General features: G+C 69.0%; 50 protein-coding genes (1 of these 50 only partly in view). 28 read left to right on the forward strand and 22 right to left on the reverse strand.

From position 1 onward, the window contains the following. The 4 genes from ASF80_RS05770 to ASF80_RS05785 all read right to left on the reverse strand — a co-directional run. The coding region (locus ASF80_RS05770; RefSeq protein ID WP_056311822.1) for an O-methyltransferase at nt 1–596 on the reverse strand (596 nt) is incomplete at its 3' end. A gap of 31 nt (nt 597–627) precedes the next feature. Beyond that, entirely contained in the window at nt 628–1578 is a 951-nt protein-coding gene (locus tag ASF80_RS05775) for a CPBP family intramembrane glutamic endopeptidase (RefSeq protein ID WP_056311824.1), read from the reverse strand. Nucleotides 1579–1624: 46 nt separating this feature from the next. Beyond that, nucleotides 1625–2644: a DUF1648 domain-containing protein gene (locus tag ASF80_RS05780; RefSeq protein WP_056308777.1), complete on the reverse strand. Its 1020-nt coding sequence runs from the start codon at nt 2642–2644 to the stop codon at nt 1625–1627. Beyond that, nucleotides 2641–2991 (reverse strand): GntR family transcriptional regulator, encoded by a 351-nt coding sequence (locus ASF80_RS05785; RefSeq protein WP_056308779.1) that lies wholly within the window; start codon nt 2989–2991, stop codon nt 2641–2643. Before ASF80_RS05785 ends, ASF80_RS05780 begins: the two co-directional genes overlap by 4 nt. Before the next feature lie 98 nt (nt 2992–3089). On the opposite strand from ASF80_RS05785, the gene ASF80_RS05790 reads away from it, so the two are divergent. Further along, on the forward strand, nt 3090–3560 hold the full coding sequence (locus ASF80_RS05790) for a PaaI family thioesterase (RefSeq protein ID WP_056308781.1): 471 nt from the start codon (nt 3090–3092) through the stop codon (nt 3558–3560). A 33-nt stretch (nt 3561–3593) separates the two neighbouring features. On the opposite strand, the gene ASF80_RS05795 is transcribed toward ASF80_RS05790, so the two are convergent. Beyond that, the gene (locus ASF80_RS05795) at nt 3594–4586 is read right to left on the reverse strand and encodes a LacI family DNA-binding transcriptional regulator (protein ID WP_056308784.1); all 993 of its coding nucleotides are present in this window, start codon (nt 4584–4586) and stop codon (nt 3594–3596) included. Nucleotides 4587–4660: 74 nt separating this feature from the next. Between ASF80_RS05795 and ASF80_RS05800 the strand changes: the two genes are divergently transcribed. Genes ASF80_RS05800 through ASF80_RS05820 form a run of 5 tightly spaced genes read left to right on the forward strand, consistent with a single transcriptional unit; the run spans nt 4661 to nt 10913 of the window. Then, entirely contained in the window at nt 4661–5668 is a 1008-nt protein-coding gene (locus ASF80_RS05800; protein WP_235559896.1) for an alpha/beta hydrolase, read from the forward strand. Next, the gene (locus ASF80_RS05805) at nt 5665–6702 is read left to right on the forward strand and encodes an alpha/beta hydrolase (RefSeq protein WP_056308786.1); all 1038 of its coding nucleotides are present in this window, start codon (nt 5665–5667) and stop codon (nt 6700–6702) included. Before ASF80_RS05800 ends, ASF80_RS05805 begins: the two co-directional genes overlap by 4 nt. Beyond that, a complete protein-coding gene (locus tag ASF80_RS05810; RefSeq protein ID WP_056308790.1) occupies nt 6702–8003 on the forward strand; it encodes an MFS transporter in 1302 nt (433 codons plus the stop codon). Before ASF80_RS05805 ends, ASF80_RS05810 begins: the two co-directional genes overlap by 1 nt. Continuing rightward, nucleotides 8000–9682 (forward strand): CocE/NonD family hydrolase, encoded by a 1683-nt coding sequence (locus tag ASF80_RS05815; protein ID WP_056308792.1) that lies wholly within the window; start codon nt 8000–8002, stop codon nt 9680–9682. Before ASF80_RS05810 ends, ASF80_RS05815 begins: the two co-directional genes overlap by 4 nt. Before the next feature lie 4 nt (nt 9683–9686). Then, nucleotides 9687–10913, forward strand: a complete 1227-nt coding sequence (locus ASF80_RS05820) for an APC family permease (protein WP_056308794.1) — start codon at nt 9687–9689, stop codon at nt 10911–10913. On the opposite strand, the gene ASF80_RS05825 is transcribed toward ASF80_RS05820, so the two are convergent. Both ASF80_RS05825 and ASF80_RS05830 read right to left on the reverse strand, forming a co-directional pair. After that, nucleotides 10914–11714 (reverse strand): AraC family transcriptional regulator, encoded by an 801-nt coding sequence (locus ASF80_RS05825; protein ID WP_056308796.1) that lies wholly within the window; start codon nt 11712–11714, stop codon nt 10914–10916. It abuts the gene before it with no gap. 2 nt (nt 11715–11716) lie between these two features. Then, nucleotides 11717–11950, reverse strand: coding sequence for a hypothetical protein (locus tag ASF80_RS05830; RefSeq protein WP_056308798.1), 234 nt, complete (start codon nt 11948–11950; stop codon nt 11717–11719). A gap of 157 nt (nt 11951–12107) precedes the next feature. Here ASF80_RS05830 and ASF80_RS05835 point away from each other — a divergent pair, with 157 nt between their 5' ends. Then, entirely contained in the window at nt 12108–12629 is a 522-nt protein-coding gene (locus ASF80_RS05835) for a VOC family protein (RefSeq protein ID WP_056311828.1), read from the forward strand. Here the strand turns inward: ASF80_RS05835 and ASF80_RS05840 are convergent. The 4 genes from ASF80_RS05840 to nhaA all read right to left on the reverse strand — a co-directional run bounded on the left by ASF80_RS05840 (nt 12601) and on the right by nhaA (nt 16618). After that, nucleotides 12601–13215: an SGNH/GDSL hydrolase family protein gene (locus tag ASF80_RS05840; protein ID WP_321163976.1), complete on the reverse strand. Its 615-nt coding sequence runs from the start codon at nt 13213–13215 to the stop codon at nt 12601–12603. The genes ASF80_RS05835 and ASF80_RS05840 overlap by 29 nt on opposite strands. Before the next feature lie 241 nt (nt 13216–13456). Beyond that, a complete protein-coding gene (locus tag ASF80_RS05845; RefSeq protein WP_056308800.1) occupies nt 13457–14707 on the reverse strand; it encodes a histidine--tRNA ligase in 1251 nt (416 codons plus the stop codon). Nucleotides 14708–14772: 65 nt separating this feature from the next. Next, the gene (locus tag ASF80_RS05850; RefSeq protein ID WP_056311831.1) at nt 14773–15384 is read right to left on the reverse strand and encodes a MazG family protein; all 612 of its coding nucleotides are present in this window, start codon (nt 15382–15384) and stop codon (nt 14773–14775) included. A gap of 67 nt (nt 15385–15451) precedes the next feature. Next, nucleotides 15452–16618: a Na+/H+ antiporter NhaA gene (gene nhaA, locus ASF80_RS05855; RefSeq protein WP_056311834.1), complete on the reverse strand. Its 1167-nt coding sequence runs from the start codon at nt 16616–16618 to the stop codon at nt 15452–15454. Nucleotides 16619–16706: 88 nt separating this feature from the next. On the opposite strand from nhaA, the gene ASF80_RS05860 reads away from it, so the two are divergent. Both ASF80_RS05860 and gdhA read left to right on the forward strand, forming a co-directional pair. Continuing rightward, nucleotides 16707–19394 (forward strand): phosphoenolpyruvate carboxylase, encoded by a 2688-nt coding sequence (locus ASF80_RS05860; RefSeq protein WP_056311836.1) that lies wholly within the window; start codon nt 16707–16709, stop codon nt 19392–19394. 151 nt (nt 19395–19545) lie between these two features. Beyond that, on the forward strand, nt 19546–20916 hold the full coding sequence (gene gdhA, locus ASF80_RS05865; protein ID WP_056308803.1) for an NADP-specific glutamate dehydrogenase: 1371 nt from the start codon (nt 19546–19548) through the stop codon (nt 20914–20916). 90 nt (nt 20917–21006) lie between these two features. Here the strand turns inward: gdhA and ASF80_RS05870 are convergent, their stop codons facing one another. The 3 genes from ASF80_RS05870 to ASF80_RS05880 form a co-directional block, all read right to left on the reverse strand. Beyond that, entirely contained in the window at nt 21007–22440 is a 1434-nt protein-coding gene (locus ASF80_RS05870; RefSeq protein WP_082488197.1) for an APC family permease, read from the reverse strand. A 155-nt stretch (nt 22441–22595) separates the two neighbouring features. Next, nucleotides 22596–25685 carry an aminotransferase gene (locus ASF80_RS05875; protein ID WP_056308805.1) on the reverse strand — a complete coding sequence of 1030 codons (3090 nt, stop codon included), beginning with the start codon at nt 25683–25685 and terminating at the stop codon, nt 22596–22598. Then, a complete protein-coding gene (locus tag ASF80_RS05880; RefSeq protein WP_056308808.1) occupies nt 25682–26308 on the reverse strand; it encodes a gamma carbonic anhydrase family protein in 627 nt (208 codons plus the stop codon). Before ASF80_RS05880 ends, ASF80_RS05875 begins: the two co-directional genes overlap by 4 nt. A gap of 172 nt (nt 26309–26480) precedes the next feature. Here ASF80_RS05880 and ASF80_RS05885 point away from each other — a divergent pair, with 172 nt between their 5' ends. Next, the gene (locus ASF80_RS05885) at nt 26481–27362 is read left to right on the forward strand and encodes an SDR family oxidoreductase (RefSeq protein WP_056308810.1); all 882 of its coding nucleotides are present in this window, start codon (nt 26481–26483) and stop codon (nt 27360–27362) included. A 24-nt stretch (nt 27363–27386) separates the two neighbouring features. Here ASF80_RS05885 and mfd read toward each other — a convergent pair whose 3' ends face one another. Beyond that, a complete protein-coding gene (mfd, locus tag ASF80_RS05890; RefSeq protein ID WP_056308812.1) occupies nt 27387–30950 on the reverse strand; it encodes a transcription-repair coupling factor in 3564 nt (1187 codons plus the stop codon). A gap of 79 nt (nt 30951–31029) precedes the next feature. Here mfd and ASF80_RS05895 point away from each other — a divergent pair, with 79 nt between their 5' ends. The 7 genes from ASF80_RS05895 (at nt 31030) to ASF80_RS05925 (ending at nt 36574) form a co-directional block, all read left to right on the forward strand. After that, on the forward strand, nt 31030–31593 hold the full coding sequence (locus ASF80_RS05895) for a GNAT family N-acetyltransferase (protein ID WP_056308814.1): 564 nt from the start codon (nt 31030–31032) through the stop codon (nt 31591–31593). Between the two features lie 33 nt (nt 31594–31626). Then, nucleotides 31627–32490, forward strand: a complete 864-nt coding sequence (locus tag ASF80_RS05900; RefSeq protein ID WP_056308816.1) for an Fpg/Nei family DNA glycosylase — start codon at nt 31627–31629, stop codon at nt 32488–32490. A 272-nt stretch (nt 32491–32762) separates the two neighbouring features. Continuing rightward, nucleotides 32763–33797 carry a bifunctional diaminohydroxyphosphoribosylaminopyrimidine deaminase/5-amino-6-(5-phosphoribosylamino)uracil reductase RibD gene (ribD, locus tag ASF80_RS05905; RefSeq protein ID WP_056308818.1) on the forward strand — a complete coding sequence of 345 codons (1035 nt, stop codon included), beginning with the start codon at nt 32763–32765 and terminating at the stop codon, nt 33795–33797. Further along, nucleotides 33797–34426: a riboflavin synthase gene (locus ASF80_RS05910; protein WP_056308820.1), complete on the forward strand. Its 630-nt coding sequence runs from the start codon at nt 33797–33799 to the stop codon at nt 34424–34426. The genes ribD and ASF80_RS05910 overlap by 1 nt, the downstream gene beginning before the upstream one ends. Then, complete coding sequence (locus tag ASF80_RS05915) at nt 34423–35691, forward strand: bifunctional 3,4-dihydroxy-2-butanone-4-phosphate synthase/GTP cyclohydrolase II (RefSeq protein WP_056308822.1); 1269 nt, start codon at nt 34423–34425, stop codon at nt 35689–35691. The genes ASF80_RS05910 and ASF80_RS05915 overlap by 4 nt, the downstream gene beginning before the upstream one ends. Further along, complete coding sequence (gene ribH, locus ASF80_RS05920) at nt 35688–36161, forward strand: 6,7-dimethyl-8-ribityllumazine synthase (RefSeq protein WP_056308824.1); 474 nt, start codon at nt 35688–35690, stop codon at nt 36159–36161. Before ASF80_RS05915 ends, ribH begins: the two co-directional genes overlap by 4 nt. 53 nt (nt 36162–36214) lie before the next feature. Then, entirely contained in the window at nt 36215–36574 is a 360-nt protein-coding gene (locus ASF80_RS05925) for a hypothetical protein (RefSeq protein ID WP_056308826.1), read from the forward strand. A 21-nt stretch (nt 36575–36595) separates the two neighbouring features. Here the strand turns inward: ASF80_RS05925 and ASF80_RS05930 are convergent, their stop codons facing one another. After that, nucleotides 36596–37681 (reverse strand): ATP-binding protein, encoded by a 1086-nt coding sequence (locus ASF80_RS05930; RefSeq protein ID WP_056308828.1) that lies wholly within the window; start codon nt 37679–37681, stop codon nt 36596–36598. 211 nt (nt 37682–37892) lie between these two features. On the opposite strand from ASF80_RS05930, the gene ASF80_RS05935 reads away from it, so the two are divergent. Continuing rightward, entirely contained in the window at nt 37893–38630 is a 738-nt protein-coding gene (locus ASF80_RS05935) for an ion channel (protein ID WP_056308830.1), read from the forward strand. Further along, entirely contained in the window at nt 38627–40255 is a 1629-nt protein-coding gene (locus ASF80_RS05940) for an MFS transporter (protein WP_056308831.1), read from the forward strand. The genes ASF80_RS05935 and ASF80_RS05940 overlap by 4 nt, the downstream gene beginning before the upstream one ends. A gap of 30 nt (nt 40256–40285) precedes the next feature. Here ASF80_RS05940 and ASF80_RS05945 read toward each other — a convergent pair whose 3' ends face one another. Further along, nucleotides 40286–41269, reverse strand: a complete 984-nt coding sequence (locus ASF80_RS05945; RefSeq protein WP_082488198.1) for a LacI family DNA-binding transcriptional regulator — start codon at nt 41267–41269, stop codon at nt 40286–40288. A gap of 160 nt (nt 41270–41429) precedes the next feature. Here ASF80_RS05945 and ASF80_RS05950 point away from each other — a divergent pair, with 160 nt between their 5' ends. The 5 genes from ASF80_RS05950 (at nt 41430) to ASF80_RS05970 (ending at nt 46872) form a co-directional block, all read left to right on the forward strand. Next, complete coding sequence (locus ASF80_RS05950; RefSeq protein ID WP_056308836.1) at nt 41430–42347, forward strand: carbohydrate ABC transporter permease; 918 nt, start codon at nt 41430–41432, stop codon at nt 42345–42347. Nucleotides 42348–42393: 46 nt separating this feature from the next. Then, nucleotides 42394–43239: a carbohydrate ABC transporter permease gene (locus ASF80_RS05955; RefSeq protein WP_056311840.1), complete on the forward strand. Its 846-nt coding sequence runs from the start codon at nt 42394–42396 to the stop codon at nt 43237–43239. A 67-nt stretch (nt 43240–43306) separates the two neighbouring features. After that, a complete protein-coding gene (locus ASF80_RS05960) occupies nt 43307–44662 on the forward strand; it encodes an ABC transporter substrate-binding protein (RefSeq protein WP_056308838.1) in 1356 nt (451 codons plus the stop codon). Between the two features lie 64 nt (nt 44663–44726). Then, nucleotides 44727–46469 carry a glycoside hydrolase family 35 protein gene (locus ASF80_RS05965; protein WP_056308841.1) on the forward strand — a complete coding sequence of 581 codons (1743 nt, stop codon included), beginning with the start codon at nt 44727–44729 and terminating at the stop codon, nt 46467–46469. Between the two features lie 37 nt (nt 46470–46506). Beyond that, nucleotides 46507–46872, forward strand: coding sequence for an HNH endonuclease (locus tag ASF80_RS05970; RefSeq protein ID WP_235559898.1), 366 nt, complete (start codon nt 46507–46509; stop codon nt 46870–46872). Nucleotides 46873–46896: 24 nt separating this feature from the next. Here ASF80_RS05970 and ASF80_RS05975 read toward each other — a convergent pair whose 3' ends face one another. Beyond that, entirely contained in the window at nt 46897–47394 is a 498-nt protein-coding gene (locus ASF80_RS05975; RefSeq protein ID WP_056311842.1) for a metallophosphoesterase family protein, read from the reverse strand. Between the two features lie 150 nt (nt 47395–47544). Here ASF80_RS05975 and ASF80_RS05980 point away from each other — a divergent pair, with 150 nt between their 5' ends. After that, nucleotides 47545–49005, forward strand: coding sequence for an MFS transporter (locus ASF80_RS05980; RefSeq protein WP_056308846.1), 1461 nt, complete (start codon nt 47545–47547; stop codon nt 49003–49005). Between the two features lie 91 nt (nt 49006–49096). On the opposite strand, the gene ASF80_RS05985 is transcribed toward ASF80_RS05980, so the two are convergent. Next, nucleotides 49097–50128: a S66 peptidase family protein gene (locus tag ASF80_RS05985; protein ID WP_056308848.1), complete on the reverse strand. Its 1032-nt coding sequence runs from the start codon at nt 50126–50128 to the stop codon at nt 49097–49099. 92 nt (nt 50129–50220) lie between these two features. On the opposite strand from ASF80_RS05985, the gene ASF80_RS05990 reads away from it, so the two are divergent. After that, on the forward strand, nt 50221–50427 hold the full coding sequence (locus ASF80_RS05990; protein WP_056308851.1) for a hypothetical protein: 207 nt from the start codon (nt 50221–50223) through the stop codon (nt 50425–50427). Between the two features lie 77 nt (nt 50428–50504). Then, the gene (locus ASF80_RS05995; protein WP_056308853.1) at nt 50505–52388 is read left to right on the forward strand and encodes an ABC transporter ATP-binding protein; all 1884 of its coding nucleotides are present in this window, start codon (nt 50505–50507) and stop codon (nt 52386–52388) included. 140 nt (nt 52389–52528) lie between these two features. On the opposite strand, the gene ASF80_RS06000 is transcribed toward ASF80_RS05995, so the two are convergent. Next, the gene (locus tag ASF80_RS06000) at nt 52529–54391 is read right to left on the reverse strand and encodes a phosphoenolpyruvate carboxykinase (GTP) (protein ID WP_056308854.1); all 1863 of its coding nucleotides are present in this window, start codon (nt 54389–54391) and stop codon (nt 52529–52531) included. A 110-nt stretch (nt 54392–54501) separates the two neighbouring features. Between ASF80_RS06000 and ASF80_RS06005 the strand changes: the two genes are divergently transcribed. Continuing rightward, nucleotides 54502–55944 (forward strand): XRE family transcriptional regulator, encoded by a 1443-nt coding sequence (locus ASF80_RS06005; protein WP_056308856.1) that lies wholly within the window; start codon nt 54502–54504, stop codon nt 55942–55944. A gap of 18 nt (nt 55945–55962) precedes the next feature. On the opposite strand, the gene ASF80_RS06010 is transcribed toward ASF80_RS06005, so the two are convergent. Together ASF80_RS06010 and ASF80_RS06015 are read right to left on the reverse strand one after the other, a co-directional pair. Further along, complete coding sequence (locus ASF80_RS06010; RefSeq protein ID WP_056308857.1) at nt 55963–57036, reverse strand: winged helix DNA-binding domain-containing protein; 1074 nt, start codon at nt 57034–57036, stop codon at nt 55963–55965. Between the two features lie 36 nt (nt 57037–57072). After that, nucleotides 57073–57291: the end of a glyceraldehyde-3-phosphate dehydrogenase gene (locus tag ASF80_RS06015; RefSeq protein WP_056308859.1), read on the reverse strand. The gene runs 1230 nt beyond the window's last position; only the last 219 of its 1449 coding nucleotides appear in the window; its start codon lies beyond the right edge, outside the window; its stop codon occupies nt 57073–57075.

Raw genomic sequence — 57291 nt, forward strand, 5'->3', positions numbered from 1 at the left:
GCGTCGAAGCGGGGGTCCTCCCCCAGCATCCGCAGTCCTTCTCTGGTCCCGACGACCTTGGGATCAGTGGAGTCGTCACGGACGATCTCGCCCTCGCGTCCGATGTTGTCGAGGATGACGACGGTGCCGGGGTGGCCCAGCTTCGCCGCCCAGTCGAGGTAGATCGTGTTGGACTCCTTGTCGGCGTCGATGAAGACCAGATCGAAGCCTCCGACGAGCGTGGGCAGCACGTCGGCACCCCGTCCGATCCTGATGTCCACGCGGTCGCCGACTCCGGCCGCGTCGATGCTCGCCCTCGCCACCGCGGCGTTGTCGGCTTCGGCCTCGACCGTCACGACACGACCCTCCGCGCCGACCGCACGTGCCAGCCAGATCGTCGAGTATCCCCCGAGCGTGCCGATCTCGAGCACGCGGCGAGCGCCGCTGATGCGCGCGATCAGGTTGAGCAGCTTGCCCGAGACCGGCGCCACCTCGATGGCAGGCAGACCGGCCTCACGCTGGGCCGCGAGGGCCGCTTCCAGATCCGGATCGTGCCCGACGAGCAGGTCGGCGAGATAGGCGTCGGCGTCGGACCAGGCGGTGGGAGTGGAATCCATGTGCTCAGCCAACCGCGCGGCACCGAGAGCGTCAAGAGGCGGCGGAGCGACCGCCCTCACGGGGTGCGGACAGCATCCGACCGGGTGCCCCCGCGAGCTCGGGCTGCTCTCGGAACTGTCCGGTGAGGGCGAGGACTGCGATCACGACAGCTGCCACGATCCATCCGACGACGCCCAGGGGACCTGCGAGCGCGAGGTCGGGCTGCGATGCGGCGAAGAGGATCACGAGACCTCCCGCGGCGTTCAGGGCTCCGTGGGCGAGCACCGCGGGCCAGATCGAGGCGGAACGCAGACGCAGCCAGCCCAGCAGGATGCCCCAGGCGACGCAGCCTCCGACCATGAAGAGCACTCCGGTGATGTCCGTGCGGCCGAAGTTGTAGCCGAGCAGGATCACCGGACTGTGCCAGAGACCCCAGATGATTCCGCTGATGAGCAGGGTCGGCCAGGTGCCGAGCGGCCGAAGCGCGGGCACGAGCCACCCGCGCCAGCCGAGCTCCTCGCCGAACGCCACCACGCAGTTGATGAGGGCTCCGAGCGGGATCATCGCGATCTGCGAGAACACCAGCAGCTCGATCGGCGGCATCGGAGTGCCTTCCGGCAGGAGATTCGCGATCTCGGTCGCGAACCCCGCGAAGGTCGGATCGAGCCGGATGAATCCGAGAGCCGCCGCGAGCAGGATGGTGAGTCCCACGAGCAGCGGAGGGGCGAGCCAGCCGACGACCATGAGCCAGACCACGCGCTTGGCCGGGCGCAGCGGCCACAGGCCGAGGAAGCGCACCCTCTCGCCCGGTGCGGGGATGCGCATGGTGAACGTGATCACCAGCGCGGCGATCGCGGGCGTGATCATCATCACGGGCAGCAGCAGACCCGCACTCGGCTCGGCGAGGCCGTCGCCCAGCCACAGCGGCAGGGCCACGAGCCACGCGAGCCCGCAGGCGAGCACGGTGAAGGCGATGATGGCGGTGACGCGGATGCGGGTCATGATGATCTCCTCGGTCGAGTGCTGTGAGTGCGCGGTCCGCGAGAGGTCAGCGCCGGGCGGCCGCCGCGAGGACGGATGCGGCGGTGGCCGCGTCATCGACTGTGACCACGAACACCCGCCCGTTCGTGCGGGTCACCTCGACCGCGTCCCCCTTGCGGAGCACGATCCCGCGCCGGCCGTCCAGACCGAACCGATACCCCCAGCCACCGAACTCGGCGAAGGGATCGACCTGCACGGCACGAGTGCTCGCGATCTCCGCGGCGGGGATATCGACCCGCGGCCAGCCGGCGATCGATCGCACCCGCAGCCCCGCGGCACTCGCGCGGACGCGGAAGGTGAGGCTGGTCGCGACGAGAACGAGAAGCACCACGGCGACCGCGGCGGTGATCCAGCCCGCGGCGATGCCCTGAGCGAGCAGGAGCACGCTCATCGCGACCACGATGAAGACGCCGATGCCGAGCACGACCTGACCGCCCCTCGCGACCGTCACGGTCTTCATCCACACCGCGCGTTCGTGATCGGCCAACGGCAGCGGGGCCGCAGCGTCGCCCGTCGAGTCGGATGAGACGGGCACGGACGGCTGCAGGAACCATCCCGCGATGCCGAGACCGGCCATCGCCAGGAGGAAGACCGGAACCCACAGGGTGATGTCTGCCGCATCCGCGGCGTCGGCGAGACCGCGCTGAGCGGCGGTCGAGGCGATCGCGAGCATCGACATCATTCCGGCAGTGCCGAGGCTCGCGGCTCCCAGCAGACGAGCCGTCGCCGACCACTGCGGCTGAGGGGTAGGTGCGGCAGCGCCCCGCTGAGGGAGCCGGTGGGAGAACAGCGCGATCACCGCGAACAGCAGCACGGTGCCTCCGCCGAGACCGACCAGCAGGGCGAGAGGCGTCCACCGAGGGCCGAAGCCGTCGGCGCCGTCGAGACCCCAGTGGATCGCGGCGGGGTCCGGCACTTCGGGGAGCCAGGAGAGCACGACGATGCTCGCGAGCACGAGCAGCGCCAGCGGAACGATCACCCCCACCCACCAGAAGGCGGTGCGGGCTCTGCGGATCTCGGGGGTCATGCGTCGGTCTCCTTGATGAGGGCGGCCAGGGTCGTGGAAGAGACGCCGAGGGAGGCGGCGCGGGCGACGAGCGCGGTGATGTCCTGTGACAGCTCGGCCAGAGGGGCGGCGGATGCTGCGACCACTGCTCCCCTGCCGCGACGCAGGTCGATCAACCCCTCGTCTCTGAGCTGCTGATAGGCGCGGAGCACCGTGTGCAGATTGATCTCGAGGGCGTCTGCCAGCTCGCGCGCGGCCGGCAGCCGATCGCCGGGCCCGAGCCGCCCGGTCAGGACGTCGGCACGGACGGACGCCGCGACCTGGTCGAAGAGCGGCCGAGCACTGTCGGCATCGATTCGAATCAGCATCGCGTTCTCAATTTCTATTAGTTATAGGAGAACTATAACAACTGTCGAAACCCTCCAGCAAGCTTCGCCTCGCTGACCGCGTCGTCCACACTGACCTCATGCGCATCACTCCCCGACGCCTCGCCACCGGCATGAGCCTGTGGATCCCCAACCTGTTCAGCGGGATCCGCATCCGCCGCTTCAGCGAGGACTGGACCCATGCGACCGTCGAGCTGCACGTGAACGTCTTCACCCGCAACTACGTCAAGACGGCGTTCGGCGGCTCGATGTCGGCGATGACCGATCCGTACTTCTTCATGCTCGTCATGCACCAGCTGGGACGCGAATACGTGGTGTGGGACACGCGCGGCGAGATCGAGTTCCTCAAGCCCGGCCGGGGCGTGCTGACCGCCGAGTTCGAGGTCAGCAGGGAGCGCGCCGCCGAGATCCGCGAGCGCGCCCACGGCGGAGCGAAGGTGCTCGAGTGGTTCGAGACCGTGATCACCGATCGCGACGGCGATGTGGTCGCCAGGGTGCGCCGCGAGGTCTACATCCGCGAGAAGAAGCGGGTCACTGCGGCGCGAGGCTGATCAGCGACGAGACCCTGAACCCGGTGACTGCGCTCACGCGGTCGGAGGAGAGAACGTCGACGACCGGACGATCAGCGACGGGGCCAGCCTCATCGTCTCGCGCGAGGACGAGGCCCCGGAGACGAGACCGAGCACGAGCTCCAATGCGGTGCGCCCGCTCTCCTCGAAGGGCTGGCGCACCGTCGTCAGGTCGAGCCCCGACGCGAGTTCACCGTCGTCGTATCCGACCACCGACAGCGGCGCGGTGTCCGGCCTCGCGCGGAGAACCGTGAGGACCGCTGCCGCGAACTGGTCGTGATTGGCGACGATCGCAGTCGCATCCGCGTCGGACGCCGCTCGCAGCACCCGCTCGTCGACCGCACCCGGCTCCGCCAGTGCGAGCGAGGCGACGCCCAGATGCTGCGAGAGCCCCTCGATGCGGAGCATGCCCGCAGACACATACGACGGCGAGCGCTGCGGCTCGTGGACGAAGAGCACACGCCGGTGCCCGAGGCCTGCGAGGTGCCGGCCGATCTGTGCGCCTCCGTCGCGGTCGTCCACGAGGACCACGGGTCCGCCGACATCCGCCCTGCTCGGCACGACGTCGACGTACACGACCGGGATACGGGCGGCTCGGCTCGCGCGTCTGGCCGCTCCCCCCAGCGGCACGCCCATCACCACCAACCCTGAGACATCCGTGCGGGTCGGGAGCACGTCGAGCAGCGGCTCGTCGGACGCAGCCGCCGAATCGAGGTCGTACGGGATGATGTCGACCGCCGCGTCCCTCGCGCGCCGGAGCATCCCCGACAGCCGTCGCAGATAGGACGGATAGGTGGTGAACGGAGCCGCGACCGCGATTCGTGCGGCGCCGACACGGCGTCCCGCCGTCATCCGATAGCCGAGAGTGGTGGCCGCCGCGACGATGCGCTCCCGCGTGTCGGGTCGCACCCGATGCGGTGCGCTCACTGCGAGCGAGACCGTCGAGATGCTGACCCCGGCGCGCTCCGCCACGTCGTAGATCGTGACCCGCCCAGGCCGTGCCCGCATCCTCGCGCCTCCGCACTTCATCGAAGTTCTTCGATTGCCCAGACTAGTGCGCAGCCCATCGAAGGAGATGCCCGATGTCACGAGAAAGTCCGTTCCGCCGCCCGTCGCTCGACAGTGCGGTCGCGGCGTTCGAGCAGCGGATCGCTCCCCTGCTCGACCCCGAGCCCACGGATCCGGCCGGACGACGACGCGTCGCCCGCGAGAACGACGCTCGGGTGAGCGCCGCGCTCGAGATCCGGCCGCTCGGCACCGCGACGCTCGATCGGATCGTGCCCGTCGAGGGGCATCCTGATGTGCGCGTTCGCGTGTACTGGCCGACGGAGGAACGTCCGGCTCCCGACGCCGACCTCCCGATGCTCGTCTACTTCTACGGCGGCGGGTTCACGATCGCCGGCATCGACTGGGTGACGTGGGACGCGCGCTTCCGACAGCGAGCACACGACGCCGGGATCGTGATCGTCGCCGCGGACTACGATCACGCTCCGGAGCAGCGGTTCCCGACGCAGCCGGAGCAGTGCTGGTCCGCCTTCGAGTGGGCACACGCGAATGCGGCGGAGCTCGGAGCCTCGCCCGGGCGCATCGCCGTGGGCGGCGCATCGTCGGGAGGCGACCTGGCCGCGGCGGTCACACTGATGAACCGAGATCGCTCGAACCACACGATCGCGTTGCAGATCCTCGAGAACCCGGCTCTGGACCTCACCATCGGACACGCGGACATGAAGGGAATCAGTGCCGGGATGCCCGGCGTGATCGTGCGCAAAGCCGGTCGTGAGCTCGTACGGCAGTATCTCGGAGACGACACGGCCACCGCGCGCCTCGCCTATGCGTCACCGCTGCTGGCTTCTTCTCACGAGGATCTTCCGCCCGCGCTCATCCTGACCTCCGAGCTCGATCCGCTGCGCGGCGACGGCGAGGCCTACGCCCGTGCGCTGTCAGCCGCGGGGGTCGCGGTGACGGCCGTCCGGTTCATCGGTCAGACGCACGGCTCCCTGGGCTGCACAGGGCACGTTCCGTCGGCGGATGCCGCGCACGGCCTCATCGTCTCGCAGCTCCGCGCGCTGCACGCCGGGAGCGTCCGATGATCGATCTCGGCGACGACCTCCCCCCTCTCGACCAGCCGGTACTCGCCTGGCTGCGGCGCACCCTCGAGGTCTCCGCGACGTATGCCGACCCGGGACCGACGGGATCAGCGGTGCGCCGCCGCGCCGCACGGGAGATCAGCGACCTCCTGGCCTCCGAGTTCACCGACCCCGCACCCGCGGGTGTGCTCGTCGATGAGATCACGGTGGCGGGCGGCGAGGGGCCGCTGCGCGCACGACGGTTCCGGCCGGCCCACGCCTCGGGTCCCCTCCCCACGATGCTCTGGCTGCACGGGGGCGGATGGACCGAGGGAACGATCGACGAGATCCTCAACGAACGCGTGTGCGCGGATCGGGCGCTTCGCTCGGGAGTGCAGCTCGTGTCGCTCGAGTACCGCCTCGCCCCCGAGCATCCGTTCCCCGCACCGGTGCTCGACGCCGTCGCGGCGCTGGCGGACCTGCGCGCGCACGCCGACGAGTGGGGCATCGACATCGAGCGCCTGGGGGTCGGAGGCAACTCGGCCGGCGCGACGATCGCCGCCACGGCAGCGCTGCGGGAACGCGATGCAGGCCATGCGCTCCACCACCAGGCTCTCGAAGTCCCCCCTGCTGCGCTGCGACCGTTCGGGCGGTCGATGGATCGGCATCGCCGCGCGTCCGGCATGGAAGGCGCCGAGGGCATCGTCGAGATCTACCGAGCAGGCGCGGCACTCGCCGACGCCTCACCGCTCGATGCCACGGATCATCGGGGGCTCGCACCCGCTCTGATCCTGGTCGCCGAGTTCGACCCGCTCCGCGACGGCGCGGTCGCCTACGCCGCGAAGCTCCGGGATGCCGGGGTGCCCGTGGTGCTGCACACAGGCATCGGACACGTTCACGGCTCGCCCGGTCTGACCGCCCGCTGGCAGGGCGCGCGCGACTGGCGGGACGCCTTCGCCCGCCAGCTCGCCGAGGCCTATGCCACCCGCGTTCCCGCGTCCGCCGATCCCACGGATCCCTCTACCGCCGAGACCCTGACCGAGACCTGGAGACGATGATGTCCACCCACGCAGTCGATCCCGTATTCCCGTCCGCCTCATCCGCACCGCCGCTCGCCTCGGACGCCGTCCCCGGCCAGCGCCAGAGTCGCTGGTTCTGGGTCGCGTTCGTGCTCGCCTGGTTCGGGTCGGGCATCGCCCAGGGTGTGGCGAGCGTCGCGATCCCCCAGCTCCTCAAAGAGTGGAACCCCGATCAGGCGACCGGCGACCTCAGCATCGTCCTCACCCTCGGCGGTGCCGCAGTCCTCGTCACCACACCGGTCTTCGGCCGGGTGAGCGACCGCTCGATGTCGCGCCTCGGCATCCGACGCCCCTGGATCCTCACCGGTTCCCTGATCGCCCTGATCGGCTACGTCATCCAGGCGACTGCCCCGTCGCTGCTCGCCCTCGGAGCGGGCACGGTCCTGGTCCTGGTCGGCTGGGGTGCGATCTCGATGACGGTCCACACCCTGTTCGCCGATCAGATCCGCCGGAGCATCCGGGCGATCATGTCGGCGGTGACCGGCGCCGCCACCGCGATGGGCATCCTCGGCGGGGTCTCGCTCTCTGGCGTCGTCGCCGCGACAGGACAGGCGGGGATGTTCCTGATCCCCGGCGGATTCTCGGTGCTCCTCGCGCTCCTGCTGTTCTTCGCGCTCAGGGACATCCGACGCACGGCGCGCGCGGAGCCCCTGGACTGGAGCGGTGTGCTGTCCACCTTCTGGCTGAGCCCTCGCCGCTATCCCGACTTCGCCTGGGCCTGGGCCTGCAGGTTCTTCATGACCGCGTCGATCGTGTCGGTCACGAGCTACCTCTACCTCACGATCTCCGGCCGCTTCGGCATCGACGATCCGGCCGAGATCGCGAGCGTGCAGACTCAGGCGACCGCCGCGTTCACGCTGATGAACCTGGTCATGGCGTTCGTGTTCGGGGTGATCTCCGACCGCACCGGCCGTCGCAAGCCCACGGTCGTGATCGGAGCGCTCGCCAGCGCGGCAGGGCTCGTGCTCGCCATCTCGTTCGGCGACATCGCGTTCTTCCTCGTCGGCATCGCGATCGTCGGCGCAGGGCAGGGAGCGTACATCGCCGCCGACGTGGCCCTGATGACCGAGTGCCTCCCCCCGGTCGAGGACGCGGGCAAGGATCTCGGCATCGTCGCGCTCGCCTACCTCCTGCCAGGTATCCTCGTGCCCGTGTTCGGATTCTTCGCCACGCGCATCGGCTCGCCCACCGGCGAGAACTTCGCGGCGCTCTACATCGGCGCCGTCGTGATGGCGCTCTTCGCGGCCTTCTCGGTCACGCGGGTCAAGAGCGTGCGATGACCGGCACCGCTCGACTGACGTTCACCGCACGCCGTGAGCACCGACGACTGACCAGGGCGGCCGACATGCCGCCCGCGACTCATCGCGCGGTGATGCGCACCGCCGACATCCCGGTACCGGCGGACGACGGCGTCGAACTGCTCACCGACCACTGGCACGCCCCTGGCGCCGACGGCCACACCGTGCTGATCCGCACGCCGTATGGCCGTGACGGGATCGGCGGGGTCGCTCGGTTCATCGCGGAACGAGGCCACCACGTGGTCGTGCAGAGCTGCCGGGGCACTTTCGGATCAGGCGGCACCTTCGACCCGCTGCACGACGAGGTCGCCGACGGCCAGGCAGCCATGCGCTGGCTGCGGCGACAGGCCTGGACCACAGGGCGCGTGCACTCGTGGGGCGGAAGTTACTTCGGGGTGACCCAGTGGGCGTACTGCGACGGCGATGAGCGGCCGGATGCGATGGGGATCGCGATCTCGGCCAGGCGCTTCGACGACGCCATCCTGTATCCCGGCGGAGGGTTCTCGATCGACACGCCCCTCACCTGGGCGTACGCGCTCGACATCCAGGAGAAGCCGCTGCTCGAGCGCATCCGGGCCCTGCTTCTCGCGAAGCCGGCGCTGGCCCGCGGCTCGCTCGCCACTCCCCCGTCCGAGGCCGTGCGCGCTGCACGAGGTGCGGATCCCCGATTCTTCCGCGACTGGGTCGAGCACAGCGACCAGGGCGACCCCTGGTGGCATCCGATGCACTTCGCGTCCGATCTCGAGACGATCCCGCCGGTGACTCTGATGGCCGGATGGCAGGACCTGTTCCTGGTCGGACAGCTCGCGGACCATGAAGCGCTGAGCGCAGCCGGTCGTCCGGTGCGCCTGATCGTCGGCGACTGGGTGCACGGAGCACCCGAGATCACGGTTATCGGGGTGCGCGAGGCGCTGGCGGCCTTTTCCGCGACAGAACCGGCGGGCGGCGCACGAGTGGAGATCACCGGGGGTGTCGGTTGGCGAGACCTCGAGAGCTGGCCACCACCGTCGACGCCGATCGAGATCGAGCTCACAGGCACGGGCCGGTTGAGCCCGGCGGCGGCTCCTTCAGAGACGACCTCTGCGGATGCTGCGGTGCTGGCGTACCGCTACGATCCCGCCGACCCCACCCCTGATGCCGGTGGACGCACGTTGAACCCCTTCAGCGCGGGACGCCGCGACCAGCGAGCCAGGGAGCGGCGGGATGATGTGCTGGTGTTCACGGGCGATGCGCTCGCCGACGACCTCGTGATCATGGGCGAGCCCGCGTTCGAGGTCACGTTCGCGTCGTCGAATCCGAGGGCGGACCTGTTCGTCAGGCTCTGCGAGGTCGATGCGAAGGGCGTCTCGCGAACCGTGGCCGACGGATATCGACGTCTCTCGCCCGATGCAGAGCCCGATGAGCCGCGCCGGATCCGCCTTGCGCTCGCTCCGATCGCCCACCGCTTCGCAGCAGGCTCCCGGCTGCGGCTGCAGGTGTCATCCGGAGCGCATCCGCTGCACCTGCGAAACTCCGGCACCGAGGATCCCGTTCGCGATCACAGCCGACTGATCCCGAGCGAGCAGTCGGTGCAGGTCGGGGGAACCTCCCCCGCGATCCTCACGCTGCCTGCCGTGTCTCAGGCGACGGCACCAGCCGTTCACTCCGGCGTGCGACGATGACGGGATGCCCCTCGCCCGCCGCCTGACGCTCGGCGACGCCACAGCCCTCGGACTCGGTTCGATGATCGGCGCCGGCGTCTTCGCGGTCTGGGCTCCGGCGATCGGAGTGGCCGGCAGCGGCCTGCTGACAGCGCTCGCGATCGCAGCGATCGTGGCGTACTGCAACGCCACCGCGTCGGCTCAGCTCGCCGCGGTGCATCCGGTCGCCGGCGGCACCTATGCCTACGCCCGCGCGGAGATCGGTCCGTGGTGGGGGTTCGTCGCCGGATGGAGCTTCGTGATCGGCAAGATCGCGAGCTGCGCGGCGATGGCCATGACCTTCGCCGCGTACGCCGCGCCAGCCGGCTGGCAGACGCCCGTCGCGATCGCGGCGGTGGTCGCGCTCGCGACCGTCAACTGCCTCGGGGTCACGCGGACGGCTCTCGCGACTCGGATCCTCGTGATCTGCTCGCTTCTGGGGCTCGCCGTCGTGGTCGCGGTCGGACTCGGCGCGGCATCCGCGGCGACCCCCTCCCCTCTCCCCGACGCGACTGCCTACGGTGTTCTCCAGGGCGCCGGGCTGCTCTTCTTCGCCTTCGCGGGATACGCGCGGATCGCGACCCTGGGCGAAGAGGTCGTCGACCCCGCACGGACGATCCCCCGTGCGATCGCCCTCGCGCTGGGTGGAGCGGTGGTCGTGTACCTGCTGGTCGCGGTCACGGTGGTCGTCACCCTCGGCGGCGATGCGGCGTCGAGCTCCGCTCCGCTGGCAGACGCCCTCTCATCGACCGGGTGGGCCGCGCTCACGCCGGTCGTCCGGATCACCGCCGCCGCAGCATCGTTGGGAGCGCTGCTCGCACTCCTCACCGGGATCGGTCGCACGACACTGGCGATGGCACGCGAGCGGGACCTGCCGTCGTTCCTCGCGAAAGTCGACGATCGACGGCAGGTGCCCCGACGAGCCGAGATCATGATCGCCGTCATCGTGGTCGTGATCGTGCTCGTCGCCGATCTGCGCGACGCGATCGGGTTCTCGTCCTTCGGAGTCCTGCTGTACTACCTGATCGCGAACGCCGCGGCATTCCGTCAGCAGGCATCCGCACGTCGTTATCCCCGAGCACTGCAGGTCGTCGGGGCGCTCGGCTGTCTGCTGCTCGTGAACACGCTGCCTGTGCTGGCCTCGATCGCCGGAACCGCTGTGGTGTTGATCGGAGTGCTCTACCGGGTGATCCGTCTGCGGATCACGAGCTGATCAGGGGCCCGCGCCCTCTGCGGGCTCCTCGCCTGCCCCGGCGCGATAGGTGCGCGGGGCGATGCCCAGGACGCTGCGGAAGTCCCGAGTCAGGTGCGCGTGGTCGGCGTAGCCCAGCTCGGCCGCAAGCTCCGTCAGATCGAGACCCGCATCGAGTCGCAGCCGCTCGGCAGCCTCCTGCAGCCGTCGCCGCCGGATCATCGCGGCGGGTGAGACACCGACATATCGGTGAGCGAGGCGCTGCAGAGTGCGCACCGAGACCGCGAGTCGCGTCGCCGCCTCCTCGACCGTGTCGGCCGCATGGTCTCCCATCAGGACGTCGACGAGCGCGTTCGCCTGAGCTGCCGCACCGTCGACGGGGCCGACCCGGTGCGCGAGCCAGTCGGAGAACGCGGTGACGGCACGCTCGCGATGCCCGTCACCCGAGCGCATCCCGGCACTTACCGCCTCGGCCAGGTCTGCGGCATCGACGATCCACTCGTCGTCGACGAGCGCCGCAGGATCATCCGTGAGCGCCGCGACGGCGGCCGGCCGCAGCAGAGCACCCACCGCCCATCCGGTACCGCTCAGGTCGCGATGCGATGCGCGGGTCGTCGCACCCGACAGAGTGACCACGCCCTGCTCGACCACCAGGTTCAGCGCCGGATAGCCCACGATGTCCTGCCGCGACGATCTGCCGGGCTCGATGTCCCACTCGGGAATCCAGAACCACACGGCGAGATCCCGAGCGCGGCCCTCGGGCGGTAGACGATGGAACTCCGGCAGCCGTGCCGGATACAGCACCCCACGCGTCTCACGCACGTCTACTCGTCGCTCGGACGAGCCGGTGAGGAGTCGGCCCCGCGCGGAGATGGCGAGGGGATCGGGTCAGCCGGGGGCCACACCACGAGCAGGAACGCTGCGATCGGGCCGAGGAAGACCGTCAGCACAAACCACGCCAGCGCCGATCGGTTCCGGGTGCGCGCGAACCCGCCGGCGAGGAGCGCCACGGTCAGCCACATCGCGGACACGGTGGGTCCGAGGTATTCGACATCCATGCCCTCGACCCTACGACGAGACGTCCGGGCTCCCGGTGCGGGATCGAAACGCATCGTCGGATTCGCACAGCCGGGAGACGTCGATTCCACGAACCGCACTCGCAGCCTGTCGCGAATGTTCAAGCGCACGATGCCTGCCGCTCCGTACGGTGGCCGTATGACCACGGAGAACACGACCGGCGCGACCGGCACACACACCACAGACGGACGACCGCACAGCGCGACCTCGCTCACCCCGTTCCTTGCGATCCCCGGGGCGCGCGAGGCGATCGAGTTCTATCGCGACGTCTTCGGCGCCCGCGTCGTCGACGTCACGGAGTTCGGGGGCGTCGTCGCCCACGCCGACCTCGATTTCGGTCTCGGGCGCCTGCAGCTGGGCGAGCCGAGTCCCGAGTACCACCTCGTTCCCGCACCCTCAGGCGACGACGACTGCTACTCGATGGGGCTGTACGTCCCCGACGTCGACGCCGTCGTCGAGCGTGCCGTCGCAGCCGGGGCGACCGTGAGGGAGGCTCCGTCGGCATTCGTGTCAGGAGACCGCTTCGCGAGCATCCGGGATCCCTTCGGCGTCCGGTGGTCGGTCATGACCCGCGTCGAGGACCTCTCGGACGAGGAGAGCGCGCGACGCGTGGCCGAGTGGGCCGCATCGTTCACTGCGGCGCCGGACGACGCGAGCTGAGTGCGGCCTCCGCGGCGAGGCACGCGGTCGGAAGGAGCGCTTCGGCCGTGCGCCGGTACCCCAGAGCGCTCGGATGGAAGCGGTCCATGCTGAACATGGCATCCGGATCGTCGAAGAACATCGGGCCGACGGCGCGACGGAGATCGACAGGGCGCGCCCCCGCGGCGAGCGCTGTCTCTGTCTGCGCCTCCGCAAGCCTGCGCGACATGCTCGAGACCAGACGACGCAGCGGCTGAGGAACGGGGCGCAGCGCGCCGAGGTCGGGGCAGGTCCCGACGACGACCTCGGTGCCGCGACGACGCAGACGCAGGATCGCATCGCGCAGATGCTGTGTCGAGACGGCGACGGGGATCCGATGCGTGACGTCGTTCCCTCCCACCACGATCACGGCGACGTGCGGCGCGTAGCCCTCCGGGAGGTCGGCGAGTTGGGCGGCCAGGTCGGGCGACTCCGAGCCGACGATCGCGGCCGTGCGCAGGTGCACCGGCCAGCCCAGACGCCTGGCCATGCCTTTGGCGAGGCGACCACCGAGCGTCTGCTTCCGTCGCTCGGCGCCGAGCCCCGCCGCGAGCGAGTCGCCGAGCACGAGCAGTTCGATCGGCTCCNGCCAGACGCGGTCGGCATCGATCGACCGTTCACCGAGCGGCTTGCCGATGCGACGGCGTGCGATGGCCGCCTGATGGGCGAGCACGATCCGGATGCCGGCGGCCACCCCCACCGCCGCGACGCCGACTCCGGCGAAGGCGACGAGATGCTGTCGTCTCATGCACCGATTCGATCCGACCGCCGTGAACGCCGCGTGAACGGCATCCAGGCTCTCCTGAACCTCAGGACAGGGGCTTGAGCTCCAGCTGAGACGCACCCGCGGAGACGGTCGCGAACTCCGTGTACCCGTCGGCGGCCGAGCGCTCGAGCAGCGCCTTGACGTTCTTCGTGCGTCGTTCCAGCCGCACTCTGGCACCGGTCGCCACGAGCGCGGCTTTGTGGGTCACGAGCTCTACGACGGGCACGTCGGCGTCGTGGATCAGCACGACGGCGCGCTCGGCGGCATCCGCCCCGGCCGTCACGAGGTCGACGAGTCGTTCGAAGCCGAGGGAGAACCCGACCGCGGGGACCTGCTGGCCGAGGAAGCGTCCGATCATGCCGTCATAGCGGCCTCCGCCGCCCAGCGAGTACGAGACCGAGGGATGCGCGAGCTCGAAGATCGTGCCGGTGTAGTAGCCCATGCCACGCACGAGGAACGGATCGAAGACCAGCGGGATGTCGGTCGCGCCGCGACCGGCGGCGACCGCCTCGCCGATGCCGACCAGGTGCCCGACGATCTCATCCGGTGCGTTCTCGGGCAGTGCCTTGCGGATCTGGCGCTCTCCGAACGGGTTGTACTCCATGGTCTGCGGGCGACGCAGGAACTCCTCGAAGGCGTCGACGGCGGATGCCGCGGCACCGCGCTCACGCAGTTCCGTCGCGACCCCCTCCGGGCCGATCTTGTCGAGCTTGTCGATCGTGATCAGCACGCCGGGCCGCTCGTCGGCGGTGAAACCGAAGCTGTCGAGCATCCAGTCGAGCGCGCGCCGGTCGTTGATGCGCACGGTCGCTCCCTCGAGCCCGAGCGCGTCTACGGCATCGAGCGAGGCGACCATGAGCTCTGCCTCGGCTCGCGACGAGTCGTCGCCGATGATGTCGATGTCGCACTGCACGAACTGGCGGTAGCGCCCCTTCTGCGGGCGCTCCGCGCGCCACACCGGGCCGATCTGGATGGCGCGGAAGACGCCGGGCAGCTGACCGCGGTTGCTCGCGTAGAACCGCGCGAGCGGCACCGTGAGGTCGTAGCGGAGCCCGAGGTCGGCGAGTACGCCCTGATCTTCGGCCGCCTCCCGGATCGCCTGGGCGTCGAGGCCGCGGCGCAGGACGTTGTAGGCCAGCTTCTCGTTGTCGCCGCCGATGCCGGCGTGCAGTCGCGAGTACTCCTCGAGCGCGGGAGTCTCGATCTCGTCGAATCCGTGCGAGCGGTACCGATCGCGGATGACGGAGAGGACGCGCTCGCGGCGGGCCTTGTCGGCGGGGAGGATGTCGCGCATGCCGCGCGGCGGGTTCACAGTAGCCACGCCCCCATCTTTCCAGGTCGGCGGGGTGGCCTGTGGCGTCAGGCGCCGGATTCGGCGTCGCGGACGTCGGCTTCGAGCCCGCGGAGCCGCTCGCGCAGCGCCCGCTCGGCGTCCCACCCCTCGGCTCGTGCCACAGCGACGAGCCCGAGCAGAACGTCGCCGAGCTCCGCCTCGGTCGTGGGCGCGGTCACGGCGCCGCCGGTCGGCCCTTCGACCTCCACGCCCGCCCCTGCCGCTCGTCCGACGATCTTCTGCGCGAGCGCCAGCGCCGGCATCCCTCGCGGGACACCGTCCAGAACACTCCGCCTCGTGCGCTTCTCGGCCGCCTTGGCGGCGTTCCAGTGCACGAGCACCTCGTCGGGGGTGGTCGCGATCTCACCTGCGAAGACGTGCGGGTGCCGGCGGACCATCTTCTCGGTCAGCGTGTCGGCGACGTCGTCGATGTCGAACGGGTCATCCGGATCCTGTGCGGCGATCGCCGCGTGGAACAGCACCTGCCAGAGCAGGTCGCCGAGCTCTTCGCGCAGGTCGGCGCGGGTGCCGCTCTCGACGGCGTCGATCACCTCGTGCGACTCCTCGATCAGGTACGGCACGAGATCGTGATGGGTGATCCGCTGCGACCAGACGCACCGTTCACGCACCGCGCGCATGGTCTCCGCGGCCTCGCGCAGCGGATCGCTTTCCTGCTCTCCGGTCACTGTTCCTCCTCGAACATCGTCAGGATGTCGCGGCGCTCAGCCGACGATAGGAGCGAGCGCGAAGCGACACGATCACCCCGGACAGCACGAGCGCGATGAGCGAGCCGACGAGCACGCCGAGGATCGCCTGGTCGCGGACACCCGCATCCGACGCGAAAGCGAGATTGGCGAGGAGCAGCGACACCGTGAACCCGATCCCCCCGAGGGCTCCGGCGGCCAGGATGTCGGCGAACGGGAGCGCCGGCGCCGTGCCTCGGGGCCGGATGCGCATGGCGAGCCAGCCGAACAGCGAGATGCCGATGATCTTGCCGACAGGAAGGGCGACCACGATGCCCCAGAATGCCGGAGACAGCTCGGAGGGCGAGAGATCGGGGATCATCACGAAGGCGGCGACGAACGCGAACACGGGCAGGATCGCCCCGTTGACCGTGGGCTCGAGGGCATGCCTGGTGCGGGCGGCGGGCACCGGCGACATCACGAGACCCAGCATGACGCCCGCGATGGTGGCATGGATGCCGGACGCGGCGACGAGTCCCCACGCCACGACTCCGACGACGACCATGGCGACGGCGATCGCGGGATGCCCCTTGGCGTGCAGCGCACGGCTGAGGACCCAGAAGAGCGTGACCGCGACCACGGCGAGGACGAGCAGCAGCCACTGCACGTCGTGCGCGAAGAGGACGGCGATGAAGATGATGCCGATGATGTCGTCGAGGATCGCCAGCGCCAGCAGGAACACCCGCACGGTCGAGGGCAGGCCCTTGCCGAACATGGCCAGCACACCGAGCGCGAAGGCGATGTCGGTCGCGGTGGGGATCGGCCATCCGGTGGCGGTCGCCGAGTCTCCGGCGATCAGCAGGTAGACCGCGATCGGCACCAGCACACCGCCCGCGGCGGCGATCGCCGGCTGCACGGCCTTGCGCGGCGAATCCAGTTCTCCGTGCGTGAGTTCGTGGCGCAATTCGATCGCGACGACGAGGAAGAAGACCGCGAGGAGCCCGTCGGACACCCAGTGCTCGATCGAGAGATCCAGAGAGGTTCCTGGCACCGCGATGTGGAAGTCCAGCACCGCGGCGAGCGCGTCGTGCGTGGGGAGATTCGCCAGCAGCAGACCGAGGCCGGCGGCGACGAGGAGGAGGACAGCGGGGAACTGCTGCCCTCGGAGGGGGTTCGCGGAGATTCGCATCCCCTCCATGGTAGTTCGCCGGTCGCCGCGGGCGTCTCGGATCGTCATGCGTTCCGAGCACCACCCCGACCCGGGATACTCTCGAACGGTGACCCCCGAACACGCCTTCCCCGAGCCCACCGACACCTCGGCCATCCGCATCATCGGCCGTTTCGAAGCGGGCCGAGGCATCCCGGACGCGATGCGTTCCGACGTCAGGATGCTCGGCGCCCTTCTCGGCCAGGTGCTGCGAGAAGCCGGCGGCGACGACCTCTTCGAGGACGTCGAGAAGCTGCGCCTCGCCACCATCCAGGCCTACGACGAAGAGACGTCCGACGCGTTCGAGCGCGCAGCGGCGATCGCCGAATCGTTCAGCATCGCCCGTGCCGACGAGGTCGCACGGGCGTTCACGTGCTACTTCCACCTCGTCAACCTCGCTGAGGAGCACCAGCGCGTGCGCGTCCTCCGCGAGCGCGCAGGTCAGCCCGGCCGTGAGGATGCCGCCGACACCGTCGCCACGGCCTACGCCCGTCTGAAGACCGAGGTCGGCGATGACGAGGCCCGTCGTCGCCTACAGGGCCTGCGCTTCCACCCCGTCTTCACCGCCCACCCGACCGAGGCCCGTCGCCGGGCGGTGTCCTCGAGCATCCGTCGCCTGTCCGAGCTGCTCACGCAGCACGACGCCGCGAGCGAGGGCGGCTCCGAGGAGCACCGCGCCCGTCGCCGGATGCTGGAGGAGATCGACACCCTCTGGCGCACCGCACCGCTGCGCGCCGAGAAGCCGTCGCCGACCGACGAGGTGCGCACGGTCATGGGCGTGTTCGACGAGACCCTGTTCACGACGGTCCCGCACGTCTACCGCCGCATCGATGACGCACTGCGCGGTGACGACTCCGGTGCCTCCGAACCCGTGGTGCCCGCTTTCGTGCGGATCGGCTCCTGGGTCGGCGGCGACCGCGACGGCAACCCCTTCGTCACGGCATCCGTCACTCGCGAGGCCTCCCAGATCGCCTCGGATCATGTGCTCCGCGGTCTCGAGCGCGCGCTCGAGCGCATCGGCCGCACGCTCACGCTCGACGCCGAGGACACTCCCGCGAGCGCAGCCGTCTCCGCCCTGTGGGACGACTTCGCCGCCGCGGATCCGCGCAGCGCCGAGGAGCTGGGCGCCCGCTCCCCCGGCGAGCCGCACCGCCGGGTCCTGCTCGCGCTCGCCCACCGCGTCGCTGCCACCCGCCGCGGTGACGAGCAGCGGTACGGCCGCCCCGAGGAGCTCCTCGCCGACCTCCGCGCCGTGCAGTCGTCGCTGTCGGATGCCGGAGCGAAGCGCCACGCCTTCGGTGGCGTGCAGCACCTGATCTGGCAGGTGGAGACGTACGGCTTCCACCTCACCGAGCTCGAGGTGCGTCAGCACTCGCAGGTGCACGCGAAGGCTCTGGCGGAGCTCGCGAGCGGCGAGGCCGTCAGCGCGCAGACCGAAGAGGTGCTCGAGGTCTTCCGTGCGATCGCCGAGATCCAGCGCGACCGCGGCCTCCGAGCCGCCGGCCGCTACGTCGTGTCGTTCACGCAGGCGGCCTCCGACCTCGCGAACGTGTACGCACTCGCACGGCATGCGCTCGGCGACGACGCGCCCGTGCTCGACGTCGTTCCGCTGTTCGAGACCTTCGCCGACCTCCAGGCCGCTCCCGAGATCCTCGCCGAGGCGGTGACGTTCCCCGAGTTCCAGGAGCGGATGGCCGCCACCGGCAACCGCCTCGAGGTCATGCTCGGATACTCCGACTCGTCGAAGGACGTCGGCCCCGTCGCCGCCAACCTCGCCCTCTACGAGGCGCAGGAGAAGATCGCGCTGTGGGCGCAGGAGTCGGACATCGAGCTGACCCTGTTCCACGGTCGCGGCGGTGCCCTCGGTCGCGGTGGCGGACCCGCCAACTCGGCGATCCTCGCGCAGCCGCCGCACTCGGTCGACGGACGCTTCAAGCTCACCGAGCAGGGCGAGGTCATCTTCGCCCGCTACGGCGAGCCCGCGATCGCGATGCGCCACATCGATCAGGTCGCCGCAGCGACCCTGCTCGCGTCGTCGCCGACGGTCGAGAAGCACACCAGCGAGGCCGCAGCGCGGTTCGCGGACATCGCCTCGGTGATGGACCGCTCCTCGCGCGAGCGCTTCTTCTCGCTCGTGAAGGCCGAGGGCTTCGCGCCCTGGTTCGCCACGGTCACCCCGATGGAGGAGATCGGTCTGCTCGCGCTCGGCTCGCGCCCCGCGCGACGAGGCCTCTCCGTCGAGTCGCTCGAAGATCTCCGGGCCATCCCGTGGGTGTTCGCGTGGACGCAGGCACGCATCAACCTCGCCGGCTGGTTCGGTCTCGGCACGGCGCTGGCAGCCGTCGGCGACGAGGCTCGCCTCATCGAGGCGTACCGCGACTGGCCGCTGCTGCGCACCATGATCGACAACGTCGCGATGAGCCTCGCGAAGACCGACGAGCGCATCGCCCGCCAGTATCTGGCGCTGGGCGATCGCGACGACCTCGCCCAGCTCGTGCTCGACGAGATGACCCTCACGCGTGAATGGGTGATCCGCCTCACCGGCGGTGTCGGGCTGCTCGAGAACAAGCCGATCCTGCAGCGCGCCGTGCAGCTGCGCACCCCCTACGTCGACGCGCTGTCGCTGCTGCAGCTGCGCGCCCTGCGTGCGCTGCGCGACCCGGCGGAGGCGACCGGATCCGGTGCGGACGAGGAACAGCGGCGCCTGCTCCTGCTCTCCGTGAGCGGCGTCGCGGCGGGTCTGCAGAACACCGGGTGAGCCACCCCGTCGTCGTCGTCGCGTGTATTCCGGTGTGAGATCCCTCACGTCGGGGTGCCCGCTAGAGTGAAGTTTCTGCCCGATCCGGCGACCTCTCACGCGACACGATCGCACGCATCATCTTCTTCCCCCGTTCAGAAAGCTCTTTCGCGTGACCTCTTCGTCTTCCGCTGATTTCCACCCGCTCGCCGACTCGGTGCAGCCCGTCTTCGACACGGTCCTCACCCGCAGCCCGCACGAGCCCGAGTTCCAGCAGGCAGTGCATGAGGTCCTGAACTCGATCGCGCCGGTGCTCGAGCGCAATCCGCAGTTCGTCGACGGCGGCATCCTCGAGCGTCTGGTCGAGCCGGAGCGACAGATCCTGTTCCGTGTCCCGTGGGTCGACGACGCCGGACGCCTGCAGGTCAACCGCGGCTACCGCATCCAGTTCTCCTCGGTCCTCGGCCCGTACAAGGGCGGGCTCCGCTTCCACCCGTCGGTCAACCTCTCGATCATCAAGTTCCTCGGCTTCGAGCAGATCTTCAAGAACGCCCTCACGGGGCAGGGCATCGGCGGCGGCAAGGGCGGCTCGGACTTCGATCCGCACGGTCGGTCGGACGGCGAGATCATGCGCTTCTGCCAGTCGTTCATGAACGAGCTCTACCGCCACCTGGGCGAGCACACCGACGTCCCCGCGGGCGACATCGGAGTGGGCGGCCGCGAGATCGGCTACCTCTTCGGCCAGTACCGCAAGATCACCAACCGTCACGAGTCCGGCATGTTCACCGGCAAGGGCACCGGCTGGGGTGGCGCCGAGGTGCGCACCGAGGCCACCGGCTACGGCGCCGTGTTCTTCGCGCAGGAGATGCTCGGCGTGCACAACGACTCGCTCGACGGCAAGCGCGTCGGCGTCTCGGGCTCGGGCAACGTCGCGATCTATGCGATCCAGAAGGCCACGCAGCTCGGCGCGACCGCCGTGACCGCGTCCGACTCGTCCGGCTACGTCGTCGACGACGCCGGGATCGACGTCGACCTGCTCCGCCAGATCAAAGAGGTCGAACGCGCTCGCATCGTCGAGTACGCCAACCGTCGTCCCGGTGCGCGCTTCGTCGAGGGCGGCAGCGTGTGGGAGGTGCCCGTCGACATCGCGGTGCCCTCCGCGACGCAGAACGAGCTCGACCTCGGCGGGGCCGAGGCTCTCATCGCGAACGGCGTGCGAGCGGTCTCCGAGGGCGCGAACATGCCCTGCGTGCCCGCAGCCGTCGACGCTTTCCAGGCCGCCGGCGTGCTCTTCGCTCCCGGCAAGGCCGCGAACGCCGGTGGCGTGGCGACCTCCGCCCTCGAGATGAGCCAGAACGCGTCCCGCCAGCGCTGGAGCTTCGACGCCAGCGAGAACAAGCTGCGCGAGATCATGGCAGACATCCACAGCGCCGCATTCGACGCGGCCGAGCGCTACGACGTCGCGGGTGACTATGTCGCAGGCGCGAACATCGCCGGCTTCGAGCGCGTCGCGGGCGCGATGCTCGCGCAGGGCGTCATCTGACCCGCCGGTCTCCGCCTGCACATGCCAGAAGAGCCGCCCCCCCTCCCAGGTGGGCGGCTCTTCTGCATCCCTGTTCTGTGCGCGCAGGCCTCAGCTCTCGTCGACAGGCACTTTCACGACCTTGTTGAAGCCGGTCACCGCCTGGTTCTCGTCGAACGCGACCACCTTCTTGCGGAAGCCCTTCGTGATCACGGCGAGGTAGATCAGGCCGACGGCCGTCCAGATGAGGCCTCCGGTGAGGGCATCGGCGTGCAGGTTCACCCACAGGAGTCCCGTCAGCAGCATGCCGATGCCCGGCATCACGATGTACGAGAAGATGTCGCGCGGCGTGTGGCGCCGCCCCTTGCGGATCGCGAACCACGCGATCACCGAGATGTTGACGAACGTGAAGGCGATCAGCGCGCCGTAGTTGATCCAGGCCGCGATCAGCTCCAGCGTGAACGGGATCGCCAGCAGCGAGATCGCGCCGACCAGCACGATGTTGAACGTCGGCGTGTGGGTGCGGGGGTTGATGTAGCCGAACGCCTTCTGCGGAAGGACGTTGTTGCGCCCCATCACCAGCAGCATGCGCGACACCGAGGCGTGCGAGGCGAGGCCCGAGGCGAGCGTCGCGCAGAACCCGGCTGCCGTCAGGACCGCCATGAGCACGTTGCCGCCGACGAGGTTCCCGATGATGGGCAGCGTGGAATCCTCGACGTACTGCATGTCACCGCCAGGGGCGAACTCGTTCCAATCGGGGAAGCGGAGCTGCGTGACGTATCCCGCGATCAGGAAGATCGCTCCACCGAGGATCACGGTGAGGAGGATCGCCTTCGGCATGATCTTCGGGTCCTTCGCCTCCTCCGCGTACATCGTCACCGCGTCGAAGCCGATGAACGAGAAGCAGACGATCGTGGCTCCCATGAGCACCGCGCTGATCGTCGCACCGTCGTGGATGAACGGGGCGGCCGAGGCGATCGTGGCCGCACCTTCGCCGCGCATGAGCTGGGCGACGACCATCACGACGAACACGATCATCACGACGATCGAGAACACGAGCAGGATCATGTTCATGTTCGAGGTGCCGCGCATCGTCAGGTAGATGATGCTCGTCACGAGGATGCAGTACAGCACCACCCAGATCCAGCCGGGGATGTCGGGGAACAGCGCCTCGAGGTAGCTGCGGATGATGAGGCAGTTGACCATCGGGAGCAGCACGTAGTCGATCAACGAGGTCCAGCCGACCATGAAGCCGAGGTTCGGGTGGATCGATTCGCGGACGTACGTGTAGGCGGAGCCGGCGCTCGGGATGGCGCTGGAGATCTTGCCGTAGCTGATGGCGGTGAAGACCATGACCACGAGCGCGACGAGGTACGCGGCCGGGACGACGTTGTCGGTGTCGCGGGCCACCATGCCGAACGTGTCGAACACGACGGTCGGCGTCATGTAGCCGAGGCCCAGACCGACGATCGCCCAGAGTCCGAGATTTCGTCGGAGTGTTCCCCCGCCCTGTGCGAGCGGCTTCGTCTTGATGGTCGTGGCCATGAGTACTCCTTCGGGAACAGCGCATGGGTCGGACTTCGGGCGTCCGACACTGAGGCTCAGTATGTACCCCGGGGAATCGTCAGCGGAAGAGCGGATCTGATTCGAAATACGCATTTAACATGGCAAATCCGCGCGCGATTCGAAGAAGTCCGAGATCACCAACCTTCGGTGAGCACCCGATCCAGCATCGCGACCACGTGCTCGGCGCTCTCGACCGTCAGGCAGAGCGGCGGCTTGATCTTCAGCACGTTCGAACGCTCGGAGGTGGTGAGCACGATCACGCCCAGCTCCCGCATCCGCTCGCAGATCGCGGCGGCCTCGGCGTCCGCCGGTTGCATGCTCTCGCGGTCGCGAATGAGCTCGACCCCGAGGTAGAGACCTTCGCCGTGGACAGGACCGACGAGCGGATGCCGGTGCGCCAGCGCCCGGAGAGACTCGGCCAGGTGCGCTCCCACCTCGAGGGCGTTCTGTTGCAGATCGTCCTCGACCATGGCATCGAGCACCGCCAGCCCGACGCGGCAGCTGAGAGTGCTGCCGCCCGCCGAGGAGAAGAACTGCCCCTGGCTGCTGAGCGCATCGGCGATCCGCCGTGAGGTGATCACGCCCCCGATCGGGAATCCGTTGCCCATCGGCTTCGCGATCGTGACGATGTCGGGCACGACGCCGGACTGTTCGAACCCCCAGAAGCTCGAGCCCATGCGACCGAAGCCCACCTGCACCTCGTCGGCGATGCAGAGACCGCCGCGAGCACGCACCAGATCGTAGGCGCCCGCCAGATATCCGTCGGGCAGCAGCACACCGCCGGCGTTTCCGAGCACGGATTCGCACAGGAATGCCGCGAGGTCGCGGCCGTCCGCGGCGAGACGCTCGAGGTCCGTGGCGAGGTCCGCGAGATACCGGTCGGTGGTGTCGTCTCCGCGATACGTGCCTCGGAATCGGTTGGGCACGTCGGCGACGTGCACCCAGTCGGGTCGCGTCTCGAGAGCCTCGGGGTTGTCGTAGGCGCTGGTCGTGACGGCATCGCTCGCCATGGTCCAACCGTGATAGGCCTCACGGAGCGCCACGACCGTGCGCCGTCCGGTCGCCGCCTGCGCGAGACGGATGCCGAGATCCACCGCCTCCGAGCCGCTGTTCACCAGCAGCACCGTGTCGAGTCCGCTCCCCTCTGGCATCAGCGCGATCAGGCGCTCGCTGTACTCGGCGAGGTCGCGGAACAGGAAGCGCGAGTTCGTGGCGAGAGTCTTCAGCTGTCGATTCGCCGCGGCGGCGACCTTCGGATGCCCGTGGCCGAGGCCGGCGACGTTGTTCACCATGTCGACGTAGCTACGACCGGTGGTGTCGACGAGGTGATGCCGCCAGCCGCGCTCGATCTGCGGCGGGTGCTCGTAGTAGCGCTCCTGCGCCTCGGCGAAGATCCGCTCGCGGCGGCGCAGCTCGTCGTCCGCGCCGTCGCGCTGCGCGTGCGACGCGAGGCCGAGCAGAGCCGCGGGGTCGGCGGTGAAGCGACGCCAGGCGTCGACTCGGTCCGGCGTGACCCGGTGCGCGGCGGTGGCTTCGGCGGGCAGTGGCGGAGCATCCGCTCGGCGGAGTCCGACGACCAGTGTCCTGATCTCGAACGACGCCGCGAGTCGACCGATGCTCTCGCCCTTCTCGACCCTGCCATTGCGCGTCGGCTCGAAGTCGGGGCCGCGGAGGTCGAGTTCCCACCCGCCGTCGATCGTGATGCGCACGCTGCCGTCGGTGATCTTCAGGTCGCCCTCGACGGGGGCGATCATGCGCGACGACGGCCCGGGAGCGACGTGCAGCTCGGTCTCGACCGGCCAGGTGGCAGCCCCATCCGGTGTGTCGATGGCAGTGCGCGTGAGGCGGTACATCCCGTAGGGAACCACGGCGGCACGCGCACCCCGGGCATGCGCGTCGGCGATGAGCTCCGCCTCTGCATCGGGCGCGTTCCATCGACCGGCATCCAGTGCGTCGGACTCCACCCCCGGATCGACCACGACGATGCGACCATCCAGCTCAGGCAGCAGCGGAGCGAGTGGGGAGATCAGGTGATCGCCGGCGTGCGGCGGTGCGTCGTCCTCCGGCCCCTCGCGCTCGGGCGCCTCCCCCTCTGATCCGTCCGACTCCGGCGTCTCGACTTCCGGCCCGGTGACGACCGGCACCTCGACGACCGGCACCTCGACGACGGGCACCTCGTACACGGGCACCTCGAACGCAGGGGCGTCGAAGCCCAGCCTGTCGAGCACCAGCTCCGTAGCCTCGGCGAGCGGAACAGCGGTCGCGGCATCGAAGATGGCCTGCTCCCCCGCGATCCGCTCCCGCGCATAGTCGTTGTCGCCGTCGATCTCGAGCTGCCTCCAGCCGCTCGCGACCAGGAGCGCCGATCGCAGCACGACCAGTGGCCAGACTGCGCGCGCCTCATCGCGGCTGAGCGGCGCATCCGCGTGGAACGCCGCGATCGTGTCGAGCGTGCGCAGAGGGCGCTCGGGTTCGTGGTGCAGCATCGACGAGACGCACACCGCGAGTTCGGCGACCCGCCAGCCGAGGCCCAGGTCACCGAGATCCAGTACGACATGAGGATGGAGTCGCGAGTCGACACCCCGTCGACCGGTGACGTTGTCGTCGGTGAGATCGCCGTGGATCGGCTGCACCGGCAGTCGATCGGCCACGACCGACACCGCCTTCTGCGCGTCGTCCGATGCGGTGCGCACACGCGAGCGCAGCTCCGCGTCGGTCACCGACGGCGCGAGCACTGTGACCTGCTCGAAGGCGACGCGCATGTCCCACATGTGCTCGCGGTCGAGCCCCGGATGCTCGAGCCCGGCGAGCGCGTTCACCGACGCAGCCGCCAGCGCACCGAACTCCGTGAGCACGATCGGTGCGAGGTATCCGGCATCGACGAGTGCCTCGCCGTCCGCGAACTCGCTGCGTCGCACCGCGAATCCGTGCCATCGCTGCGTGAGCGCGCCGTCCAGCCCCGCCAACACGGCGGGAACCGGCACGCCCGCCGCGCGATAGGCATCCAGTGCCCGATGCTGCGCGTCGCGTGCCTCGTCACCGAACACCGGGTTGTCGACGCGCAGGACGCTGCGCGAGCCGTCGGTCTCGACGAGCACGAAGTTGCGATCCTGATTGCTGCCGAGTTCGCTCGCAACCGCCTCGATCCCGTAGCACTCCCGAGCGATCGCGGCCGCGTCGGCCGCGCTCACATCGGGTCGGACGAGCCCTGCACCGTCGCTCACCCTCGACCCGCCGCGCGACCGTCGACGTCGAGACGCACATCGTGGGCGTGACGCGCGAGCGAGCTGCCGTAGCGCTCGGTCAGCTGCACCATCAGATCAGGGGTGTCGCGGTCGACGCCGAAGACGTGACCGGGAAAGTCGAGCTCGGGCTGCGCGGCCGAGATCTCCTCCTCGCGGTCGGGCGAGAGCAGCTGCACGGGGTCACCGACCGCGACCCATCCGATCGGCACGACCGTGCCGGCCGGAAGCACCGCGCGTCGGTGCACGATCGCGTTGACACGCACCTCGCAGCGGTCGCCGACCAGCGCGCCGTTGAAGATCCGCGCACCGGATGCGAAGAACACCTCTTCGCCGACCGTGGCCCCCGCGATGCTCGCGAGAGTGCCGATGAGCGTGTGCGCGCCGATGTGCACGGCGTTCGCGGCCGTCGCACGGATGAGCGCGTTCTCCATCACGATGACGTGCTCCCCGAGCGTGATCGGCCCGCCCTCCGCCGTGATCACGGCGCCGTGCAGCACTTGGCAGCCGGCGCCGATCTCGACATCGCCGGAGATCACGGCGGTGGGAGCGACGACGGCGGTGTCATGGATCCGGGGCCGAGCCCCGAGGTGCTCGTACAACATGACGCCAGCGTAGTGCGGCGGGGCGCATCGAGAGAAGGCGACTCCTGGCCTCGAGCGGACGGGAGCCCGGCTGCTACGCTGTCGCCCATGCAATGCCGGTGACTCGATCCTCCACCCTGCCGCTGGGCCGCACGTCTGCGCGCCCCGGCACCACGATCGAAAGGCCTCCGTCATGAACTCCCTCGCGCTCCCTCTCCTCGGCCGTACCGCCCTGGTCACCGGTGTCTCCCGTCGCCGCGGCATCGGATTCGCAACGGCCACGACCCTCGCGTCCCTCGGCGCGAATGTGTTCTTCCACCACTTCCGTCCGCACGATCTCGACCACCCGTGGGGCGGTGACGATCTCGACGCGGTGCGAGCGGGCATCCGTGATTCCCTGGTGCCCGCGGCCGTGATGGGCGATGCTCAGGCCGATCTCCGCGACCCGGCCGGCATCGAACCGCTGCTCGACGCGGCGTGGTCTCTGTCGGGGCGACTCGACATCGTCGTCTGCAACCAGGCGATGAGCGGGGGTGACGGCACGATCTTCGACATGACGGCCGAGCGACTCGACGCCCATTGGCAGGCCAACGCGCGCGCTTCGCTGCTCCTGACAGCCGGGCTGGCGCGCCGGGTCCGGGATGACCTCGGTGGGACGGCGTCTCCTGTCGCACGACCCGGCGACGGCATCCCCTCGCTCGGTCCGTTCCAGACGCCCACCGCTCGCGTGATCTGGATGACTTCGGGGCAGGGGCACGGTGCGATGCGCGGCGAGATCTCGTATGCGACGAGCAAGGCGGCGCTGGCGGGCATCACCCGTTCGACCGCCGCCGAGCTGCTCGACGTCGGGATCGTGCTGAACACCGTGAACCCGGGCCCCGTGAACACGGGATACCTCGACGCGGACACCACCGACCGCGATCTGTCCGGGATGGACGATTGGATCGCCGGTACGCCGTTCGGCCGGGTGGGGCGCCCCGACGATCCGGCACGACTGATCGGCTGGCTCTGCACCGACGCCGGGTCATGGGTCGTCGGTCAGGTGCTGACGACCGATGGCGGTTTCTCGCTCTAGGATCCTGTCTCCGGAGCGGCGCCGTCACTCGACCTTCGCCGGTTCGGGGAAGATCGCCGTGAGCAGCTGGCCGACCCACTCGAGCAGTTCCGCGTTCGGGAGCGGTTCGAGGCCGACGCCCACTGCTGCCGGGATCGTCGGCATCGGCACCACGAGGGCCTCGCCACCCGCGACCAGCTTGGCCTTCGGGTAGAGACGCTGCAGGCGCACCTTGATCGAATCCTCGAGACGAGCCGGCGCGATGCGGAGGTTCGACCCCATCACGACGACGTCGGCGAGCCCTGCCCGCGCTGCGCGGCGACGCAGTCGGGCGACCGCGATCAGACCCTCGACCTCGTCGGGCGGAGTGCCGTAGCGGTCGGTCAGCTCGTCGATCACCAGATCGATCGCGTCGTCCTTCGCCGTCGCGGCGGACGCCGCGGAGAGCTTCTGATAGGCCTCGAGCCGCAACCGCTCGCTGTCGATGTAGTACTCGGGGATGCGCGCGTCCAGCGGGAGCTCGAGTCGCAGCTCCTGGCCGGACTCGACGTCTTCGCCGCGGAAGGTCGCCACGGCCTCGCCGATCATCCGCAGGTAGAGGTCGAAGCCGACGCCGGCGATGTGCCCGGCCTGCTCGCCACCGAGCAGGTTTCCTGCTCCACGCAGCTCGAGGTCCTTGAGCGCGACCTGCATGCCGGATCCGAGGTCGTTGTTGACCGCGATCGTCTGCAGGCGGTCGGCTGCCGTCTCACTGAGCGGCTTCATCTCGTCGTACAGGAAGTACGCGTAGGCGCGCTCACGACCACGCCCGACACGGCCGCGCAGCTGGTGCAGCTGGCTGAGCCCGTACTTGTCGGCACGATCGATGATGATCGTGTTCGCGTTCGAGATGTCGAGGCCCGTCTCGATGATCGTGGTCGACACGAGCACGTCGAACTTGCGCTCCCAGAAGTCGTCGACGACCTGCTCGAGCGCGTGCTCGCCCATCTGGCCGTGGGCCACCGCGATGCGCGCCTCGGGCACGAGCTCGGCGAGCTGCGCCGCGACCCGCTGGATCGACTGCACGCGGTTGTGCACGAAGAACACCTGGCCCTCACGGAGGATCTCGCGCCGGATCGCCGCGGTGATCTGCTTGTCGCTGCGGGGTCCGACGAACGAGAGGATCGGATGCCTGTCTTCCGGTGGTGTCGCCAGCGTCGACATCTCGCGGATGCCGGTGACCGCCATCTCGAGGGTGCGCGGGATCGGCGTTGCGCTCATCGCGAGGATGTCGACGTTCGTCTTCATCTTCTTGAGCGTGTCCTTGTGCTCGACTCCGAAGCGCTGCTCCTCGTCGATGATCATCAATCCGAGGTCCTTGAACATGACCTGGTCGGTGAGGATGCGGTGCGTGCCGATGACCATGTCGACCGTGCCGTCGAGCAGGCCGTCGAGCGTCAGACGCGCCTCCTTGTCGGTCTGGAAGCGTGACAGCGGGCGCACCTTCACGGGGAACCCGGCGAACCGCTCGGTGAAGGTCTCCAGGTGCTGCTTCACGAGCAGCGTCGTCGGCACGAGCATCGCGACCTGCTTGCCGTCCTGGATCGCCTTGAACGCCGCACGCACGGCGACCTCGGTCTTGCCGAAGCCGACGTCACCCGAGAGCAGCCGGTCCATCGGGATCGGCCGTTCCATGTCGGCCTTGATCTCATCGATCGTCTGCAGCTGGTCGGGAGTCTCGGCGAACGGGAACGCCTCTTCGAGCTCGCGCTGCCACGGGGTGTCCTGCCCGAACGCGTGTCCCTTCGCACTCATGCGCGCCGAGTAGAGCTTGACCAGCTCGACCGCGATGTCGCGCACGGCCTTGCGAGCCTTGCCCTTCGCCTGCGACCAGTCGCTGCCGCCCATCTTCGACAGGGTCGGGCCCTCGCCGCCGACGTACTTCGACAGCAGGTCGAGCTGATCGGTCGGAACATACAGCTTGTCGCCCGGGTAGCCGCGCTTGGACGGCGCGTACTCGAGCACCAGGTAGTCGCGCACGGACTTGGTCGCATTGCGACCTCCGGTGGACACCTCGCGCTGGGTCATCTCGACGAACCGGCCGATGCCGTGCGTGTTGTGCACGACGAAGTCGCCCTGCTTGAGCTGCAGCGGATCGACGACGTTCTTGCGGCGCGAGGCGAGCTTCTTGACGACGCGCTGGTCGCCGCCGATCGTGCGACCGTAGAACTCGTTGTCGGTGAGGACCGCGAGCTTCGCCTCGGGGATCTGGAATCCGGCTTCGACGGATCCGGTGACCAGCGTCGCGACTCCGGTGTCAGGCGCATCGAGGAGCTCGGCCACGATGCGGGCGGCGATGCCGCGGTCGGAGAGCACGTCGCGCGCACGGTCGACGAGACCGGCACCCGCCGCTATGACGACGACGCGCCACCCGTCGGCGACCTTCGCGTCGACGAACGAGATCGCGCCGTCGACGTTGCCGTGGAACGACGGGATGACGGAGGCGTCGATCGTCTCGGCGTCCTCGCCGCCCATCGAGAACGGGCTCAGTCGCCACCATACGCCTCCGCGGTCGCGCACCACCTCGCGCAGCTCGGCGATCGTGAGGAAGTCGCCCGCTCCGAGATCGATCGGTGCAGACGCGCCGGATGTGGCCGCGCTCCAGGCCGCGTCGAGGAACTCGCGGTTCGTCTCGCCGAGGGTGATCGCGCGGGCGCTGGAGCGCTCCGGGTCGACCACGGCCGTCGCGCTGCCCTCGGGAAGGTACTCGGCGAGCGACTTGAGCGGCCCCGAGACGGCCGGAAGCAGCGACTCCATGCCTTCGACGGGGATGCCCTCGGACATCTTCTCGAGCATGCCGGCGATCGCGGGGAATCCGCCGATCAGCGCTCTCGCACGGTCGCGCACGTCGGGGGTCAGGAGCAGCTCACGGCTCGGCGGAAGGTCGACCCCGTCGACGTCGCCGGGGAGGGAGCGCTGATCGGCGACCGAGAACGCGCGGATCTGATCGACCTCGTCTCCGAAGAACTCGACGCGGAACGGATGCTCGGAGATCGCGGGGAAGACGTCGAGGATGCCGCCGCGCACCGCGAACTCGCCCCGTCGCGACACCATGTCGACGCGCGAGTAGGCGCGCTCGACCAGTTGTTCGACGACATGGTCGAGTTCGTGACCGCGTGTTCCTGCACGCAGCTCCAACGGCGCGATCTCACCGAGGTTGCCCGCGATCGGCTGAAGTGCTGCGCGCACCGACGCGACGACGACGAGCGGGTGATCGCCCGACCACTCGGCGATGCGGCGGAGGGTCTGAAGCCGCTGTCCGACGGTGTCGGGGCTCGGGCTGAGGCGTTCGTGAGGAAGAGTCTCCCAGGCCGGGAAGGTCACGACCTCGGCGTCGGGGATGTATGCGCCGAGCGCCGCAGCCAGGCTCTCGGCTCGACGACCGGTCGGAACCACGGTGAGGAGCGCCGGCGGATGCCCGGCTGTGCGGCGCTTCTCGAGCAGCCCCGCGAGCGCCGGAGCGTCGAGTCCGTCGACCAGGCCGAGATCGGCATCGGTCTGGGCCCACGTCAGGGCGTCACGAAAAAGAGATGCCTCTTCCAAGGCGCGCAGAATCCCCGGCACAGTCACCGGACAAGCCTAGCCGCGGCCACAGACACGGGGCTCCCGGGTGTCTGGGCGGGCACGTCACCGCCCATAGGATGCACGGATGGAACCGGTCACCCTCACCACCGCGCGTCTGGTCCTGCGCGTGCCCGACGAGACTGACATCGACGCGATCACCGCGGCCTGTCAGGACCCGGAGATCCCCCGGTGGACCACCGTGCCGAGCCCGTACAGGCGCACGGACGCCGAGGACTACGTGCGCCTGATCGGCGAATGGTGGGCCGACGGCAGCCAGACCATCTGGTGCGCGTACCGTGACGGCGAGCTGGTCGCCTCGATCGGGCTGCACCACATCACACCGCATCACACCGGCGGGCACGCGGAGATCGGATACTGGGTCACCGCCGCCGCCCGCGGCAACGGCTATCTCGTCGAGGCCGCACGGGCCGTCGTCGACTGGGGCTTCGAGGAGCTCGGGTTCGCACGGCTCGGCTGGCGCGCTGTCGCGGGCAACGTGCCCTCTGCCAGAGCCGCTCGAGCACTCGGCTTCCGATACGAGGGACTCGGGCGCCAGGCGCTCACCAGTTCGCGCGGACGCGACGACGGCTGGTTCGGCGGACTCCTCGCATCAGACGACCCCACGCCCGTGGAGTGGCCCATCCTCTAGTCCGGTGTCGGTCGTCGATGGCAGGATGAGCCCATGCCTGAGATGCCGGAGGTCCAGGGCCTGACCACGTTCCTGACCGACCGCGCCGTGGGGCGCACGATCATCCGCACGGCCGTGGGCGCGATCGCCGCGCTGAAGACGTACGATCCGCCGAACACCGCGCTGCACGGTGCCGAGATCACGGCCGCCTCGAGGCGGGGCAAGTTCATCGTGCTCTCCTGCGGCGCCGACCTGCATCTCGTCTTCCATCTGGCCAAGGCCGGGTGGCTGCGCTGGTACGAGACTCTGCCGACGACTCTGATCAAGCCGGGCAAGTCGCCGATCGCGCTGCGGGTCGCGCTCGACGACGAGAGCGGGTTCGATCTCACCGAAGCCGGTACGAAGAAATCCCTCGCCGTATACGTGGTGCGCGATCCGCAGGAGGTCCCGGGAATCGCCCGGCTCGGCCCCGATCCGCTCGAATCGACCTTCACACGGGAGGTCTTCGGCGGTCTGCTCGACGGGCGACGCACGCAGATCAAGGGCCTGCTGCGAGATCAGAGCATCATCGCCGGGATCGGCAACGCCTACTCCGACGAGATCCTGCACGCCGCGCGCATGTCGCCGTACGCCATCGCCGACAAGCTCGGTGACGACGAGATCGACCTGCTCTTCACCGCGATGAAGACGACGCTGACCGAGGCGGTCGCCGCGGCATCCGGCAAGCCCCCGGCCGATCTGAAGGACGCGAAGCGACGAGGGATGCAGGTGCACGCCCGCCGGGGCGAAGCCTGCCCTGTCTGCGGAGACACCGTGCGCAGCGTCTTCTTCGCCGACCGCTCTCTCGAGTACTGCCCGACCTGTCAGACCGGGGGCAAGCCGCTCGCCGACCGCCGCCTGTCACGGCTGCTGAAGTAGCAATTCGACGCGGAATGAAATGTCCCCAGACGCGTTGAGTACACTCAGAGCATCAACGTGCTCCGGGGTCGGTGAGAATCCGAACCGGCGGTGACAGTCCGCGAGCGTCTCGGTTCTCCGAGGTGCCGATCCGGTGGAATTCCGGGACCGACGGTGGTGCGAGGCCCAGCCTCGCTAGTCCGGAAGGGAGGCAGCACGGTGCGCCGCCGTGCGCGCGTTCTGCCTGCGTCTCCCCTCGAGGAGAACCCCCGGAGCCTCAGAGAGGACCACGGATGGCAGTGAACGAGACGGAACGCCGGGCGATGACCCGTGCGCTCGAACTCGCAGCCCTCGGCCCGCGCGGAGTGAACCCGCAGGTCGGAGCGGTCATCCTCGACTCCGACGGGACTGTCCTCGCCGAAGGGTGGCACCACGGTGCCGGCACCGCTCACGCCGAGGTCGATGCGCTCTCGAAGCTCGCTCCGGGCGCGGCACGAGGCGCGACAGCGATCGTCACCCTGGAGCCCTGCAACCACACGGGACGCACCGGCCCCTGCGCGGTCGCGCTCATCGAGGCGGGCGTCGCGCGAGTCGTCTACGCCCTCGACGATCCCGGCGCGGTGTCGGGCGGCGGCGCCGAGCGCCTGCGCGCCGCAGGAGTGAGCGTCGACGCCGGCGAGCAGGCCGACGTCGCCCACGGGCTCATCAACGGCTGGCTCACCGCCCAGCGGCTGGGTCGGCCACACGTCACCGTGAAGTGGGCGCAGTCGCTCGACGGCCGCGCCGCGGCATCCGACGGCTCCAGCCAGTGGATCACCGGTCCCGAGGCCCGCGCCGACGTGCACCGACGCCGTGCGGCGGCCGATGTGATCGCCGTCGGCACCGGAACCGTGCTCGCCGACGACCCCTCCCTGACGGCGCGCGACGGCGACGCACTCTACGAGACGCAGCCGGTCCCGGTCGTGATCGGCTCGCGGCCCACCCCCGACGCGGCCGCGATCCGTCGGCATCCGCAGACGCCGCTCTTCTACGACACCCACGATCTGCACACCGTGCTCGCGGATCTGCACGCGCGCGGCATCCAGAGCGTGTTCGTCGAAGGCGGCCCCACTCTCGCGAGCGCGTTCATCGCGCAGGGCCTCGTCGATCGGGTGCTCGCCTACATCGCGCCGGTGCTTATCGGCGGCGACAGGCTCGCACTGACCGACATCGGCGTCGCCACGATCGACGCCGCCCACCGTCTGACGGTCGAGGAGTGGCTGCCGCTCGGCGCCGACCTGCTCGCGATCGCCACCCCAGTACTCGACCTCGAAGAAGGAGTCGCCTGATGTTCACCGGAATCATCGAGGAGATCGGCGAGATCACCGCGATCTCGCCCGCAGGAGACGGGTGGCGGCTGACCGTGCGCGCGCCGAAGGCCGCCTCCGACGCTGTCCACGGCGAGTCGATCGCCGTCTCGGGAGTCTGCCTGACGGTCGTCGGTTCGACGCCCGACACCTTCGACGCCGATGTGATGAAGCAGACGCTCGACGTCGCGGCCCTCGGCGGAGCATCCGTCGGGACGCGCGTCAACATCGAGAAGGCGATGCCGGTCGGCGCGCGCCTCGGCGGCCACATCGTGCAGGGGCACGTCGACGGCGTCGGCAGCGTCGTGGATGTGCGCCCTGGCGAGCAGTGGAGCGTGCTGCGCATCGCACTGCCCGACGATCTCGCCCCGCTCGTGGTCGACAAGGGCTCGATCTCGGTCGACGGCACATCTCTCACCGTGAGCGCCGTGAGCCCCGCGGATGCGGCGAACCACTGGTTCGAGATCTCGCTGATCCCCGAGACGCTCGCCGCCACCACCCTCGGATCCCGAGCGATCGGCGACCACGTGAACCTCGAGACCGACATCCTCGCCCGCCATGTCGAACGCCTTCTCGCGTTCCGGGCAGCACCGGAAGGAGGCTCGCGATGAGCCTTTCCACCATCCCCGAGGCCCTCGAGGCCCTTCGCGCCGGGCGCCCCGTGCTCGTCGCGGACGACGAGAACCGCGAGAACGAAGGCGACGTCATCCTCTCGGCCGAGCTCGCGACGCCAGAGTGGGTCGCCTGGACTGTTCGTTGGTCGTCCGGCTTCATCTGCGCGCCGATGCCGACCGACCTCGCCGACAATCTGAACCTGCCGCCGATGGTCGCCGCCTCCGAAGACGCGCGCTCGACCGCGTACACGGTGAGCGTCGACGCGGCGGAAGGCGTCACCACCGGCATCAGTGCGCACGACCGCGCGCACACGCTGAATGTCCTGGCGAACCCCGCATCGACCGCGACGAGCATCATCCGCCCCGGGCACGTCCTCCCCCTGCGCGCTGTCGACGGCGGCGTGCGCGAGCGCAGCGGCCACACCGAGGCTGCCGTCGACCTGATGAAGCTCGCAGGACTCCGTCCTGTGGGGGCGATCGCCGAGGTCGTCGCCGAAGACGGCAGCATGATGCGCCTGCCGGGTCTCATCGAGCTCGGCGCGCGCGACGGGGTGCCGGTCATCACGATCGAGCAGCTCATCGCCCACCTCAACGAGATCGATCCCACGGGGTGGGCACCGGAACGCGCCAGCCGCCGAGTGAGCCTGCGCGCGGATGCGACAGTGCCCACCACGCACGGCACCTTCCGCTTCCTCGCCTACAAGGACCGGGTCACAGGGACCGACCACATCGCGGTCGTCTCGGGAGAACCGGGCGAGACCGCTCTCGTGCGGGTGCACTCGGAATGCCTCACGGGTGAGGCGTTCGGCTCCCTCAAATGCGAGTGCGGTCCGCAGCTGGATGCGGCCCTGGACGCGATCGAGCAGGACGGCGGCATCGTCATCTACATGCGCGGTCACGAGGGTCGGGGCATCGGCCTGATCAACAAGCTCCGTGCCTACAGCCTGCAGGAGGAGGGCCTCGACACGGTCGACGCCAACCTCGCGCTGGGGCTCCCTGCGGATGCCCGCGACTACGCGGCCGCCGCCGGAATCCTCGCCGACCTCGGGGTCTCGAAGGTGCGCCTGCTGACGAACAACACCGACAAGGTGAACCAGCTGCGCAGCCTCGGCCTCGACGTCGTCGAGCAGGTTCCGCTGATCGTCGGAGTCGGCCCCAACAACCACCAGTACCTCGAGACCAAGCGTGACCGGATGGGTCACATCATCGGTGAGGCGGAGCTCGCAGAGGCTCTCGCCGACGGAAAGAAGGATCATTCATGAGCGGCGCAGGAGCACCCAAGACCGAGAAGATCGACGGACGCGGCCTCAAGGTCGTCATCGTGGCCGGCACCTGGCATGACGTCATCACCGACGGTCTGATCGCCGGTGCACAGCGCGTGCTCGACGATGCGGATGCCGCCTACCGGCTCGTGCGCGTGCCCGGGTCGTTCGAACTCGCTCTCGCCGCGCAGGCCGCGTTCGCGGGTGGAGCTGACGCCGTGGTCGCCCTCGGCGTGATCATCCGAGGCGGAACTCCGCACTTCGAGTACGTCTCGGCGGCGACGACCGACGGGCTCACCCGCGTCTCGCTCGATGCGGGCAAGCCGGTCGGCTTCGGCGTCCTCACGCTCGACGACGAGAAGCAGGGCCTCGACCGCGCAGGACTCGAGGGCTCGAAGGAGGACAAGGGCGCGGAGGCGGCGGATGCTGCGCTGCGCACCGCCCTCCTCGTGCGCGATCTGCGCGGCTGAGGTCAGCCTCCCCTTGCTGGCGCGCGCACCCCGCGTGCTCGTACCGTGAGGGCATGGAGACTCTGCGCCACGTCGTTCTGTTCGTCCATCTCATCGGCTTCGCCGTGCTGTTCGGCGCCTGGGCGGTGCAGGCTTTCGGCGGCACGCGCGAGTTCACGCGCCTGATGAGCATCGGCATGACGATCGCCGCGATCGCCGGCCTCGCACTCGCGGCCCCCTGGGGACTCCCCGAGGGCGTCGAGATGAACTACGCCAAGATCGGCACGAAGCTCGTGGTGCTGCTCGTGATCGGCGCGCTCCTCGGCGTCGGCACGGCGAAGCAGCGCAAGGCCGGTTCGGTGCCGGCCGCGATGTTCTGGCTGGTCGGCATTCTGACTGCCGTCAACGCCGCCATCGCCGTGATCTGGCGCTGACGCCTCCCCTCGCGCTCCGCGTCACTCACGCAGGGGAACGACGACGTCGCCGCCCGCCTCTTCCGTCAGTCGCGCACCCATCTGCACGAAGGTCGGCTGCGCGATGAATCCTCCGGCGAAGAGCGCCTGACCCTGTGTGAATCCCTGCGCTCGGCGGATGTCATCCTCGCCGACGAAGCCGAACACCTCAGCCAGCTCGGCGATGTCGCGCGGAGCATTGACGCGCATCAGGCCGAGGTTGTCGCACTGTGAGAGCACGTTCGGGTGGATCTTGGTCGGTCGCTGGGTCGAGAGGAACAGCCAGAGGCCGAACTTGCGGCCTTCCGCCGCGATCTGCACGAGCTGCTCGGTGAGCGCGCGCTCGACCGCGTTGCGCGGTTCCGGCGAGCAGAGGTTGTGCGCCTCGTCGATCACGATGAGGATCGGTCGGCGGCTCTCCCGACGTGCCCAGAGCTGCTCCAGCACGGCGAGGGCTGCGACCTTCGGCTCGGCAGGGTGGTCGAATCCTCCGAGGTCGAGCACCGTCGCCCGCGGGCGCCCGTCGATCACGTCGACCACCGAATGCGCTCCGCGGGACCACAGATCCCACTCCAGTACCTGAAGGTTCTCCATTCGATTGGCGAGACGCACCCTGGCGGGCTCACCGGAGGCCCGGAACTCCTGCAGCATCCTGTCGGTGTCGAACTCCGTCGCGCTCACGGACCAGTGCAGCAGGACGTTGTACTCCTCGGCATCCGCGATCGGGTCGATCTGCAGCACGGCCGCCTTCGCAGCCGGCGACAGATCGAGGTACCGCACGTGCAGGCGCTCGCCCTCCTGATGCCCCGATCGGAACACGCGGATGTCGGTCTGAGCGATCCGATCCGAATGCTCGACGGGCGCGCTGTCGCGTGTCTCCGCCAGCCTCACGAAGTCCGCGTTCGGGTCGAGTATCAGCATGGGCAGCTCGGTGTGCAGCAGCAGCTGCTCGAGGACCACACCGAGCGCATAGGTCTTGCCGCTGCCGCTCTGCCCGCACCAGAAGGTGTGCCGGTTGAATCTGCGCGCATCCAGCTTCGCGATCACGGTGGGGTCGGCGGTGAGGGTGCCGATGCTCAGGTCGGTCATGCCGCCACCGTAGCGTCGTGTGGGTCCGGAGCCACCCCCGGCCTCACCCTGCACGTGTGAGGTGCGGCTCCGGTCAGGCCACGCGAGGTGGGGCTCACCCCGAGAGGATGACGTGGCACTGCGGCACCCGCGCGCTCAGAGCGATACTGACCACGGGTTCTCGGATGACCGGCGCGACTCCCTCTCACCGGCAGGCGAGTGAGGAGTCCTCATGGGATCTGACGACGCGGTGCGCAGCCCCCTGCCGAGTCTCCGGGCTCGCGCGGCAACGACCGCCGCCGGATGGCGCAGCGGATATTGGTTCGTTCTGGCGCTCCTCGTCGTCACCTACGGGCTGTGTGCGATCCAGGACACGAGCAACCCGAGTCCGCCGGCTTTCCTCGTGCAGCTCGTCACCGTCGCCGTCGTGCTCCGGGTCACCCGGGTTCACCGACGCGTGCAGCGCGTCGCGTGGGTGATCCTCGCTGTGGCGGGCGTCGCCGCCATCATCACGACCGCGCTCGGCACCGAGGGTCAGCTCCTCGACGTCGCCCTGTCGACGGCGTCGATGGTCGCCTTCTTCATCGCCCCGGTGGCGATCATCCGGCATCAGGTGCAGCGTCGCGGACTCGACATCGAGGCGCTGCTGGCCGCGACGGCGGCATATGTCCTCGTCGGAATGTTCTTCACACTGGTCTACAACCTCGTCGCGCTGCTCACGGCATCGCCTGCATTCGGCGACGACGTCGTCGACTCGCTGTCCAGCCAGCTCTTCTTCTCGTTCACCACACTGACCACCACCGGGTACGGCAACATCGTGCCTGTCTCTGCCGGCGTCCAGGCGATCGCGGTCGCAGAGGCGATCACCGGACAGCTGTTCCTGATCACCGCGGTGGCCAGGATCATGCGTGGATCCCGCGGACCCGCCTACGAGCCTGCAGCCGTGCCCCGGGCCGAGGAGCAGTCATGAAGAAGTGGAACGTCGTGGTCGTGCTCGGGGCCGCGCAGTTCGTGATGGTGCTCGACGGCACTGTGATGAACGTGTCGATCTCAACGGTCGTGAGAGACCTGGGTACCTCGGTGGCCGCGATGCAGGCGGCTATCACGTTCTACACGCTCACGATGGCGGCGTTCATGCTGTTCGGAGCCAAGCTGGGCGATGTGTGGGGACGACGCCGCGCCTTCGTGATCGGATCCTGCGTGTACGCGGCCGGATCCCTGATCACCGCAGTGAGTCCGTCGGTGGGATTCCTGTTCCTCGGCTGGTCGATCATCGAAGGTCTCGGTGCGGTCCTGGTGATCCCGGCGATCGCCGCGCTCGTCGCCGACAACTACCGAGGGCGGGAGCGCGTCACCGCCTTCGCCGTGATCGGCGCCGTCTCGGGAGCCGCCGTCGCCGCCGGCCCGCTGATCGGGGGCGCGGTCACCACCTACTCCAGCTGGCGGTTCGTGTTCGCCGCCGAGGTGGTGATCATGCTCGGCGTCGTGCTCTGCGCGCGGATCATCACGGATTCCACGCCGCGGCAGGCGATCCGTATCGACATCGGCAGCGTCCTCCTGTCGTCGGCGGGTCTGGTGCTGATCGTCTTCGGAATGCTGCAGAGCAAGACCTGGGGATGGGTGATCCCGCTGCACACCCCCGAGATCGGCGGGGTTGCTCTCGCTCCTCTCGGGGTTTCCCTGACGACGTGGTGCATCGGCCTCGGAGCCGCCTTGATCGCCCTGTTCATCCGGTGGCAGCGGCGGCTCCTGCGCGACGGGCGATCGCCTCTGATGCAGCCGGATCTGTTCTCCATCACCACTCTGCGCAGCGGTCTCTCGGTGCTCGGCGCTCAGTACACCGTGACGGCCGGGTTGTTCTTCATGGTGCCGGTGTACCTGCAGATGACACTCGGGCTGGACGCGCTCGAGACCGGTGTCAAGATCTTCCCGCTCTCCGTGGCCCTGGTGCTGTTCTCGATCGTGGGCACGGCCCTGTCTCGGCGTTGGTCGCCTCGCCGCATCGTCCGCGTCGGGCAATGGGTGCTGGTCGTCAGCGCCGTGCTCCTGCTCGGTGCCGTGACCGAGGACCTGCGGGGTGTGCTGTTCGGTGTCGGCATGTTCTTCACGGGGAGCGCGCTGGGGCTTCTGGCCTCCCAGCTCGGGAACGTCAACATGTCGAGCGTCAGCGAGAAGGACACGAGCGAGGCAGGCGGGTTGCAGGGCGTGTTCCAGAACCTCGGATCGTCGCTCGGCACCGCGCTGATCGGCTCGCTCCTGATCGGGGCGCTGTCCACCTCGTTCGCCTCCGGCGTCGCCGCGAGCGCTCTCCCTGCGGAGGTTCGCGCGACCGTGAGCACGGCGACGGACCGCGGCGTCACCGTGGTCCCCGCGGCTGACGTGGTCGGTCTCGGCGAGGCCGCCGGTCTCACCGATGACGAGGCGACCGAACTGGCCGAGATCTATCGCGCCTCGCAGCTCTCGTCCCTGCGAGTGGCATTCGTGGGGCTGATAGCGATCAGCCTGCTGTCGATACTGTTCTCGCGCGGCATCCCGGCCGAGGCCATGATCCGCCGACGAACGGGCGCAGACGAGATCGCGCCGGAGAAGACGTGACCCTCGCGCGTCGACGGCGAGCCGCCTGAGTCAGCGGCGGGGCGATGCCGTGCTCTCGCGAACCACGAGCTCGGTGCCCACGAGGGGCGTCTGAGCGCGGTCTCCCCCGTCGAGCTCGGCGAGCAGAGCATCCACGGCCAGTGCGCCCACGCGTTCCGGGTGCTGCTGGACGGTGGTGAGCGGGGGCCAGAGCTGCGCGGCATCCGGCAGACCGTCGAAGCCGACGACGCTGACGTCTCCCGGGATGTCGCGCCCGGCCTCACGGAACGCCCGGACGACGCCGATCGCCATCTGATCGTTCGCCGCGAACACCGCCGTGACCGTGTCATCGTCGCGGAGTCGGAGCCCCGCCCGGTAGCCGGACTCCGCTGACCAGTCGCCCTGCAGCGGATCGGGAGCGCTGACCCCGCGGGACTCGAGCGTCTGCCGCCAGGACTCCCGTCGACGCTCCGCCGAGTACGACTTCGCAGGGCCCGCGATGTGCCACACCGTCCGGTGCCCCAGGTCGAGCAGATGCTCGGTCGCGAGTCGGGCTCCCTGCGCCTGATCCGTGTCGACGAAGGGATGCGCGTCTCCGCGGTTCGAGTCGACCAGCACGACGGGGAGCCCGTCGGGGATCTCGACCTCGGCCTCATCGAGCTGATGGGCCTCGATCACGATGATGATGCCGTCGACCGCGTGCTCTTCGAGCCTGCGGAAGGCTCCCGCCACGGTGTCGCGGGCACTCGACTCGACCGGGATCAGCGTCAGCGCGTACCCCATCTGCGAGGCGCGCACGGCGATCGCGTCGAGCGTGCGCTGATTCCCATAGGAGCTGAACGAGAACATGATCACGCCGATGGCGCGGAATCGGCCCGATCGCAGTGCCCGAGCGGCACTGTTGGGCCGATAGCCGAGTCGCTGCATGGCGTCTTCGACGCGCACTCTCGTCGCGGCTCCGACGTAGCCTCGGGCGTTCACGACGCGGGAGACGGTCTGCCCGGAGACACCGGCCTCACGCGCGACGTCTTCCATCGACGGGTCTCTCCGCCGCTGCGGCGGCTCTGCCGGCTGCTCCGAGGTCACGATCAACCATCCATTCATATGTTGACGTTGACACACTACCAGCGGATCGCATATGTTGACGTTGACACACGGCGCAGTGAGCGCTCGATCTCTAAGAAGGTTCTCGTCAATGACGACTCAAGACTCCGCAGTACTTGCGGGCAACGGCATCCGCCGGCGCGAGAAGCGCGACTGGAAGGGCTGGGCCTTCGTGGGCCCGTTCATGGTCGTCTTCGCGCTGGTCTTCCTGACACCTCTCGCGTATGCGCTGTACCTCAGCTTCTTCCAGGAGAAGCTGATCGGCGGCACTGCGTTCGTGGGATTCGACAACTATGTGCGCGCGCTCACCGACCCCCAGTTCTGGGAGGCGTTCGGCCGCGTCGTGCTGTTCCTCGTCGTGCAGGTGCCGATCATGCTCGTCCTGGCACTGGCCGCAGCTCTCGCACTCGACAGCGCACGGCTGCGCGGAGCCTCGTTCTTCCGCATCCTGATCTTCCTGCCGTACGCGGTGCCGGCTGTCGTCGCCGTGCTCATGTGGGGATACATCTACGGCGACCAGTTCGGTCTGACGTCGAACTTCAACGACTTCCTCGGCAGCGACCTCATCACCCCGTTCGCTCGCGAATGGATCCTGGTCTCGATCGGAAACATCGTGACGTGGCAGTTCGTCGGCTACAACATGCTGATCTTCTACTCCTCGCTGAAGACGATCCCGACCGACATGTACGAGGCGGCGTCGCTCGACGGCGCGGGAGCCTGGCGGACGATCTTCTCGATCAAGATCCCCAACGTCCGGGGCGCACTCGTGATCGCCACGATCTTCTCGATCATCGGCAGCTTCCAGCTCTTCAACGAGCCCAACATCCTGCGCCCTCTGGCCCCGAACGTGATCACGACGTACTTCACACCCAACATGTACGCGTACAACCTCTCGTTCGCCGGACAGCAGTTCAACTACGCCGCGACGATCGCCATCATCATGGGCGTCATCACCGCGGTGATCGCCTATGTCGTGCAGCTGCGCGGCTCGAAGTCTGAGGTGCGCTGACATGGCACTCCCCCTCGCTCGCCCCTCCCAGAAGCGTCACGATCTGATGAACCCGCGCAAGTCCAAGACGCTGCTCATCGTGATGGTCGCGTACGCGCTGTACACGCTCGTGCCGCTCGTCTGGCTGCTGTTCAGCTCGACCAAGACGCAGTCCGGGCTCTTCAGCTCATTCGGTCTGTGGTTCTCCGACGACTTCGCGTTCTTCGACAACCTCGTGGCGACGTTCTCGTACCAGGACGGCATCTTCCTGCGCTGGCTCGGCAACACCCTCCTCTACGTCGTGGTGGGAGCCGGCGGCGCGACGCTGCTCGCCACCATGGCCGGCTACGGCCTGGCGAAGTACCGCTTCCCCGGCCGCCGCGCGGTGTTCGCCGTCGTCCTCGGTGCCGTCGCCGTTCCCGGCACCGCCCTCGCCGTGCCGACCTTCCTGCTGTTCAGTGAGCTGGGTCTCACGAACACGCCGTGGGCCGTGATCATCCCGTCGCTGATCAGCCCGTTCGGCCTGTATCTGATCTGGGTGTTCGCCTCGGAGTCGGTGCCGACCGAGCTGTTGGAGGCCGCCCGCATCGACGGCGCAGGCGAGTTCCGCACCTTCTTCACGATCTCGATGAGGCTGCTCGCTCCCGGCATCGTGACCGTCGCGCTCTTCACGGTCGTCGCGACCTGGAACAACTACTTCCTGCCGCTGATCATGCTGTCCGATCCCGCGTGGTATCCGCTCACCGTCGGCCTCAACCAGTGGAGCTCGCAGGCCATCGGCGCGGGATCCCAGCCGATCTACAACCTCGTGATCATGGGGTCGCTCCTCACCATCATCCCGATCGTCATCGCCTTCCTGCTGCTGCAGCGCTTCTGGCAGTCAGGTCTCACCGCCGGAAGCGTCAAGCAGTAGCTCCCGGCATCCCTCTGCACCGCACACGTCGGTCCGATGCTGGACCGCACCCCGAAAGGACACAGCAATGAAGCACCTTCCCTCCCCGGCCGCACGGCGCACCCTCGCCGTGCTCGCGGCCGGAACCGTGGCAGCGCTGGCGCTGGCCGGTTGCAGCACCGGCGACGCAGGCTCAGGCTCGGCCTCCGGCGACGGCTCGTTCGACTCCGTGGAGGCGGCTCTCGAGAAGGGCGGAGAGATCACGTACTGGTCGTGGACCCCTTCTGCCGAGGCCCAGGTCGAGGCTTTCGAGAAGGAGTATCCGAACGTCACGGTGAACGTGGTCAACGCGGGCACCAACAACGAGGAGTACACCAAGCTCCAGAACGCCATCAAGGCCGGATCCGGCGCCCCCGACGTCGTGCAGGTCGAGTACTACGCGTTCCCGCAGTTCGCGCTGACCGACGCGTTCGTCGACCTCTCGCAGTACGGCTTCGCCGATTTCGAGGACGACTACACCGCCTCGACATGGAACTCCGTCACCGACGGTGACGCCATCTACGGCCTGCCGCAGGACTCCGGCCCCATGGCCCTGTTCTACAACAAGGCCGTGTTCGACGCCGCAGGCGTCGCCGTGCCCACCACGTGGGATGAGTACTACGAGGCGGCGAAGGCGATCCACGCCGCGAACCCCGACGCGTACATCACCAACGACACCGGTGACGCCGGCTTCGCGACCTCGATGATCTGGCAGGCCGGCGGCCAGCCGTTCGCGACCTCCGGCACCGACGTCACGATCGACCTGCAGGACGACGGCTCCAAGAAGTGGACCGAGAACTGGAACCGCCTCGTCGAGGAAGACCTGCTCGCCCCGTACGGCAGCTGGAGCGACGAGTGGTTCCGCGCCCTCGGCGACGGCAGCCTGGCGACCCTCGTGATCGGCGCCTGGATGCCCGGCAACCTGATCACCGGAGCCCCGGACGGCGCCGGTGACTGGCGCGTCGCGCCGATGCCGACCTACGACGGCACGCCGGCGACCGCGGAGAACGGCGGCGGCGGCCAGGCCGTGACCACGCAGAGCAAGAACCCGGAGCTCGCAGCCGGCTTCCTGTGGTGGCTGAACAACTCCGAGGACAGCATTTCGACGTTCCTCGAGTCCGGCGGATTCCCGTCGACCACCGCGGAGCTCTCGAGCGAAGAGTTCCTCGCCGACGCCCCCGAGTACTTCGGCGGACAGAAGATCAACGAGGTCCTCGCGGCTGCGGCCGACGACGTGGTCGAGGGCTGGAACTACCTGCCCTACCAGGTCTACGGCAACAGCATCTTCGGTGACACCGTGGGTCAGTCGTACCAGAACGGCACCGACCTGAACGAGGGCCTCGTGACCTGGCAGGACGCACTGGTCGAGTACGGCAACTCGCAGGGCTTCGCCGTCAACAAGTAATCGCACGTCCGGGCCGGACGGGGATTCCTCCCCGTCCGGCCCTCCCCATCGAAAGCACCTCATCGTGACCTCCTTCTCCATCGGCGAGACAGACTTCCTCCGCGCAGGGCGCCCCCACCAGGTGATCGCCGGAGCCCTCCACTACTTCCGCATCCACCCGGATCAGTGGCAGGACCGCATCCGCAAGGCCCGCCTGATGGGGCTCAACACGATCGAGACCTACGTGGCCTGGAACGCGCACGAGCCGCGGCGCGGCGAGTGGGACGCCACAGGCTGGAACGACCTTGGCCGGTTCCTCGACCTCATCCAGGCCGAGGGCATGGATGCGATCGTCCGCCCCGGCCCGTACATCTGCGCCGAATGGCACAACGGCGGTCTCCCGACCTGGCTCACCGCCGGCGAGCGCGAGCTCCGCTCCTCCGAGCCCACCTACCTCGCCGATGTGAGCGAGTACCTGCGCCGCGTCTACGAGATCGTCGCCCCGCGGCAGATCGACCGCGGCGGCTCGGTCGTGCTCGTGCAGATCGAGAACGAGTACGGCGCCTACGGCTCCGACAAGGCCTATCTCGAGGCGCTCGTCGCCCTCACCCGCGAGGCCGGCATCACGGTGCCCCTCACGACCGTCGATCAGCCGACCGACCAGATGCTCGCAGACGGCAGCCTGCCCGAGCTGCACAAGACCGGATCCTTCGGCTCGCGCAGCGCCGAGCGCCTCGCCACGCTGCGCACCCACCAGCCCACCGGCCCCCTGATGTGCTCGGAGTTCTGGGACGGCTGGTTCGACTGGTGGGGTGGCGTGCACCACACCACCGACGTGGATGCCGCAGCAGCCGACCTCGACGAGCTCCTCGCGGCCGGAGCCTCGGTCAACATCTACATGTTCCACGGCGGCACCAACTTCGGTCTCACGAATGGTGCGAACCACAAGGGCCGCTACCTGCCGATCGTCACCTCGTACGACTACGACGCCCCTCTCGACGAGGCCGGAAACCCGACGGCGAAGTTCTTCGCGTTCCGCGACGTCATCGCCAAGTACGCGCCGGTACCCGACGAGCTCCCCGCAGCCGCGACGCCCGCGCCCGCGTTCTCCGTGCCGCTCACCCCTGCCGGCGCGTGGACGGATGCCGCAGCCGATGCGGCCAAGGCCGAGGCCCCGGCGACGTTCGATGAGCTCGAGCACCTGAGCGCTCTGGTCCGGTACGAGGTCGAACTCCCCGAGGGCCAGGGCGGCCTCCTCGTCACCGAGGAGGTGCGCGACCTCGCCTGGGTGAGCGTCGACGGCCAGGCCGTCGGAACCCTCTCGCGCACACGCCACGACCGCGCGCTGAGGATCCCTGACGGCCGCACGCTCAGCGTCCTCGTCGAAGAACAGGGGCGCGTGAACTACGACCACCGGCTCGGCGAGCAGAAGGGCGTCATCGGCACGCCCACCATCGACGGGACGCCGCTGATCGGGTGGCGTTCGACGCCTCTGAACGTCCAGGAGATCGCGGCAGAGATCGCCTCCCGCGTCGAGAACCCGTCGGGCGACGCGGGAAGCGCGCCGTCGGCATGGGTGGCCGATTTCGACCTCGACTCCCCCGCAGACCTCTTCCTCGACACCGCGTCGTGGAGCAAGGGGTACGCGTTCGTGAACGGGTTCTTCCTCGGTCGCTACTGGCGGAACGGCCCGCAGCGCACCCTCTTCGTGCCGTCGCCCGCGACCGTCCCCGGGTCGAACAGGCTCGTGGTGCTCGAGCTCGAGCACCTGATCGATCAGACCGCCGACTTCGTCTCGGCACTCGCTCTCGGCGACACAGAGGAATAGCGCTCGAGGACGCGCATCCGCCCAGTACCGTATGTCTGTGCCGCGCCGAAGGTTCTCCACCCCCACGCCCGCTGCGCGCGCCCGCTATGCGAAGCGACGTCAGGGTCGTCTGGCGCGGGTGGACAACGACCTCACCGCCGAGCAGTGGACCACGCTGCAGGAGGCCTGGGGCGGATGCGCGTACTGCGGAGCGATCGAGGCCGCTCTCCAGCGCGACTGCGTCATGCCGATCTCCCGGGGTGGCCGCTACACCGTCGAGAACGTGGTGCCCGCGTGCGGGTCGTGCAACGCGAGCAAGCGCAACGACGAGGTCACCTCGTGGCTCCGCCGCAAGCGACTCGACGAGCGCGCCTTCCTCGGCCGATACGCCGAGATCCTCGTCGCGCTGCGCCCGGAGGAGTGACGCGGGATCGATGCTCCGCGCGGTTCAGGCGAGCGGCACCAGCGTGGCGTCGATCCGTCGGGCGTCGATCACGACAGACATCACCGTGCACACCGGCTGTCTGCGGCGGTCGGTCGGCGAACCCGGGTTGAGCAGGCGCATCCCGGAGGGAGCGACGGTGTCCCACGGGATGTGTGAGTGCCCGAACACGAGCAGGTCGGTGCCCGGGAAAGCCGCATCCATCCTCTCCTCACGTCGCTGCTTCGGACCCGTCTCGTGCACCACCGCCACGTCGACCTCTTCGACCGTGAAGCGAGCGATCTCCGGCAGCCGCTCACGCAGCGCCGGGCCGTCGTTGTTCCCGAAGACGCCCACGAGCACCTGCGAGCGGGACTCGAGCAGATCCAGCGTCGCGACATCGATCCAGTCCCCCGCATGCACGACGATGTCCGCCTCGTCGACTGCCCGGAGCACCGAGTCGGGCAGGCGGCGGGCGCGTGCAGGCACGTGGGTGTCGGCGATCAGCAGCAGTCTCGTCGTCACGATCTTCCCGTCTCCCGTGGGCATCGGCATCCGTGTTCGACTCTACGCACGCGCTGCGACGGGATGTCACACGTACACAGCAAACGCTCAGGAAGGCGTAGGATCTCTCGGTGCCTTGGTATACCGGGGCACTCGGAATGAAGGAGCAGTATGAGTACGACCACAGCGCCCGCGAACCCGCGCTCGCGCGTCATCACGGCGAGCCTCGTCGGCACCACGATCGAGTTCTACGACTTCTACGCGTACGCGACCGCCGCAGTGCTCGTGTTCCCGGTGCTGTTCTTCCCCACGGGCAACGACACCACCTCGCTGCTGTCGTCGTTCGCGGTGTTCGGCGCCGCGATGGTCGCCCGTCCGATCGGCGCGGTCATCTTCGGCCACTTCGGCGACAAGTTCGGGCGCAAGGCCACCCTCGTCGCCTCGCTGCTCACGATGGGAATCGCGACCTTCATCATCGGCCTGCTCCCCACGTTCCAGCAGATCGGCTGGTGGGCCGCGTTGCTGCTGCTGATCATGCGTCTGGCGCAGGGCTTCGCGCTCGGTGGCGAGTGGTCGGGTGCGGCACTCGTCGCCACCGAGAACGCTCCGGCCGGCAAGCGCGCCTGGTACGGCACGTTCCCCCAGCTCGGAGCACCGCTCGGCTTCATCATCGCCAACTTCCTGTTCCTCGGGATCAACTGGCTGCTGCCGCATGCCGAGAACCCTGCGCTCAAGTCCGAGGCGTTCCTGTCGTGGGGCTGGCGCATCCCGTTCCTGTTCTCCGCCGTGATGGTCATCATCGGCCTGTGGGTGCGCCTGAAGCTCGTCGAGTCCGACACGTTCAAGAAGGCCGAGAAGAAGGGCGCGATCCGCAAGCTGCCGCTGGCGACCGTCTTCCGTCATCACTGGAAGCAGTTGATCCTCGGCACGTTCATCATGCTGGCGACGTACGTCCTCTTCTACCTGATGACGAACTTCACCCTCGCGTACGGCACGAAGCCCGCCACGCTCGAGACCGCATCCGCCGCTGCGCAGGCCGCGGCAGAGGCGACGGGCAAGGACTTCGACGCCTCCGCGTTCGCGGCGCAGTTCTATCCGGGTCTCGGATTCGGCTACACCGACTTCGTGCTCATGCAGATCGTGGGCGTGGTGTTCTTCGGGATCTTCACCCTGCTCTCCGGGCCGATCGCGGACGCGATCGGACGCCGCAAGCTGCTGCTGTGGGTCACGGGGCTCATCATCGTGTTCGGCTTCACGTTCAACGCCTTCCTGCTCCCGGCGATGGACCCGAAGTTCACCGGTGCTCTGGCACAGGCCTTCCTCGTGTTCGGCTTCATGCTCATGGGTGCGACGTTCGGCCCCATGGGCGCGCTGCTTCCGGAGCTCTTCCCGACGAACGTCCGCTACACGGGATCCGCGATCTCGTACAACGTGTCGTCGATCCTCGGTGCGGCCGTGGCTCCGCTCATCGCCCTCTGGCTCTGGGAACTCGGCGACGGCGCTCCCTGGCTCGTCGGTCTGTACCTGTCGGCGATGGGCGTGCTGACCTTCATCGCGCTGCTGCTGTCGAAGGAGACCAAGGACAACGACTACGACGCCGATCTGGGTGTCGCGGCGGCCGTCGAACTCTGACCTCTCACCTCACGCGAAAGGGCGGCACCTCCACGGGAGGTGCCGCCCTTTCGGGTTCTCGGGGTGATCCGTCGGCTCGGGACGGTCGGGCTCAGTACGAGGCCGTGACCGTGCGCGCGGCTCCGTCGAGAGCCATGTTCCCGCCGTACGGCAGGATCCACTGGGGGCGCGTATGCCCGAACGGCACACCGACGCAGACCACGGCATCCGGGTTGTAGCGGGAGACCGCCTCGATCACGACGTCTCGCTGCACCGCGCGAAGGGCATCGGCCTCGTCGCGTGACGGCAGGAACTCGAAGTCGCTCACGGGCGGACGCGCGACGACGACCCCCGCGACGGCGGCGAGGATCCCGCGCTCGCCCAGTCCGCGCATCCACCGACCCACCCAGCTCGCGGGCGGGCGCTCCTCGCTCGTCTCCAGCAGCAGGATGCCGCCACGCAGGTCGTAGGCGGTCGGCAGCCGGTCGGCGAGCGCGAGCCCGTCGATGGACTCGAGACATCCGCCCCACGTGCGTCCCTCGACGCGCGATGCGGGGCCCGACCAGGTCCACTCCTCCGTCGCGATCCGGTCGCCGTACTCCGAGAGTGCGAGGGGATCTTGCCAGCGCCTTCCGTTGTCCTCCGACTCGCCGGGTTCCGTGATCTCGACCGTGCCGCCGTCGAGCAGCGCCGCGCGCAGCGACCGCAGGTGCACGTCGTCGACTGCGGGGCCGGGTCCGAGATGCACCGCGGTGGATCCGCCGTGGTAGCTGCGGATGCCCAGCCCCCAGAGCCAGTTCAGGATGTTGGTGTTGTCGCTATAGCCGAGGAAGGGTTTGGGGTCGGCCTGTGCGAGCGCGGCGTCGAGGTGCGGCACCACCAGGATCTGGTCGTCGCCGCCGATCGTCGCGAGGATCGCTCGGATGCCGGGGTCGGCGAACGCGGCGTTCACATCGGCCGCGCGGGCCTCCGGGCTCGCGTCGAGCTGACGCGTCGTCGCGTACTCGACGGGCACGAGCCCTGTGAGGTCCTGAAGCCGGCGCATCGCCTGCTCGTGGAGCTCCGGCGCGACGGCGGGCGCGGCGAACGCGGGTGAGAGGACGGCGATCCGGTCGCCGGGGACGGGTTTCGGTGCAGCCAGCATTCGCCCAGTCTCGCACCGCGAACGCTGCGGCGCTCGTCAACATCAATTGACAAACCGCTGCGAGTCAACAAGGATTGACGCCGGAGGTCATCATGACGATCGAGACAGCACTGGCGCAGGACGACGGCGGCGAGCCGCTCTCCGAGCTCCACCGCCTCGCGGCGCTGCGTACCGAGCTCGCCCGCTCCGAGGAGACCCAAGTGCGCCGCGCGCGCAACCTCGGCTACTCGTGGCAGGCGATCGCGAGCGCACTCGGCGTGACCAAGCAGGCGGTGCACCGCCGGTTCGGCAAGCGCTGAGGCGCATACAGCCCATCCACAGAATTCGGCCCTGCACGAAGTACGGTCGAACTACCCCTTTCAGAACGAGGTTCCGCATGTCCAGCACGGCGACGTCACGCCGACGCGGACGCGGCGCGCCGCAGGATGGTCCGCGCGCCACTTTCCGCCAGCTCCTCCCCTTCCTCTTCGAGCACAAGCGCACGCTGGTCGTCGTCGCCGTGCTCAGCGTGTTCGGCGCTGCCACGTCGCTCGCGCAGCCGCTGCTCGTCGGGCAGGTGATCGAGGCCGTGCAGTCCGATCAGGGCCTCGGCATCCTCGTGTGGGTGCTCGTCGGGCTCGTGGTGGTCTCATCGATCATCTCGGGCTACCAGCACTACCTGCTGCAGCGCACCGGCACCGCCGTCGTGTACTCGAGCAGGCGCAAGCTCATCTCGCGCATCCTGCACCTGCCGATCAGCGAGTTCGACGCGCGTCGCACCGGCGACCTCGTCTCGCGGGTCGGCACCGACACCACACTGCTGTACGCCGTGCTCACCCAGGGGCTCGCGGATGCCGTCGGCAGCGCGATCCTGTTCCTCGGCGCGCTGATCGCGATGCTCGTGATCGACCCCGTGCTGCTCCTACTGATCGTCGTCGTGATCGGCATCTCGGTCGTGGTGGTGACCGCGCTCAGCGGCCGCATCCGCACCGCGTCAACCGCGCAGCAGGAGAAGGTCGGAGAACTCGCCTCCGGAGTCGAGCGGGCCGTGGGCTCGATTCGCACCGTGCGCGCGTCCGGCGCCACCGAGCGCGAGACCGAGTCCGTGTCGACGCTCGCCTCCGAGGCGTACGGCATCGGCGTGCGGATCGCGAAGATCTCGTCACTCGTCGTGCCGATCGCCGGAGTCGCCCTGCAGGTGTCGCTGCTCGTCGTCCTCGGTGTCGGAGGATTCCGCGTCGCCGCCGGCACGATCACGATCGCCTCGCTCATCACGTTCATCATGTTCCTGTTCATGCTCGTGATGCCGCTCGCCACCACCTTCGGAGCGATCACCTCGGTGAATCAGGCTCTCGGGGCGCTCGGCCGCATCCAGGAGGTGCTGAACCTGCCGACCGAGACACAGCACGACGCCGAGACCGCCGCCTCGTTCTCACGCGATGCTCCCGATTCCGGCGCGCCGGCGATCGAGTTCCGCGATGTGCGCTTCCGGTATCCGGAGAATGTGGTCGCCGCCCGACAGGCCGCTGCCAAGGAGGCGCAGACGCTGCTCGCCGATGCGCACCTCGAGTCCGCTGACGAGGCGACGGCCGCACCCGAGCGCGAGGTGCTGCGCGGAGTGTCGTTCGCGGTGCCGCGAGGGGCGCGCGTGGCGCTCGTCGGCCCCAGCGGTGCCGGGAAGAGCACGATCCTGTCGCTCGTCGAGCGGTTCTACGACCCCACCGGCGGCTCGATCCGCCTCTACGGGCACGACGCTCGCACCTACCCCCGTGACGAGCTGCGCGCGCAGTTCGGCTATGTCGAACAGGACGCTCCGACGCTCGCCGGAACCCTCGCCGACAACCTTCGGCTCGCCTCCCCCGACGCGTCGGACGCCGAGTGCGAACAGGTGCTGCGTGCCGTGAACCTGGGCGACGTGCTCGAGCGCGATCCGCTCGGTCTCGAGGCACCGGTCGGCGAAGACGGCGTCATGCTCTCGGGTGGCGAGCGCCAGCGCCTCGCGATCGCGCGCGCGTTGCTGACCGACGCGCCGATCCTGCTGCTGGACGAGTCCACCTCGTCGCTCGACGGGGTCAACGAGCAGCGCATGCGCGAGGCGATCGATGCGGTCTCGACCGACCGCACGCTGATCGTGATCGCGCACCGACTGTCGACCGTCGTCGACAGCGACCTCATCGTCGTATTGCAGGACGGCGTCGTCGTCGGCCAGGGCACGCACGCCGAGCTCGTGGAGTCGACGCCGCTGTACCGCGACCTCGCGCGCCACCAGCTGCTCGCCTGATCACGAGCCTGTCGGGCACAAAAGTACGCGAAGGCGGGATGCCGGAGACCACTCAGCCATGGGTTCGTCTCTGACGTCCCGCCTTCGCGGGTCTGGGAGGGGATGAGGCGCCGGCTCCCCCGAACCGGCGCCGGTCTGTGTCAGGCCTTGTCGAGCCTGTAGCGCAGCGACGCCAGCTCGGCGCGGAGCGCGGCCGGGACCTTCTCGCCGAAGGTGTCGTAGAACTCCTCGGTCAGGTCGGCCTCGGTCTTCCAGGCCTCGGTGTCGACCGAGAAGAGCTCGTCGAGATCAGCCTCGGGCACGTCGATGCCGTCGAGGTTGAGGTCCGAGACGAGGGGAAGGCGACCGATCGGGCTGTCGACCGTGGACACCTCGCCGGAGATGCGGCGGATGATCCAGTCGACGACGCGCGAGTTGTCGCCGAATCCGGGCCACAGGAACCGGCCGTCGGAGCCCCGACGGAACCAGTTGACCTGGAAGATGCGCGGAGCACGGTCGAAACGCAGTCCCCGGCCGACCGTGAGCCAGTGGCCGAAGTAGTCGGCCATGTTGTAGCCGCAGAACGGGAGCATCGCGAACGGATCGCGGCGCAGCTCGCCGACGGTGCCCTCGGCCGCAGCCGTGCGCTCGGACGAGATGTTGGACCCGAGGAACACGCCGTGCGTCCAATCGGTCGCCTCAACGACGAGCGGAACGTTGGTCGCGCGGCGTCCTCCGAAGAGGATGACGTCGAGCGGCACGGCCTCTTCCCAGTCCTCGGAGATCTGCGGGCACTGCGCTGCCGAGACCGTGAAGCGCGAGTTCGGGTGCGCGGCCGGGCGGTCGGAGTCCGGCGTCCAGTCGTTGCCCTCCCAGTCGACGAGGTGCGCGGGGGCCTGATCGGTCAGGCCCTCCCACCACACGTCTCCGTCGGGGCGCAGCGCGACGTTCGTGAAGATCGTGTTGCCCCAGAGGGTCTCGACGGCCGTCACGTTGGTGGACTCGCCCGTGCCGGGTGCGACACCGAAGAAGCCGGCCTCGGGGTTGATCGCCCAGAGGCGACCGTCCTCACCCGGGCGGATCCACGCGATGTCGTCGCCGAGCGTCTCGACGCGCCATCCGGGGATGGTCGGTCGCAGCATCGCGAGGTTCGTCTTGCCGCACGCCGAGGGGAATGCCGCAGCGACGTGGTAAGCCTTGCCCGCGGGGTCGATCACCCGGATGAGCAGCATGTGCTCGGCGAGCCACCCCTCGTCACGGGCGATCACCGAGGCGATGCGCAGCGCGAAGCACTTCTTGGCGAGGATCGCGTTGCCGCCGTAGCCGGAGCCGAACGAGTAGACCTCGAGCGTCTCGGGGAAGTGCACGATGTACTTGTCGTCGTTGCACGGCCATTCGACGTCGGCTTCACCGGCGGCGAGCGGGGCTCCGACCGAGTGGACCGTCTTGACCCACGGCGCTCCGTCGGCGATCTGACGGGTGACGGCATCGCCGACGCGGGTCATGATGCCGATGGATGCGACAGCGTAGGCGCTGTCCGTGACCTGGACGCCGATGTGCGAGAGCGGGCCCCCGACAGGCCCCATCGAGAACGGGACGACGAACATCGTGCGACCGCGCATCGATCCCTCGAAGATCTCGGTCATCTTCTCGCGCATCTCGGCCGGCGGCGCCCAGTTGTTGGTGGGGCCTGCGTCCTCTTCGCTCTCCGACGAGATGAAGGTGCGACCCTCGGTGCGGGCGACATCGCTGGGGTGCGAGCGGGCGAGGTACGAGCCGGGGCGCCACTCGGGATTGAGTTTGATTAGCTTGCCCTCGTCGACCAGGCCGCGCAGCAGCCAGTCGTTCTCGGCGCGCGAACCGTCGACCCAGTGGATCGAGGCCGGCTGCGTGAGTGTGGCGATCTCATGGACCCACGCGGCGAGCTCCGCCATCGCGGGGGTGTCATACGTCGGAGCCGTCCCGAAGGTGCGCACCGGTGCGACGGATGCTGCTCGGGGGGTGAAGACTTCGGCGATCGCCATGACTACTCCTTTGAAGTGAGGGGCGTTTGTTTCCATCCTCACCCCCTCTGGACGCGACTTTCTGTCATTCATGACGATAAGAATCCAGCTTCTTTCGCTAAGATCAAGGAATGGCTCCTTCCGGCATCCACCTCGCGACTCTCGGTCACCGCATCAGGCACCATCGCCTCGAGAAGGGGTTCACACTCGATGAGCTCGGCGCAGTCGTCGGGGTGGCCGGCTCGCAGCTGAGCCTGATCGAGAACGGCAAACGCGAACCCAAGCTCTCCCTGCTTCAGGCCATCGCGCAGGCCACCGACACACAGGTGACGGATCTCATCTCGGGCGAGCCGCCGAACCGCCGTGCCGCGCTGGAGATCGAGCTCGAACGTGCGCAGGAGAGCCCGGTGTTCCGCCAGCTCGGCGTCGCGCCCGTGCGCGTCACCAAGGGCATGAGCGACGAGACCATCGAGTCGATGCTCGGCCTCCACCGCGAGCTGCAGCGTCGAGAACGCGAGGCGATCGCGACGCCCGAGGAGGCGCGACGGGCCAACACCGAGCTCCGGCTGCGCATGCGGGCGCAGCACAACTACCTCGGGGACATCGAGAAGCTCGCCGAGAAGCAGCTGCGCTCGGCCGGACACGTGCAGGGCGCTCTGACCCACCGCACCGTGAGCATCATGGCCGACAAGCTCGGCTTCGAGCTGATCTACGTCAACGACCTGCCGCACTCGACCAGGTCGGTGACCGATCTCGAGAACGGGCGCATCTACCTGCCGCCGGCGTCGATCCCCGGCGGCCACGGTCTGCGGTCGATGGCACTGCAGGCGATGGCGCACCGCCTGCTCGGGCACACTCCTCCCACCGACTACGCCGACTTCCTGCAGCAGCGCCTGGAAATCAACTACTTCGCGGCGTCCTGCCTGATGCCCGAGACGGCCTCCGTGGCCTTCCTGCAGCAGGCGAAGAAGGATCGCAACCTCGCCGTGGAGGACTTCCGCGACGCGTTCGGCGTCACGCACGAGGCCGCGGGCATGCGCATGACGAACCTGCTCACGCAGCACCTCGGCATGTCACTGCACTTCCTCCGCGTCGACGGCACCGGAGCGATCACGCGGGTGTACGAGAACGACGACCTCCCGCTGCCCATGGACGTCACCGGCGCCGTGGAGGGCCAGCGCGTGTGCCGAAAGTTCCAGGCACGCGCGGCGTTCACTCAGCAGAACCGGACGAACGAACATCACCAGTACACGGACACACCGTCGGGCACCTTCTGGTGCTCCACCCAGACCGGCGCCGCGACCGACGGCGAGTTCTCGATCACGGTGGGCGTGCCCTTCGATGACGCCCGCTGGTGGCGCGGACGCGAGACGACGGACCGCGCCGTGTCGACGTGTCCTGACGAGGCCTGCTGCCGGCGTCCGTCAGCCGATCTCACCGAGCGATGGAACGGCAAGGCCTGGCCGAGTGCGCGCGTGCACACGCACATGTTCTCGCCGCTCCCGCGCGGCGCCTTCCCGGGCGTCGACGACAACGAGGTCTACAACTTCCTCGGGCGGCACGCGAGCGAGTGACGGCGACCGCCTGACGGCTCACCCCTCGAGGAAGCGGGTGAACCGCGCGAGCGCCGCACGCACCGCGTCCACGTCCACGACCGCGTCGGCCGACTCGCTCCCGCGTCCCGGCGCGAAGAGCTCCGGCTCAGATCCGAGCGAGGCACTCGCGTGCGTCCAGCATCCGATCACCCGACCGTCCGAGACGATCGTCGCGCGCACCATGCCGTTCTTGCCCGGTCCCACGAGCGCGAGGTGCTCGGGAGCGCAGACCGCCGTGCGGTCGGCGTACGAGATGTAGTACTCGTCGAAGGCTCCGAGCGCCAGCACGTTCGCTGCGCCCGACGAGCGTCGCGGTCGGACGGTCGAGACGAACACCCCGTCATCGACTTCCGCCACTCCTCCCCGCGCGCGGGTGAGCGCCTCCCGCGACTGACCGAGAGTGAGCCCCGACCACCAGGCGAAGTCGGCGACCCCGGCCGGACCGTGCCCGTCGATGTAACGGACGAAGAGCTCTGCGAGCGGATCTTCGGGCGTCGCGTGCTCCGCGATGTGCTCGTCGACCAGGACGAACCGCTGTTCCCGCCCCACGCCGTCTCGCTCGACGACCGGCCCCTGACAGATCAGACCGTCGAGGGTCATCTCGCTCAACAGGTGGATGCCCCGCTGCCCGCTCGGGTCGATGCCGACGCCGGTGAAGACCTCGAACATCTCGGCACGCGTGAGGCCGCCATCGCGAAGACGCGGCACCACTGCCGCCACGACGGCTGCGACCATCGCCCCGTCGATGCCGAGATCGCGCCGCCTGCCCGCCGCCTGGGCGCGCTGACGCTCGGCGGTCACCGACAGCACCCAGCGGAGATCACGTGCCGGAATGATGTGCAGCGTGCCGCGCATGGTCCAGGCACGCACCAGGTCGCCCCGGGCGAAGGCGCCATCGACCGCACTCAGTGTCGGTTCGCCGCGTGTGCGCGCGGCCAGAGCCCAGCGCCCTGCGGTGAAGTCCTGGCTCTGCACCGCGAGCATGTGCGACGCGGCGTCGGCCACCGTGCGCGCCGGTGCACTGAGCCGATGCGAACAGAGCCGCTCGGCGATCAGAGTCGCGGTCTTCATGCCCTCATCATGCCGGGCGGGACGGACATCGCGCACTCACCCGTGCAGCGTCACCTCACGGCGCTCGGGCAGCACGACGGGGTGCGACCCTGCCATGACCTCGAGCACCCGGATCACCTGGCAGGAGTATCCGTACTCGTTGTCGTACCAGACATAGAGAACGACGTCCGTCTCATTCGCGATGGTCGCGAGCCCGTCGACGATTCCCGCGCGGTGCGATCCGACGAAGTCGGTCGAGACGACCTCGGGGCTCTC

Source organism: Microbacterium sp. Leaf159 (assembly GCF_001423615.1).
In the GTDB taxonomy this organism is placed as follows: Bacteria; Actinomycetota; Actinomycetes; order Actinomycetales; family Microbacteriaceae; genus Microbacterium.

Excerpts from the sequence above, each read along its gene's own strand:
- ASF80_RS05960 (WP_056308838.1), top strand. The coding sequence starts at position 43,307 with ATGAAGCACCTTCCCTCCCCGGCCGCACGGCGCACCCTCGCCGTGCTC.
- ASF80_RS05980 (WP_056308846.1), top strand. The coding sequence starts at position 47,545 with ATGAGTACGACCACAGCGCCCGCGAACCCGCGCTCGCGCGTCATCACG.
- ASF80_RS05790 (WP_056308781.1), top strand. The coding sequence starts at position 3,090 with ATGCGCATCACTCCCCGACGCCTCGCCACCGGCATGAGCCTGTGGATC.
- ASF80_RS05945 (WP_082488198.1), bottom strand. The coding sequence starts at position 41,269 with ATGGAAGACGTCGCGCGTGAGGCCGGTGTCTCCGGGCAGACCGTCTCC.
- ASF80_RS05815 (WP_056308792.1), top strand. The coding sequence starts at position 8,000 with ATGACCGGCACCGCTCGACTGACGTTCACCGCACGCCGTGAGCACCGA.
- ASF80_RS05785 (WP_056308779.1), bottom strand. The coding sequence starts at position 2,991 with ATGCTGATTCGAATCGATGCCGACAGTGCTCGGCCGCTCTTCGACCAG.
- ASF80_RS05900 (WP_056308816.1), top strand. The coding sequence starts at position 31,627 with ATGCCTGAGATGCCGGAGGTCCAGGGCCTGACCACGTTCCTGACCGAC.
- ASF80_RS06010 (WP_056308857.1), bottom strand. The coding sequence starts at position 57,036 with ATGAAGACCGCGACTCTGATCGCCGAGCGGCTCTGTTCGCATCGGCTC.
- ASF80_RS05800 (WP_235559896.1), top strand. The coding sequence starts at position 4,661 with ATGTCACGAGAAAGTCCGTTCCGCCGCCCGTCGCTCGACAGTGCGGTC.
- ASF80_RS06000 (WP_056308854.1), bottom strand. The coding sequence starts at position 54,391 with ATGGCGATCGCCGAAGTCTTCACCCCCCGAGCAGCATCCGTCGCACCG.
- ASF80_RS05830 (WP_056308798.1), bottom strand. The coding sequence starts at position 11,950 with ATGGATGTCGAATACCTCGGACCCACCGTGTCCGCGATGTGGCTGACC.
- ASF80_RS05910 (WP_056308820.1), top strand. The coding sequence starts at position 33,797 with ATGTTCACCGGAATCATCGAGGAGATCGGCGAGATCACCGCGATCTCG.
- ribH (WP_056308824.1), top strand. The coding sequence starts at position 35,688 with ATGAGCGGCGCAGGAGCACCCAAGACCGAGAAGATCGACGGACGCGGC.
- ASF80_RS05845 (WP_056308800.1), bottom strand. The coding sequence starts at position 14,707 with ATGCGCGACATCCTCCCCGCCGACAAGGCCCGCCGCGAGCGCGTCCTC.
- ASF80_RS05885 (WP_056308810.1), top strand. The coding sequence starts at position 26,481 with ATGAACTCCCTCGCGCTCCCTCTCCTCGGCCGTACCGCCCTGGTCACC.
- ASF80_RS05795 (WP_056308784.1), bottom strand. The coding sequence starts at position 4,586 with ATGCGGGCACGGCCTGGGCGGGTCACGATCTACGACGTGGCGGAGCGC.
- ASF80_RS06005 (WP_056308856.1), top strand. The coding sequence starts at position 54,502 with ATGGCTCCTTCCGGCATCCACCTCGCGACTCTCGGTCACCGCATCAGG.
- ASF80_RS05955 (WP_056311840.1), top strand. The coding sequence starts at position 42,394 with ATGAACCCGCGCAAGTCCAAGACGCTGCTCATCGTGATGGTCGCGTAC.
- ASF80_RS05850 (WP_056311831.1), bottom strand. The coding sequence starts at position 15,384 with ATGCGCGCGGTGCGTGAACGGTGCGTCTGGTCGCAGCGGATCACCCAT.
- ASF80_RS05925 (WP_056308826.1), top strand. The coding sequence starts at position 36,215 with ATGGAGACTCTGCGCCACGTCGTTCTGTTCGTCCATCTCATCGGCTTC.
- ASF80_RS05985 (WP_056308848.1), bottom strand. The coding sequence starts at position 50,128 with ATGCTGGCTGCACCGAAACCCGTCCCCGGCGACCGGATCGCCGTCCTC.
- ASF80_RS05780 (WP_056308777.1), bottom strand. The coding sequence starts at position 2,644 with ATGACCCCCGAGATCCGCAGAGCCCGCACCGCCTTCTGGTGGGTGGGG.
- ASF80_RS05810 (WP_056308790.1), top strand. The coding sequence starts at position 6,702 with ATGTCCACCCACGCAGTCGATCCCGTATTCCCGTCCGCCTCATCCGCA.
- ASF80_RS05935 (WP_056308830.1), top strand. The coding sequence starts at position 37,893 with ATGGGATCTGACGACGCGGTGCGCAGCCCCCTGCCGAGTCTCCGGGCT.
- ASF80_RS05820 (WP_056308794.1), top strand. The coding sequence starts at position 9,687 with ATGCCCCTCGCCCGCCGCCTGACGCTCGGCGACGCCACAGCCCTCGGA.
- ASF80_RS05775 (WP_056311824.1), bottom strand. The coding sequence starts at position 1,578 with ATGACCCGCATCCGCGTCACCGCCATCATCGCCTTCACCGTGCTCGCC.
- ASF80_RS05805 (WP_056308786.1), top strand. The coding sequence starts at position 5,665 with ATGATCGATCTCGGCGACGACCTCCCCCCTCTCGACCAGCCGGTACTC.
- ASF80_RS05990 (WP_056308851.1), top strand. The coding sequence starts at position 50,221 with ATGACGATCGAGACAGCACTGGCGCAGGACGACGGCGGCGAGCCGCTC.
- ASF80_RS05895 (WP_056308814.1), top strand. The coding sequence starts at position 31,030 with ATGGAACCGGTCACCCTCACCACCGCGCGTCTGGTCCTGCGCGTGCCC.
- nhaA (WP_056311834.1), bottom strand. The coding sequence starts at position 16,618 with ATGCGAATCTCCGCGAACCCCCTCCGAGGGCAGCAGTTCCCCGCTGTC.
- ASF80_RS05870 (WP_082488197.1), bottom strand. The coding sequence starts at position 22,440 with ATGGCCACGACCATCAAGACGAAGCCGCTCGCACAGGGCGGGGGAACA.
- ASF80_RS05835 (WP_056311828.1), top strand. The coding sequence starts at position 12,108 with ATGACCACGGAGAACACGACCGGCGCGACCGGCACACACACCACAGAC.
- ASF80_RS05995 (WP_056308853.1), top strand. The coding sequence starts at position 50,505 with ATGTCCAGCACGGCGACGTCACGCCGACGCGGACGCGGCGCGCCGCAG.
- ASF80_RS05940 (WP_056308831.1), top strand. The coding sequence starts at position 38,627 with ATGAAGAAGTGGAACGTCGTGGTCGTGCTCGGGGCCGCGCAGTTCGTG.
- ASF80_RS05930 (WP_056308828.1), bottom strand. The coding sequence starts at position 37,681 with ATGACCGACCTGAGCATCGGCACCCTCACCGCCGACCCCACCGTGATC.
- ASF80_RS05915 (WP_056308822.1), top strand. The coding sequence starts at position 34,423 with ATGAGCCTTTCCACCATCCCCGAGGCCCTCGAGGCCCTTCGCGCCGGG.
- ASF80_RS05950 (WP_056308836.1), top strand. The coding sequence starts at position 41,430 with ATGACGACTCAAGACTCCGCAGTACTTGCGGGCAACGGCATCCGCCGG.
- ribD (WP_056308818.1), top strand. The coding sequence starts at position 32,763 with ATGGCAGTGAACGAGACGGAACGCCGGGCGATGACCCGTGCGCTCGAA.
- ASF80_RS05880 (WP_056308808.1), bottom strand. The coding sequence starts at position 26,308 with ATGTTGTACGAGCACCTCGGGGCTCGGCCCCGGATCCATGACACCGCC.